Below are 51,573 nucleotides of genomic sequence, written 5' to 3' on the forward strand. Positions count from 1 at the left end.
CGTCAGGATCGCAAGGATCGCACCCAGCTGAATGAGAACCTCAAAAGTCTTACCCGTTGATTCAAAGCCCAGAAAATGACCGACCAGCAATAAATGGCCTGTGGAGGAAACGGGGATGAATTCCGTCAAGCCCTCGATGAGTCCAAGAAAAGCAGCTTCCAGAAGATTATAAATTTCCATGAAGTCAGTACCTTAGGGAGGTGAGCAGGATGAAAACGGCGTGTCTTGACGAGCTGTTAAGCATGAAAATGCAAGAATAGGCGCTTAAGCGATTGCTTGTCTCCCGCAGGCATAGCCCTTATAGACTAAACATTCCGTTGAGGTGGTTCGAATCGCCTGACTGCAGAAATAACCTGCTGTCAGCGCAAATGCCAGCCGCAGGGCCTCTACGGGTATCAATTAAAGCTTGTCAGTCGAGAGTACCGCGTCGATTATGCTTACGCTTTTTCATCATCCCATGTCTTCAGGCTCGCGCTATGTGCGGCTTATCCTCGGCGAATATGATGTCGAAGCCGCAATGATCGAAGAACGACCATGGTCGCGGCGTAAGGAATTTCTGGCGCTTAACCCGGCTGCAACATTGCCGGTTCTGCTGGCAGAACGGGATTTGCCCGTTGTCGGTGCGACAGTGATTGCCGAATATCTCGACGAGACGCGTGGTGCTTTGAAGCGCAGCCGCCGCCTGCTACCTGAAAGCCCGATGGAGCGCGCCGAAGTACGCCGTCTTGTCGATTGGTTCCTCCTGAAATTTGAAAACGAGGTCACGCGGCATATTGCACGCGAGCGCGTGTTCAAGCTTCAAATGGCCGACGAGATGGGGGGCAGTGCACCTGATTCAACAGCTATTCGCGCAGCCCGCACCAATATCCGCCAGCATATGAAATATATTGACTGGCTTGCCGCAACGCGGGACTGGCTTGCAGGCGGTCATCCGAGTTATGCTGATATGGCAGCAGCAGCATCAATCTCCGTGCTCGACTATCTCGGTGAAATCGAGTGGAGCGAAACCAAGGCCGCACGCGACTGGTATGCACGTATGAAATCGCGTCCAGCCTTCCGCCCCTTGCTCTCCGATCGTGTGCGCGGACTAGCACCAGTGGCCCATTATGGCGACCTCGACTTCTGAGACAAAACAGGTTTCTGGACCGGCTTCGGAAAAGGATCTCAAGCTCAAGCGCTTTCTGATTGAGGAAGCGAAAGCTGTGGGTTTCGACGCGGTCGCGTTCACGACGCCCGACACCATCCCACAAGCGCCGCAGCGGCTTCGGCAATATATTGCCGACGGCCATCACGCTGACATGCTCTGGATGGAGGAAACGGAAGACCGCCGTGCCAATCCAAGTGTGTTGTGGCCGGAAGTCCGCTCGATCATGATCCTTGCCATGAACTATGGCCCGGACAGCGATCCGCTCACCATCCTTGAACACAAGGACCGGGCGGCAATTTCTGTCTATGCGCAGAACCGCGATTACCACGACATCATCAAGGGTAAGCTCAAGCATGTGGCAAGCCGTTTTGCGGCTCGCGCTGGTCAGGACGTCAAAGTCTTCGTGGATACGGCGCCCGTTATGGAAAAGCCATTGGCGGAAGCGGCCGGCATTGGCTGGCAAGGCAAACACACCAATCTTGTCAGCCGCGAACATGGCTCTTGGCTATTTCTCGGCTCTATTTTTACGACCGCAGAAATTCCGCCCGATAAGCCTGAACGCGATCATTGCGGTTCCTGCCGTGCCTGTCTCGACGCTTGTCCGACGAACGCGTTTCCCTCACCCTATCGGATCGATGCGCGACGCTGCATTTCCTATCTCACGATTGAGAACAAGGGACCGATCCCGCACGAGTTTCGCAAATCGATGGGCAACCGCATCTATGGTTGTGACGACTGTCTGTCGGTCTGCCCCTGGAATAAATTCGCACAAGCGACCAGCGAGATGAAGCTGAAAGCGCGTGACGATCTCAAAGCTCCTCGGCTTGCTGACTTTCTCGTTCTTGACGATCCGGGTTTCCGAACTCTGTTTTCTGGCTCTCCGGTCAAACGGATCGGACGCGACCGCTTCATACGCAATGTGCTGATTGCAACGGGTAATTCGCAAGATCAGTCTTTGCTGACACAGGTCGAAAATCTGCTTGAAGATCCCGCCCCCGTTGTGCGTGGTGCAGCAGTCTGGGCATTCAAACAGCTCGCCCCCATGGAACGTTTCACAATTTTACAGAAACGTCTGGCCTCAGACGAAGAGGATGATACGGTGCGCGCAGAATGGATATTGGAGGACAGCTGACATGCGCATTTTTCTGTTTGGAGCCGGTTATTCTGCTCAGGCTTTTTCCCGCCTGATGACCGGAGAGGCAGAACGCATTGATGGCACCACCCGCAACGAGCAAAACTTCCCAGCACTGGAAAAAGCGGGCATCGCCCCAATTATTTTCGATGGTGAAGCCGCTTCACCAGAACTTATTGACCGGCTTGCGAAATCGACCCACGTTGTTGTCTCGATCTCACCACGCGAAAGTGGCGACCCTTCATTGGCAATCGTCGAGGAAGCACTTCGCCGTCCCGACAACACCGTTCGCTGGATTGGCTATCTTTCGACCGTCGGTGTTTATGGCAATCATGATGGCAACTGGATCGATGAAACTGCCCCACGCGAACCCACTTCGCGACGGTCGCTTGAGCGCGTTGAAGCGGAAAATGCATGGGATATTTTGAGCGAACGGCATGGTACACCGGTCGCACTTTTGCGTCTGTCCGGTATTTACGGCCCGGGACGCAATGCCTTCATCAATCTGGAGCGCGGCACGGCACGACGGATCATCAAGGAAGGTCAGGTCTTCAACCGCATCCATGTCGATGATATTGCCGGAACGCTACGTTTTCTGGCGGGTACCAATACGGGCGGCGCTTTCAACATCACCGATAATGAGCCTGCGCCACCACAGGATGTCGTGGGCTACGCAGCCGGATTGATGGACGTTGCGCCACCGCCAGAAATTCCGTTTGAAGAAGCAGACATGACGCCGATGGCGCGCTCTTTCTATAGTGAAAACAAGCGCGTCTCCAACCAGCGCATCAAAGATCTCGGCTATGATTTCATCCATCCCGATTATAAAGCCGCTTTCTCCGCCATGTGGCGAGACAAGAGCTGGCGATAAAATCGCTCTAAAGATGCCGCATTTTATCATGCCCATGCGACGCGCTTTAAGCCTTTGTTTTTACATATGTCTTTTCCCATAATCCGGGTCCACCTTTTTGGAGACAGGCTTTAATTGCCGTTTTAGCGAACGCGAAGCATAATCCGGCCTATCAGCTCGAATGATTCGAGCAAAAGTTTTTTGGGAAATTGCCCATGGCAAAGAGATCCAGCTCGAAATTCTGGCCGCGTCTTGTTCTTGCAACCTGCCTTGCGGCAATGATCGCTCCAGAGTTCGTCCCGCAGGCTTTCGCAGACGATCAGCCCGCCAAGCAGGCCTTCGGCAGCAAACAGCTTCCGGTTCTGGCGCAATCGCCACAATCTATCGGCTTTTATGCCAAGGGCTGTCTCGCGGGTGCTGTCGCCCTCCCTGTGGATGGTCCAAACTGGCAGGTTATGCGCCTGTCGCGAAACCGGCGCTGGGGGCATCCTCATACGATCGGCCTTCTGGAAAAGCTTTCGCGTGACGCGGCCAAGGATGGTTGGCCCGGCCTTCTGGTTGGTGACATTTCGCAGCCTCGCGGCGGCCCTATGCTCACGGGTCATGCTTCGCATCAGGTCGGATTAGATGCAGATATCTGGCTCACGCCGATGCCCAAGAAGCGTTTCACCGACGCGGAGCGTGAAAGCGTATCAGCGGTATCCATGCTGAAAAAAGATTCGCTATACGTCGATCAGCAAAAATGGACCCCTGCCCGCACTGCTCTTATCAAACACGCAGCCAGCTATCCGGAAGTCGAGCGCATTTTCGTTCACCCCGGCATCAAGAAACAGCTTTGCGACACAGTGACAGGCGACCGCAGCTGGCTTGGCAAAGTCCGCCCCTACTGGGGGCATTTTTATCATTTCCATGTGAGACTGCATTGTCAGCCCGGATCACCAGACTGCAAGCCGCAGCCAAAGGTGGCGGCAGGTGACGGTTGCGACAAGTCGCTGGCATGGTGGTTTACCGACGAGCCATGGAAACCTGCAAAGCCATCCAAAGAGCCCCCGAAGAAGCCAAAGCCGGTTATGGTTTCGGACTTGCCAAAAGCCTGTGCCGCAGTGCTGAATGGTCCGTCACCGGATTCGATTGCGGACGTGATTTATGGTGCGAATTAAAGCAGTTTCTCGAAAGATGGAAAACATGCTTTTCACTTAATCATGGCTTCGCTATAGGGTTTAAACGATTTAAAGTTCAAATGACAAGGTTATCAATCTCATGACAGAACGTCTGCGTATTGCTTTGATCGCTCATGACCTGAAGAAAGACGAGATGGTCGCCTTTGCGCGTACGCATGAGAAAGCCTTGTCACACTACGATATCGTTGCGACCGGAACGACAGGCGGCCTCATTCAGGAGGCCTGCCCTTCGCTCAATATCCATCGTGTCAAAAGCGGACCGCTGGGCGGTGATCAGCAGATCGGCGCAATGATTGCCGAAGGAACGGTGCAGGCATTGATCTTTTTCATCGATCCGCTATCGCCACTTCCACATGATGTCGACGTGAAAGCGCTGACACGCCTCGGCAGTGTTTATGACATCCCAATGGCGCTTAATCCCGCAACCGCTGAAAAGCTGGTAAGAGTGCTGGATTAACCAGCATATCCAGATAAGCCCGCAAACAATAAGAACAGACGAAGCAGCAAGGCAGACCATGATTGACGCTGACCAGAATTTCAAGTTTCCCGTCCTCGTCGGCGATATCGGTGGAACCAATGCGCGCTTTGCGCTCCTTGTTGATGCCCATGCGGAACCCAGGGAGTTCCCCGTGGTCCAGACGGCTGATTATGCAACGATTGACGATGCAATCGAACAAACGGTCCTCAATCACACCTCTTTACGGCCTCGCTCAACCATTCTGGCAGTTGCAGGCCCGGTTGATGGCGATGAAATTGATCTGACCAATTGTGACTGGGTGGTTCGCCCCAAACAACTGATCGCAAAGCTCGGCTTTGAAGACGTGACCGTCCTCAATGACTTTGAAGCTCAGGCGCTGGCTGTTGTTTCGATCGGCAAGGAATATCTGCACCAGATCGGTGGTCACGACGAAGAACTCGTCGCTACGCGCGTCGTTCTCGGCCCCGGAACAGGCCTTGGCGTTGCCGGCCTCGTACGCACCGGCAAGGCATGGGTTCCTGTTCCCGGCGAAGGTGGACATATAGACATTGGTCCACGTAGTGAGCGGGATTATCAGGTTTTCCCACATATCGAACCAATCGAAGGTCGCGTTGCAGCAGAGCAGATTCTTTGCGGACGCGGTCTGCGCAATCTCTATCTCGCAATCTGCGCCGCCGATAAGGTGACGCCCGTTCTCGACACGCCGCCGGATATCACAGCCGCCGGACTTGATGGCAGCAACGCTCAGGCTGTCGAAACACTTGATCTGTTCGTCACCTATCTCGGTAGATTAGCAGGCGACCTTGCGCTTATCTACAAAGCACATGGCGGTGTTTATCTCTCAGGTGGCATTCCGCAGCGCATTCTGCCTGCTTTGCAGGCAGGCTCCTTCAGAGCAGCCTTTGAAGACAAAGCCCCCCATACGCATTTTATGCGTGACATTCCTGTTCGGGTCGTTGTGCATCCGCTAGCAGCACTGAGCGGACTTTCTGCATTTGCCCGTACTCCATCGCGATTTGAAGTTTCCACCGATGGCCGCCGCTGGCGCGTTGGCTGATCAGGTTACTTTCTCAGGCATGGTCAAGCGGCAAAGATAACGCTATAGAAGCGCTGCAATGAAACAATTAAAGCATTTCCAGCAAAAGTGCGAAGCGGTTTTGCGTTGGATAATGCGCACAAACGAAGAATTAGAGCGGTGCTAACGATTTTTTCTTAACTGGCACCACTCTATCGCAGCCTTTTGTCGTTTCCAGTCCAGAGAGACACGCGAGAATGCAAGATCAACGACAGCCAACGGCTGCTAGATAAAAAGCACTTTGCCCGTGAGCCTATTCAAAAAGAAAAAGAAGAAGATCGATCCGAGCGAAGCTACGCGTGTCATTCGCCGCATGCTGTCGGAGAATGCGCATCAATATAAAGCAAGTTATGCCATAGCCATCGCTGCCTCTCTTATCGTCGGCGCGTCAAACGGTGGGCTTGCATATCTGATGAAGCCGATGATCGACAAGATTTTCTACGAACAGAAAATCGGACTGATCTGGGTAATTTGTGGCGCGATCCTCGGTATTTTCGTTCTGCGTGGTCTTTCCAGCTATATTCAGGCCGTAGAGCTTGCGAAGATCGGCAACAATCTCGTCGCACGCTATCAGAAGCGCATCTTTGATCACTTGCTCCTGCTTGGATTAGATTTTTACAACGATACGCGTTCGGGTCATCTGGCTGCCCAGATCAACCAGAACGTCAATGGTATTCGTGATCTTCTGAACATGACGATCACGTCGATTGCGCGGGATTTCGTGGCGCTGATCGGCCTGATCGGCATGATGTTCTATACCGATCCGTTCATGTCGACTGTAGTCTTTCTGGTTGGCCCGCCGCTCGTTCTCGCGGTTTCTTATATTTCCCGCCGCATCAGGTCTGTCACGCGCGACCTCGTCCACCTCAACTCCCATCTTCTGGGAGCTATGCAGGAAACCGTGCAGGGCATTTCCATCGTGAAAGCCTTCACCATGGAAGACCAGCTTCGCGGCAAGATCAGCACTCTGATCGATCAGGCGGAAAACAGAAGCAACAAGATCGCCCGCGTGTCTGAACGCACCACGCCCATTGCCGAAATTCTGGCTGGCTTCGCGATTGCAGGCGTTCTGGCCTATAGCGGTTATAATGCGATCCTCAATCAGCAGCCGCCCGGCGCAATGTTCGCCTTCATCACCGCTCTGCTGCTGGCCTATGACCCTGCGCGCCGTCTGGCACGTTTGCAGGTTGGACTTGAGCGTGCGCTTGTGAATGCGCGCATGATCTATGAAGTACTGGATATCGAACCCAATCAGGGCGATGCTCCCGATGCGGTGGCGCTCAAGGCTGGTCCGGGCGAAATCGATTTCCAGAATGTACACTTTGCCTATAGCGACATTGCACCTGTCTTGCATGGTGTAAACTTCATCGCCAAGGCGGGTGAAACCACCGCGATCGTTGGAGCGTCTGGCGCGGGCAAATCGACCCTCATCAGCCTTGTGCAACGCTTTTACGATGTTACCGACGGACAGATTCTGTTCGACGGGCAGGACATCTCAAAAGTCACGAAAGAGTCGCTTCGCCATTCCGTGGCCTATGTATCGCAGCAGCCTTATCTTTTTGAAGGCACGATTGCCGATAATATCCGCTACGGTCGCCCCAATGCGACACTGGATGAAATCATCGACGCGGCAAAGCTCGCCAATGCGCATGAGTTCATTCTTCAACAGCCGGAGGGTTATGATACGCCGGTTGGCGAAAATGGCGTAACGCTTTCCGGCGGCCAGCGTCAGCGTGTATCGATTGCACGCGCAATCGTGCGTAACGCGCCGGTTCTATTGCTTGATGAAGCGACCTCCGCGCTTGATAATGAGTCGGAGAAGCGTGTTCAACAGGCGCTTGATCACATCATGCAGGACCGCACGACCATCGTCATCGCTCATCGTCTTTCCACAGTCGTCAATGCCGACCGCATTGTCGTGATGGAAGCGGGATATGTGGTCGAGGAAGGCCGTCACAACGATCTGATCAAGATACCAAATGGCGTCTATGCCCGCTTCTATCAGCTTCAGAGCGGCAAGGATGACATGCTCATCGGAAAGACAGGCTCGGAGGAAACATCGAATGGCTGATAGTGCTGAAATGGGCCTGGTGGTCGTGGGTGCGAATGGTCGTATGGGACAAGCTCTCATCCGTGCCATCCATGCTATCGACGGGGCGCGGTTGTCCGGTGCCATAGCGCGTCCTGGTTCCCCATTTCTCGGAAAAGATGCCGGAGAAGTTGCAGGCGTTGGCAATCTTGGCGTTGCTATCACCGATGATCCGCTGCCGGTTTTCGCTAAAGCGCAGGGCGTGCTCGATTTCACTACACCTGTGACCACAGTAAATTATGCAGGGCTCGCAGCGCAGGCCCGCATCGTCCATATCATTGGCACCACCGGTGTTTCCACTGAAGACGAAGAAAAAATCCTCGCTGCCGCGCGCCATGCGACAATCGTCAAATCCGGCAATATGAGTCTTGGCGTCAATCTTCTGGCTGGCCTTATCAAGAAGGCAGCGCAAGCACTTGGCCCTGAAGATTTCGACATCGAAATCCTCGAAATGCATCACAAGCACAAGGTTGACGCGCCGTCAGGCACAGCCCTTCTGCTGGGTGAGGCAGCGGCTCAAGGACGAGCAATCAACCTTGCTGAAAAGAGCGTGCGTGTACGCGATGGCCATACGGGTCCACGCGAGGACGGCACGATTGGCTTTGCGACTTTACGCGGCGGCTCGGTTATCGGCGACCACGAAGTCATTCTGGCTGGCGAAGGAGAGCGCATCACCCTCTCCCACCATGCTCAGGATCGCACAATCTTTGCTCGGGGTGCTGTGAAAGCAGCACTTTGGGCACATGGTAAGAAACCCGGCCTTTATTCTATGCTCGATGTTCTCGGGTTTAACGACTAATCTTTTTCATCCCAACGGAGTGCTGCGATGTCTCGTACCCTCGTCCTGGTCCGCCACGGCCAAAGCGAATGGAACCTGAAGAACCTTTTTACCGGCTGGCGCGATCCAGGCTTGACCGAACAGGGCCATGCAGAAGCCAAGGCCGCAGGCCAGCGCCTGAAGGCCGCGGGCCTTAAGTTCGACCTTGCATACACCTCGGTCCTGTCGCGTGCGCAGGTTACTTGCCAGCACATTCTTGATGAGCTTGGCCAGTCGGAACTGGAAACAATCCGCGATCAGGCTCTCAATGAACGCGATTATGGCGATCTCTCGGGCCTCAACAAAGATGACGCACGGGCAAAATGGGGCGAAGAACAGGTCCATATCTGGCGGCGCTCCTATGATGTTCCTCCTCCGGGTGGCGAAAGCCTGAAGGATACCGGCGCGCGCGTGTGGCCTTATTATCTGCACACCATCCAGCCGCATGTTCTGCGCGGCGAGACCATTCTGGTTGCAGCCCACGGCAACTCGCTGCGTGCGCTCATCATGGCGCTCGATGGCCTGACACCGGAAGAGATTCTCAAGCAGGAACTCAACACTGGCGTTCCGATCATCTACAAGCTGAATGCCGATTCGACTGTCGCTTCCAAGGAAGTGCTTTCCGCATAATGATTCTTCGGGCGCAGACGCATTTATGCACTGCGCCCGAATTCCGTTTTTGGAGCGTCGACGCCTTTTCGGGCGCACCGCGGGCGCTCTAACTCATTGAATCTGCGCATCGGCCCTAAAACTGATTCCGGTTTTAGGGCCGATGCGCCAGTCTTTTTCAGTATTCAAAACAGCAATGTGAAAAAAAGCTGATTGAATATCGAAAACGCGATTGACAGAGAGAGGCCTACCCCTTAGATGGGTCCTCGTCGCCCAGATGGCGGAATTGGTAGACGCACCAGCTTCAGGTGCTGGCGCTCGCAAGGGCGTGGAGGTTCGAGTCCTCTTCTGGGCACCATTTCCAAGTCTTCAGACCACTACCAAGGTCCAGAAGCACCCCAAAAAGCCCGCGCAAGCGGGCTTTTTTGTTGCCTTTTATCCTTGTACGTCCATGAGCAGCCAGTGGCATCCAAACAATTTGATGGCATTATTGATGGCATTTTGCTGGAATGCCATCAAATGGATATCAGGATGCCAACATAATGCCTTTGAACGACACTCGCATAAGAGCCTTAAAGCCATCAGCTAAGCCCACAAAGCACGGCGACTCCGGCGGACTTTTACTTGTCGTAAATCCCACAGGAAGCAAGCTCTGGCGAATGGTCTATCGCTTTGAGGGAAAACAAAAGCAGCTTTCATTCGGAACATGGCCAGACGTGTCCCTTGCAGAAGCTCGCGCAGCCCGCGACGCAGCGCGTAAGACCCTCGCATCCGGAATAGACCCCTCTTCGAAAAAGAAAGAAGAGAAAGTCGCTCGTGAACGACTGGTAACAGATAGCTTCACAGCATTGGCCGATGAACTACTGGACAAAAATGCGCGCGAAGGCAAGTCCGCAGCAACACTTGGAAAAAAGCGCTGGCTAGTAAGCCTAGCGATAAACGACTTAGGAGACAGACAAATAACGGAAATATCTGCAACGGATATCCTCGTACCGTTGCGGCGAGTGGAAGCACAAGGCAATTATGAAACCGCCAGACGTCTGCGTGCTGTTATAAGTCAGGTCTTTCGTTATGCAATTGCCACGGCACGAGCCGAGAATGACCCGACCTTTGGTTTAAGGGGTGCCATTATTGCGCCTAAAGTCACCCATCAGGCTGCCGTCACAGACTGGACCGTCTTTGCCAAATTGTTAAAATCGATCTGGGCTTACTCGGGAACGTTAGAAACCTGCACGGCTCTGAAGTTAATGGCTCTACTTTATCCGCGCCCCGGCGAACTCCGCCAAGCGGAATGGAATGAATTCGACCTCGAAAATGCAGTTTGGATAATCCCAGCTGAACGCGCAAAAATGCGGCGCCCACACAAGAAGCCATTACCGCCGTTGGCCGTACAGATATTGCGGGAGCAACGCAATCGCACCGGCAATCTGCGCTTGGTATTTCCATCTAGTACATCAACTGAGCGACCGATTAGTGAGAACACAATGAACCAAGCGCTCAGGCGGATGGGTTTTAGCAAGGACGATGCCACCTCGCACGGATTTCGCGCCACCGCCTCAACACTATTAAACGAAAGCAGCACTTGGAGTGCTGACGCCATCGAAGCCGAATTGGCTCACATCGGTGGCAATGCAGTGCGCCGAGCCTACCACCGTGCTTCCTATTGGGATGAGCGCATCAAGATGTCGGTTTGGTGGTCAGAACGAATTGCAGAAATCTTAGGTGATTTGAACGATGTATATGAAGTTTAATGGGCGAACATCTTAAACCGTAACGCAAATTTTTAGCACATTGGTCTCCACCAAAACGGGTTCGATAAACTTCCAGCTTATCGACAACTCGACAGGCTTACATCGACTGCTTTGCACGCAAATGCTATTATTGCAATGACTTCGCGAAATTCGTTGTGCTGCCATTCGCCTTTTCAGATTCAATGTCTAACGTGGGGTAGGAACCGGACTAGCGGGCTTCGCCGCCGTGTTGGTTGTAGCAGACCCTCCGGCCCTATCGGTAGAACTCCACCCTCATTAGGTCGCCGCCTCGTACGAGGCACCACTGCTTGAAGAAGGGCAGAAGGGCGAGCTGAAGATCAAAGGGGGTTTCTGCGTATTCTGGACCGCATAAGTTAACTGGAGAGGCCGAAGGCCGTCGTTTCGAACATGCAATCGTAGCAGCCTTCAGGATGCTCAGGCTGGAAGCGCCTGCACCCGCAAGATCAACTTGGCCACAACTAATGGATCGGCGAGTACGCCGCGCAAGAAGCCCGCATCCCAGCAATTGACGCCATAGAAATCTATTGCGTCACGCAGTTGTATCTCAAGCTCGGCTCGCATTACGTCCACGGTTGGCGCTGCACCTACACGCCTATGTAATTTGGCGGGCAAAGGTCCCCAATGTCGCCGCACAGAGTCGCGCCATTCCTTTCCGAGCAACGTTTGCACATGGAAGTCCACGATAAGACGACGATTGCGGGAAAGCATCGGCAGCGCGACAGCTTTGAATTGCAATGCATCGAGATCGGGACCAAATTGAATACGCCAAAGAGCGTCCGATGCCCAACGATCATAATACGGATGGATGAATCGCTCTGGACGGCGAGTTCCGCGATAAGTTCCCCCCTTCTCGTCAGTATTGCACATCGTACAGGCCGGCACGAGATTCTCATGCAGAATCGAAAACTCAGGAAAGCGTCTGCGAGGCAATGCATGATCGAGCGAGCGTCCACCGAGCGAACCGCACATCGGACAGCTTTGAAACAGGGTCGCTGGCCGCCGTATCCGTGCAATCGGACCCGAACCTGCACGGCTATCATACAACACATAGAGAGCATCCGCGTCTGCACCGGTGAAACCTGCCGGTAGCATTCGCCACGGGTTACCGCGGCATCTTTGGTAATTCGCAGCGGCTGCGAGCCAGAGCGCCTGCCGACCCTGCCAGCCTGCCTTGAGGCACTGCCGCAGAATGACACCATTGCCCGCTCCCGGCGGCAGTGGAAGATACTTCATTGGTGCAGATTCCGCCGGGCGACAAGCTCGGCGATATAGGACAGTGTCTCTGGATTAAGATCGGCTTCAAACCTTCGGCGGATTTGGCCTAGAGTCGCTTCCGGATTCTCCTCGATATATTGCTCGATAACGTTTTGGAATCTGTGTTTGGGGCCAACGTCACCGAATACGAACTGTGAAATAGTATCGATGCTTGCGCCAAACGTTTGCATGGTGGGCGGATCGATCATGATTGTCTCATCGTCGGGATCGCGCGTGATTATCCGTACCCGTCGTCGCGGCACTTCGCGCACAACATATGCTGAATGGGTCGCGATCAGTGCTATCGATCCCGATTGTTCGAGTAAGCGGTCAAGCATCTCCATGAATTGAGAGATGTAGTTGGGATGGAGATGTGTCTCGGGCTCATCGAATAGAAAAATGGTCCCGCGACGCAACGAGGCAACTGCATAGGCTGCGAAGCGTAGCAGCGCGACTTCACCGCTACTCAAATTGCGCGGACGCAAGCGACCGGTCACGACGATCGGTGGGCGAGCGGTATTAATGCGGGCATAAAGCTGAAGATTACGCTGCTCGTTCATGCGACGGAACACCGGGAAGTAATCACGGCCTTCGATACGTGTCGGCGGTGGAAGGGTGTCGAGCTCGCCCGCTTCGTTTAACTCGACCAAGAGATTGTCGGAAATGCCAAGCGGCTCAAGCACGGAGTTCAACAGAGCCATGGCCCCCGTGCGTCCATAACCCTGCGTACCGCTGTCGGCGCGCAAACAATCGATCAGTGCCATCGTCAGACCGCCATCCTCACCGCCGAATGAGCCAATCATTCGGTGGTATCGGTAGTCGATTCCCTCCCACGGCGGTAACGACTGCGGATACGGGTCCGACGCCACCGACGAAAATACGATCAGTCGGGAAAAATGCGGCTGCGGCTCAAAGGTGGCGGCACGATCAACGTTGAATTCTTCGTCCCACGGAGGCGCTACCCGCAAACCGTCGATCATCGCCTTGAACAATCTAGTCTTGCCCGTTCCGTTTTGACCGACCAATACAAGCGCGCGGCGCGACAACGGAAATGCTTCGCCGAAATCAGCGTCGAGGACATGTATCCCGGTCATGCCGCGTAAATTGGCCTCAACCATAAACGAGTTTGCCGCCTCCTCGACATCCGGCTGACGGTTGGGCGTCAAAAAGCGATCGGCTTGGCGGAAGGCCACCCAGGTGGCTTCGTCGCGAAGTGCGCCCAGATGGAAGTCAACCGTGCCGGTGAGCGCAAGTGTTGGCTCGTCCTTCGCCTCGTCTTCCACCCTCGCGAGCACAGCGTCGTGCATGCGCCGAAGACAACCGATGCTGTTGTCAAAGCCGAGCACATCGATGAGCGTGCGATAGTCGTTTTCGCTCTCCAGTACTGAAACGAACGGCTCGTTGATCTGCCTGATATTACGTATCCTCGGTTGTTCGGCTTCATCTAGGTTGAGCTCATCGATGAAATAGCTCCGCGGCGCATTCCAACCCTGGATCAAAAGCCGCATACGAAGCGGACCTTCGGCGTCCTCAACCCCTATAAGGTGCAAGTCGGCTCGCAATCTGGACCCGAAATCGTTCCAGTCACCGGCATCGGGAACAATGACCAGCGCACGGCCATCAATGCGACGCTGGAGATCCGCGTCGAGCGACAATGCGAGATATACCGGAATATCAGAATTGACAGGAATACGCGGCATTTAGGCCCCTAAGCTTCCAAGAAGCTTCTAGACCGGAATATCTGCGCACATCTACCCACCTTTTCCAAAAATGCGTGCAGAAGGTCATCGTAATGAGCGCCTATAGCGTCGGCTGGCACCAGCTTGTCCGCAACATCCGCAACCAAACCCATACGCTCTTTCCAGATTCTGCTGTAAGATTTCAAAGTGGACGTGAGCTTATCGTATGCAAAGACATCGCGCTGCGCCGGATGACCCCACACCCCCTTCGATATAACTTCTGACAAGACAATAACTATGGTCCTTGCACTTGGGCTTTCGAGACTTAGTAGAATGCGATCGTCAAGATTTGCGTTGGTGTCGAGCCAATCGATAATATTCCTATCAAAGGTAAAACCTGCGCGCGCTCCGCAGGTATTCAATTCGCCGTTCTCGCCCACGTCATATGTTTGCATGTGTCGCTCCCTACTGAGATCAGGCCGTCGTCGCATCAGCTGGCGCCACTGTCTCGGTGGCGAGTTCGTCCTCGAACCTTATCCGCTGATGGGAGGTTTCTTGCGCCTCGACGAAGAAGCTGTTGCCCGAGATTCCCGCGCGATCGAAGAAGGCCTGATTCCGCTCTCTGGCATCACTGAGAAGGGTATCCCATGCGATGAGTTCGATCGAACCTTTGAAACCGGAGCGCGGCTGGTAGAAGCGCCCACGACCATCTGCCGTGCGGTCCCACGAATAAGTCCATTCGTCCATCTTGCCCACCACGTCGGCAATGATGAAGCAGTAGAAGACAGTGTCCTCTTTCAGCTTTATGGGGCGCCCCTTGACGTCCAGCTTTCCTCCTTCCAAGAGTCGCCGTACATAGCGCTCGACCTGATGCTGAGGGTTCTCGTCCGCAGCATAGCTGGTTCGCCCTGGGCGCTTAAACTCAACCAGAAGTACGCGCGAGGGATCGTCGGTCTGACGCAAGCCGTGTACGTGATCAAAAATCAGAACATCCGGCCGTTCGTCGCTGGCGACCGCATTAGAAAGATTATGGAACTCCTCATCCGAACTGAAATACTGAGCAAAGGTCAAACGCTCGTCAATTATCCAAAGGTCGTGCGACGCAGCTGACACAACCTTTTTAGTGCCATCCGATAACGTGTTGATCCGCAGGGGGCAGATAAATGAGTGTAAAATATCTTCGCGCTGATAGCTGCTATCACGCGCATCATCGCGGACTTTGTGCAGCAGTATTTCGATGAAATCGAGCACGACCTTTCGGCGAACGATGTACTCAGTGAGGCTTTTCTGTTCCGCCTCCTCGATTGCCTTGCCCGCGGCCTCGATCGCGCTCGCAAAGGAATTAACGTCTACAGATGGCTCCTTTAACCGCTCCAGAACTCCTCGGATTTTTTCTGCCTGCCGCTGGTCGCGGCGATAACGCTCACGCGATAGATGCCCAAAAATCGCATCATCGTTTAGCTCACCCGAAGGAAGCTTTTCTTGCAGTTCATCGACGTTGCCGAATGCGACAGAGGGATAGGATTCAGTGATTGCCTTGACCCTTGTTCGTTGATCCCGGCGCAGCGTTTGTAAAGGTTCGGCCAGAAATTTCTCGATATAAGGCGTACAAACGTCGTTCACAATACGCTCAAGAACCGCGTCCTCGAACTGGAACTTCGTCCGCTCTTGGTTGACGTTGTCGTCCAGGAATTTGCCGGTCAGAACAGCGTGGAAAACCCGATCCTCATTCACCCCAAAGTATTTCAAGCCGAGTTTGCCGTCGATTTTTTGAGAATGAACCGTTCGGTCATGGGCGATGAAATGAACGAAATGCGACCCCTGCAGATCTGCACTTGCCACTTTATCGCATTCCATCAAAGTGAAAGTGAGCAGCCCGTAATCCGCAGTCGAGATATTCTCGATCGTCTCCCGGCGATGTATAATCGAATTAATTTCATCGGGATAATGTCGGGTTTCGTCACCGCAGTGCACTGTGATGCGAGGCGACCTTGATCCGATGAAGGTTGGCAAGAAATGAGACGTAAAATGCTGGAAGACATATGCTGGGCGACCGGGGAATTTGGCCCGATAGCCATTGTCGCGGAGGCCATCGAACGTAACCAACAATCCCGGATTTAGAGCCTCATTATCGAGTTTGCTCTCAAAATAATCTTGTATCTGGTCGGATTGCGAGAGGACAAAACGAAACTTCCGGGTTTTCAGAACGCTTTTCTCGATCGAAGTGCTAAGTACGCTGATTGATTCAAAGCAATCCAACCACAACAGCCGTCCAACGCCCTTGCCTCCGCGAGCAATTTTATTGTCGGTATCGGTTGTGGTGAACGCCTCATAATTTTTGATATCGAGCCCCACGCCATTGTCTTCAACCAGTATTTTTGAGGGCGCTTGTCGGCGTGCCATGGTGAGGGTGACTATGATTTTCCCTTCGGTCGCGACGTTTTCCTTGAACCTATCCTGCGTGCTGTGGATCGAGTTACTGACCGCTTCAAAAAGTGGTTGCATAGCGTCAGCTGCGTTGGCCGGTTTAGGAAGCCGGTCGATTCTTTTAACTAGATTTGTCTTTAACGATGGCATCTATTTTCCCCCATTCAACTTACTTACATAACGAGTTTCCATTCGTCTATCGCAGAGGTGTTATTATGCCAACGTACAGCCCTCTCAAAAACATCTATCGCCCGGTCTATCCGATCGTTAGTCCTGGCAAACGATTACGGACAGAAAAACAATAGTGTTGCGACTTAGACCAGCCGACGCGAGTAGATTGACAGCTTTAAAGCAGGTTAGGTCGATCGATATCTTTTAATATCCCATATCTCTCATATCCTCATTAGCTAACGGTTCTGCCATTGCCCATTTGGTACTTCGGAGAAAAGGTCTCGGAGGTCCTTCATCAACCATTCCATAGCACCGGATACAATCGCGCTTTCATCGGGCAGCTTGCCGAATGCCGTGTCGTAACCCTTCAAGTCTGGTACACAATGTCCGCCCCATGAGATAACACGATCATCGAAGTGACGTTCGAACTGATGAAGAAGTTGGTCCGTCCGATCAACGTACCACTTAACCGCTTCTTGGCTGTAGTGGTCCGGGCGCTCGTCACTGAATGTGACGTCCGCTCCTGCCTCCTCAAAACTCCGCACAGGCCATTGCCGCCTGCTTAGTGAGATGCCCTCGCAGCCCTCTCGGTTCTGTCGTTCAGCAACGATCTCCATCCGCAGCGGCATCAACCGAAATGTGCGAAGATAGGGGCCTATATCTGGTAGCGAGTGTGTTACTACTTCATCGTAGGCGATCTCGCATCGACAGTAGTACGCATCGAGCGTTCGGCTAAAGCGTTGCTGATCGTTGACATCGCCGAGGTTTAGTTCGTCAAGTTCGTGCCACCAACGTTCGAGTCTGTTGACGCCCTGCTCGCAAAGCCCACGCAAATCGGCAATGAGTTCGTCGACGAGAAATGTTTGCCCCTTATTCGGGCCATTGCCGTCCACCAAACTGCCAGCGTGCGGCTGGAGAAACATAAGTGCCTTGTCGAATTGCGTAGGGTCGATGGGGGCTTCATATTGACGCGCGAGGTGTCGAAGGCGGCCAAATGTGCGTTCTTCCGTCCAAACACGACCACCGATCAGGTTTCTCTCCCTGATCAGTTCCTTAAGCGCCTCCTCCATTCGCTTAACAGCAAGAACTCGTCCAGCTCCTGGGCCTAAACCCATCTTACTTAGGGCATGACAATACATTCGCGGTGCACGTTGCAATTCTTGTATCCCGACGATTGATATCGGTTCCTCAACAGTATTAGCATCGAAAAACTGGTAGTGAATGAACGCTTCATCGACGCTTGTGATGACCCCCAACCGCTCCACCATCTGTCCTGCGAGCTCTGCTCTCAATGCTGGAGCCACGACTTTGAAATGAACGTTGATAAGGGTTTCCAATGTACTCTGAAGATCAGAAGCGAGGCGACGAGCGTCAGCCTCTGTGGCAACTGTAGAAAATACTTTGTCAAATCCGGTGAACCGTAAACTACGAATAGCTATTTGAATGTTCTGACGGGCTACCGCTTCCCAAGCTGCACCGCGTGTCTCCACGGTTGGTGCGTTCGAAACGATGAGTAATCCGAACAGGGATGACGGGTCAAACAACAGAGCATCCAGCTGAGCCGGATTGACAGACGGATTAATCCAGAATCGATTGGCACGCAGATGGTCCGCCAAGGCTTCGTGCTTGAGCTCAACAGTTGTACCCTGCAGACTAATCGCGTCCTGCTCGGCCAGCCTGCGCAGAGTCCCTTGTGGGTCTATGTGATTAGTTGCAAGTTCTCCAGCTTTTACCACATTTATAGGACCATTGACAGTTACCACGGCGATGTCCTCAAGCAACTGCCGGTCAAAGGAGCGATCAACGGGATCAGATGCTGCGAGAATCTGCTCCAGCCAACCCTCGAACAAGATGGAGAGGTCAGTTGGGTGAGAGCGAGCGGTCGAATAGTAATTCAGCATCAAATCGGCGATTAGTGGGATTTCACCAAGACGGTACACGTGATTAGGAGCACCCGCGAACATTTGGTTAACGCTATCCAACGTCTGCGAGCGGAGCGCCGCAAGATCGCTCAGTTCGCCGTGGCTGTAATGTTGCAATGCCAGTACAGGTAATTCCAACTGTCTAGGGGCGACTTGAGAGCGTGAAGTGACGTATACGAGTGCCTTGGGGTAATCAGCGAGGAAAGTACGCAATTGCGCTTCCAACCAGGACCGGCCTAACCGATCCACTCTTTCGAAGCTGTCCGCTATCACGATCAGCCCGTCACGGCGCGCAATGTCCTGTAGCGCTGCGTTGGAAAAGCCAGGTTTGTACGCCTGTATCCGATTTGTCAGAAAATCTTCGAGCGACTTCCCAGACTGCACTAGATCCGGGACAAACACATCAACCGGTAAAGCTTTCGTCGGGTCTGCCCACCGCTGCTCGATCGCCTCGTAAAGAAGTTTGCGAGCCAGTACCGTCTTGCCGTAACCGGAGGCGGCCGTCACAATAGCTCCCTTTCCAACAAGCCCCAGAAGCTCGCGGCTACTAAGTCTTTGTTTAGTAACGTGATCCAGGAGTTGCCGCTCAATCGACTGCTGGGCGCCATGTTCAACACGTTGATGCGCAGCGCGTTCATAATCACCTAGATCACTTGAGAGCACATCGAACCGTTTGTGTGCGAGAAGTGAGCAGCTGCTGCGCAACGCCCTAAGTGAAAGAATGTTCTCAAGTATGGCCCTATGCTGCCTAAGCTCAGCGACGTCGCACGAAAAAACGCATTCGCTCTCTATTGCCTGCTGGAGCTGCCATACCTCTAGTTGCTTACCGTTAGTCAACATTAGGACAGGTGCACGTAATGCGTTCGCATAGGACTCCCCTTGGTCTTTACCACCATCAAGCGGCTCGTTTGGGTGTTTAGTTTCCACAACGATTAGGGAAGTTTCTCTACAAAACGGCTTCTCCGCGTACACCACAAAGTCAGCTTCAGGTTTCCGACCCGGGCGTTGTTTACGACCTTCTTGGAACTGAACCGGAACTTTGGAGGCAACGTGGAGTGGGTTGTGCCCAAGAGCTTCTAATAAGGGCAGCACAAACCATGTTTCAACCATCGCCTCATTCGGGGCTCCATGGTCGGCAAGATTAGACCAAAGATCGTCGGCGTGACGTAGCAAAGGAACCTCCACGCTGCTTGATGCCCGATAACTAATTAGCTGCAATGGGTGCGGATGAATATGACTTTCGACATAAGATCTTGAATTCGCACCTAAGGCAACCCTCTCAAAATCGGCCGGATAGCTTAAACCAATACAGCCAAAGAAGCGCACGAAAGCCTCCAGTCCGCTTTAAACTGTTAGATGCGCGCATTACGGTGGAAAATCTCCTTGGCTCTTCGAAAATCCTGATCTGATTCCACGATTTCCTTCCGTTCGAAGGCAAGATAGAGGTCAAGTTCCGAACGACTTGTCAGAGCTCGGCGACAAAGATCATCAAGAACTTCTTCCCGTTCACTGTCCTGCATTGACGAATAGTGTTTCCGTATAATTTCCTGCGGCGTATGGCCAAGGTTGAGTTGCAGTGCGACCTCATCTTCGATCGTCATATTGCCGCGCTTGGTTAAAAATGGGTGGAGTACCTTTCGAAAATCATGTGAGGAGATATTACCGCTCAAGACTTCGGCTGCCTGAGCTGCCTCTTTAATAATCCGCTGAACAGAATCTTCCGATTTCCAGCACTGCGCCGGTTCGGTTTGATTGCCTCTATAGCCGAAGCCAAGGGCGTTCGCTTGAATATAGCGGTCCGGAAGAAAGAAAGGGGCGTCATGATCGAAGCCATTCGCTCCACGCCAATCTGCCCATGCGTCTAGAGCTTCAAGAAGTCCTGAGCCAAGATCGAGGCAATAGGTTCTTATGTACTTTCCGAGCTTCGTGTCCACCTCTCGTGGATCCTGATTGATCCACCGAGTACGAATGTTTACGTGTTTACCACGCAGCGTGACCAACGCCGCAATACGTATTCCCGTTACGATAAACATCGCCACAATTGCACGATTACGCAGCTCGACCGGATTTGCGCGGGTCATGGCTGTAAAAATGCAAAGAGCTTGGTCGAAGGTTAGACTGGTCCCCTTTACGGTGCTTGCTTCGACGGCGCGCTCTCTCCGGGAAAGACTGAAATAGCCAGCGAGATCTGGATGGATGTCGACATCAAGTTGCCGTTGCAGCCAATCGAAGAATGCACGGCACCGGTCCAGTGTGTGCGAAACGGTTGAGCTGCTTAGCGCGCCTCGCCCCATAAGAAGACGACGACCGCGTAGCTCTTCCTTGAACTTGCGACAATCGTCAATTGCTATCTTGCCGAAAGGCTTGTGATTGAGAAATGCGCTCAATCTGGCGAGAGAACGAAGATGTTCATCTACCGTTCGCACATCCAAATTCTGGTGGTTCTCGAGGTAGACCGTATAGAGGTAAAGCCAGCGTATATTGAAACTGTTAGTTTCCGGGGGGACTGGCGAGCCGCTTCTCCCAATATTTCCGGGAACCCCATCATACAATACGTCGGACGAGTCCTTAGGGGTATTGGTAGATGCCGCATAAATCTCAGGCAGACCGCTGGATCGGATGCTGGCTTGTAGCATGTTGTGGCAATCCAAGCAGTTTCCTGTTACCTCGTAGCATGTTATTCCCTTCGGAAGAGCATTTATTGATCCGTGCACTAGCGCCATAAATTTGTTGCAGAATGAGCAGAATATCCGACCATTTTCGGGCGAGCGTCCAAATGGCCAGCGCGTAATGGTAACAAAGCGACGAAGTTCATATCCAGCGAAAAGCTGGGGGCGTTTTTCGTCAACTGGCTTCAATCCACGCTTGATCCAATTCGTGATCGTGCTTTCACCAATATCGAAACTCTGGCAAACTTGCTCACGGGTGTATACCCAATGACGACGAGCTTTGGTGGGATCGTGGCGCCGCGACATGCTTATTTGCCTGAATGCGCAACAGTCTGGAGACGATCCAGGTAGCTATCAATTGAGTGTCGGTCCCACCGTGTTGATCCGGAGATGTGAACAGGCTTCGGAAAATCGATATCATATTTACCTAAGCGCCAGACTTTAGAAATACTGACGCTCAGATAGGTTGCCACCTCTTTGACGGTCATAAGACGTGCGCATTCGCCGTTGACCTGGCGTTCAAACGGATTCTTATCACTGTATGATTTTTGTTTACGCTGTTTGACCGCTGAAATGGTCGATAAATCGTGCTCAACTGCTAAAGATATTTCTTGTTTAGTATCTGTATCGGAAGCGCCAATTGCTGCAATCTCGGCGGCTGTAACGAAGCTAGTCGCATCAGCTGGTTTCGGAGTTTTGCATGGTACTCGCGCTTGGCTTGCTTCAGCATAAGCATTGTGAAACTTTTCAATATTGTTGCCGTCAGTCTTACCGAACATACGCTCGGCAATCACTTCTGGACTGACAGCATCGTTACCTTGATTGATTTTCCGCATGCAGGTTTCCGCTAAACAGTTGAAGCCCTAGTTTGCTGGGCTTCATTATTCGCTACCACGGGCGATAAGTGCCGCCCCTGAACAGGCGACCTAATCGCGCGGGCCCTTGACCGGCAGCGATGCAACAAACTGGTCGAGGTCGTCACGGAGAATAAGGGTACGCTTACCAAGTTTGCGGACTGGAAGACGGCCATCCTTGATCAGATTGTAGAGCGTGGAGCGGCCAATCCCAAGAAAGCGAGCGGTCTGAGCGATAGAAAGCGTTGAAAAGTCCTGCATTACATTAGCTCCATTTAATCCCAGATAATTCCGGGGGGATGCGTGGAGCCTGCCGTAGACTTGGTTGGAATCCTAATTGTGCAATTGCGCGGCGACTAATTCTTCGCGCAATTCATTGATCTTAGTTTGTCGATCTGGGTTGCGCGGACCGCGGGGACCTGGCTTTTGATTAGGCACAAGTTCTTTATAAATTTGGCGAATATTGTCCCGCGGGGCGCCCGGAATACAGCGGTTAACAAGCTCGATTATCTCCCTCTGTGTGAGCGGCGCCAATTCACTTGGGGTTTCGTTCAAAATCTTCTCGATAAGGCGTCGGAGTTGCGCCTGTGATACAACGCGCCCAGCCGACGGGGCGGTCGTTTTTTCCACGTCTTCCGGCCAGTTATCCTTTATGAAGTCAGATCTAACTTGAATCTTGCGGTAGCCACTTAGCTGAGCGCTCAGAATGGCGCCATCCCATTCGTCGTGATCGTCGGTCCCGATCAAACGGTACAGCTGTCCACTGTCATTCGAATCTGAAGTTGCCGTTTGCGGCCAGATCCCGCTAGGTATGGGGATCAATGGTCCTGGCTTGCTTTCATCCGCGCCCCTGACATACGCTTCTGCTTGTTCTGCGGGCATATCCGCCAAAATTGTTACAAGCGCCAGTGCTGCTTCATCTTCCCGTTTGTAATATTGATCCAACGTCATAGGCTTGCCGCGCATGGCGATCCATTCAATTGCAACACCAACGCCAATCCAAAATTTATTCAGATCCACCAGCGTGATTAAAGGCTGCACAATGTCACGGTCAGGTGTGTACTGTTCTTTATGATCTCGATCCATTAGAATCGTCCTTTCCATGGTGCCATAGAAATCAGATCATTCTGGACTACAGGGGAAAGTCTTGATCACGGAGAGACAGTTGAGACTTGTCTTTTCCACAGTTAAAACTCAGTGTGGCGTGCCCGCATTATTCCATCTGCTCAATTTGATGGCATTATTGATGGCATCAACGAAATTAAGATTTATTTTATTATTAAATTACAAATACTTAACATCACTATTCAGGTCCTCTTCTGGCACCATTTCTAAGTCTTCAGACCACTACCAAGGTCCAGAAGCACCCCAAAAAGCCCGCGCAAGCGGGCTTTTTTGTTGCCCCAATTTCCGCAGGCAGTTTCCTTTCACTACAGGCGCAGCGACTTTCTCAACCGGCACAAAACACCCTGAGAACACCGTTTTTTTGAATATGAATGAAACCGAAAATCAACGGTTTCAAACTAGACCCACCGCGGGTGGATTTAGGTTAAATCATTGCCATATCTGGCACATGAAAGACGGACCTGTGCTTCGATTGGAAAACATAAGCCGTCTCTATCTTTTTCACTCACATCGCAAGCTTTCCGACTTCCCGCTCAACGAGCAGGTTTCCCGAACGCTTGAGTTCGAAATCCAAAGGAAATGAATAACATGAAGAAGCAGGTATTCTCGCTCATCGCTGTAATGACAATTGCTTTGGCGGCATCGGGATGTCAGTCGACAGACCGTAAGGATCGCGATTGGGGCAATAACAAATCGGACGCACCAAGCCGCTCGGCCCCTTCGCATTCTGCGTAATAGCCTCGTCCTGCCGTACTATTGAACGCTGAAAATGAAAAAGGCCGGCTAATTGCCCGGCCTTTTTGCGCTATTGTCAGTGCTGGTACATCCGCAGTCACGACAACAACTATGGCTCTATAGTGAGCAGGATTGGTTAATAAATAGTTAACCGACTATCGCTTCTTTGCCCCACAATGCTTTGGGCCTTGCCACTTGCGAGAACTCCGCGCATCCTTCTTCTGCGCAATGCGATTTGAAGGGCAAATCAGATGGATCAACCTGCCTATGATGTTGAGTTTGGGGAGATCATCCGCTGGCTTAGGCAACACGGTCTCATTCTGCAGTCAGACCTCGAAGGTAATACTGAACTTTCAACGCGTGCGGAACGGACCGGTCGTAAACGTCGTCGTGAGGCTGAACAGACAAACGAGTAGTGAAACGCGGTTCCAACGTTTTAATCTTAACTGGAGCCGCTCTAAAGGGATTAAAAAGGCTCAATAACCATAACAATATCGGCCTGAGATAATGCAAGAGGGGGAGAAAAATGCGTCGCAAAGGCTTACTCGATTTCGGAAGAAATGGCCTGTTTTACCGGCTGTTTCTGGTAAGCGCGATTTGTGCCGTGTTAAGCAGCGTGTTGAGCCAGAATGGAGAAATACCCTTCTGGCGCTGGCTACACTATCTGACCAAGCCCACGGCAACATTACTCCTGCTTTGCGCGATCCTGTGCGCCCCACGCCTCATCTCAAAAAGCTATGGATTTGCAATTGCTCTGGGGTTGGCCTTCGCAGCAGCTGGTGATTTTTTCCTGATGCTGCCGGGCGATTATTTTCTGGTTGGGCTGATCTGTTTCCTCATAACCCACTGCATTTACATTTACGCATTGTGTCGCAAGACACGCTTTGCGGAGAACAAGCTCGTTTTCCTGATCTTCGCATTCCTTGCAATCGCGATCATCGCGGGCCTGTGGAGTTCGGTTCCATCAGCCATGAAAATTCCGGTTGTCATTTATGCGACTGCAATTGGCGTCATGGCTGCACAGGCCGTTAGCCGCGCGCTTTCAGACAAACTTGAACCCATTGCGCGCTATAGTGCGACGCTCGCAGCTGCCGGTGGTCTCTTCTTCATGGTAAGCGACACACTTCTCGCCTTTAACCGCTTCCACACGCCAATTCCCCTTGCTGGTCTTTGGGTCCTCAGCACCTATTATGTAGCGCAATTCCTCTTCGCGCGTTCAACGGAGAACTTTGCCTATGAGCGCTGACCAGTCCACGTCGCCACAGCAAACTTTGCTGACGACATTCCAGCACCTGCGACAAAACTGGATCGACCACCGTCCACCTTATGAACAGCGTGTCGATGACCTGCGCCGCCTCCGTAAACTGCTTCATGAGCGCCTTGATGACATGGCGAAGGCCATCAATGCGGATTTCGGAAACCGTTCGGTGCATGAAACGCTGTTGGGTGAAGCAAGCGTCGTGTTCGCCGAAATCGACCACACGCTGCATCACCTCAAGCGATGGATGAAGCCACAGCGTCGCAAGGCAGGCTGGAAGCTCTGGCCAGCAAAAGCAGAACTGCGCTTTGTGCCTCTGGGTGTGGTCGGCATCATTTCGCCGTGGAATTATCCGGTCAATCTTGCGCTTGCGCCACTTGTGGCGGCAATCGCTGCAGGCAATCACGTGTTCCTGAAACCCTCAGAACACACGCCAAATACGTCTGAATTCTTGCGGAAACTGATTGCCGATGTTTTTCCGGATGACCGGGCAACCGTCATTCTTGGTGATGCCAGTCTTTCAGCAGAGTTTTCCACCCTGCCCTTCGATCATCTGTTCTTCACAGGGTCAACGGCGGTGGGTCGAAAGATCATGAAAGCGGCTGCAGAAACCCTCACACCCGTAACCTTGGAGCTGGGCGGCAAATCACCGGCGATCATCAGCGATCACAGCAACCTTAAACGTGCGGCCAGCTCTATCGCTACGGGCAAATATTTTAACGCGGGCCAAACCTGCATTGCGCCCGATTATGTGCTGATACATCAAAGCAAACGCGATGCATTCGTCGCCTTGCTGCGCGAGGAAACGCAAAGGCGTTATAGTGCCGGCACAGCGGAAAACGACCGCACGACAATCATCAACGATATGCAGTATGCGCGTCTTTCCAATCTGTTGCACGATGCGGAAGACAAAAGCGAAGCCATCATTCCGCTTCTGGAGAGCTCTGCCACAGCAAGCCATCCGCGATTGATGACACCAACCGCTATTCTTGAGCCAGCGCCGACCAGCGCAATCATGAATGAAGAGATTTTCGGCCCCTTGTTGCCGATTATCAGCTATCGATCAATTGATGAGGCGATCGCCTATGTTTTGGGACACGAGCGACCGCTGGCGCTTTATTGCTTCAGCGATAACACGGCTGAAATCGACACTGTGCTTTCTCATATCGTTGCAGGCGGCGTCTGTATCAATGACACGCTCTACCATTTCGCCTGTGGGGATCTGCCTTTTGGCGGCGTGGGTCATAGCGGTATGGGACACTACCACGGCAAAGAAGGCTTCCTCACCTTCTCCAAGGCCATGCCGGTTCTGACCAAATATACGCCTGCATCAACGGATATGATCAAACCGCCTTATACCGGGCTTGTCGACCGGATTGTCCGCTTTATCACGCGATAGACGATGTTGAAAAACAAGTTTCTCAGCAATCTGTGATCCACACAGACTGTTCAAACTGCAGAATGCCCTATTTATATGGATATCTAGCGATTTCCAGCTAACGACACGAGGCAGCAAACGGGTGCAGAAGAAAAAAGACCCAGGTCGAATTTCCAAGAAGATTCTGACGGCTATCCGTAACCGACCGGGGTTCAGGCCGCTTCACACCAATGTCACTGAGGGCGATATCGTTATTGCGTCCTATAATGTGCACAAGTGCATTGGTGTCGATAAGATGTTCGACCCTCAGCGCACCGCAGATGTCATCAGTGAGATCGACGCCGATGTGATTGCCTTGCAAGAGGCAGACAAACGGTTTGGCGAGCGCTCTGGGCTGCTTGATCTTGGCCTGCTCGAAAAGCGCCACGGCCTCGTTCCCGTGCCTATTACCTCGACCATGCCAAAAGGCCATGGCTGGCATGGCAATGTGCTGCTGTTTCGCGAAGGCGTGGTGCGCAATGTCCGCCAATTGTCGCTTCCGGGTGTAGAACCACGTGGCGCACTCGTCGCTGATCTGCAATTTGCATCGGGCCCATTGCGGGTCATTGCTGCCCATCTGGGACTGTTGAAACGCTCTCGTGAACAACAGGCTGAAAGCATTCTTTCTGCTTTGCAGGAAGCCGATACCTTGCCGACGCTCCTGATTGGCGATCTGAATGAATGGCGCGTGGGCAAGCGTTCGTCGCTGGCATCGCTCATGCCGATGTTCAACCATGTGGCAACCGCGGTCCCAAGTTTCCCTTCGCGCTTTCCGGTATTTGCGCTGGATCGGGTACTGGGTACGCCGCATAATCTGGTGACGGCCGTTGAAGTGCACAACACGCCTCTGGCCCGCATGGCCTCTGATCATCTTCCGATCAAGGCCCATCTCGACCTCAAGACGGCCGCTCAGCTTCTGGAAGAGTTTAACCCGTCTCTCCTGACCAGCAATTCGAGCTCAGGCAGCTAAAAGCATTCTCCCAAAATAAGCACCAGCTTTCGGAAAATGCTTCAAAATGGACCGTCAGAGATAAGGCGACCCGAGCCAGATGATGCGGTCGATCAGGCGCTCATAGAAGGGGCGATTCTTGAGACGCGTCAGGTTCACTTCACGGCTCATGTCGATCACCTTGCCGATCCGCTCTTCCACCCGAAGCGCTACGTCGCGATCAAGGATTTCCATATCGACTTCAAAGTTCAGTCTCAAGGAACGCGCGTCAAGATTGGACGATCCGACATAGGACCATGCACCATCAATCGTCATCAGTTTGGAGTGATTGAACGCCCCGCCTGCGCGCCATATACGGCAGCCACCTTGCAGCAGCTGATCGAACTGCGCTCTCATGGCACGATCTACAAGTTTCAGATTATTGACGCCGGGAACCACCACATCCACGGATACACCGCGGCGTGCTGCAGTGACCAGCGCACTGATGAGTTCGCGGTCTGGCAGAAGATAGGGCGACATGATCAGGATATGTTCCTGAGCGATCGAAAACGCGCCCATCATCATGCGGTGATTGGTTTCGATATTCTTGTCCGGCCCTGAACCAACCACGCGGATCAATTTACCTGTACCGGGTGGGTCTTTTGGTGCGGCAATACTCCAGGCGTCGCCTGTCAGCAATTCACCCGTTGCAAAGCGCCAGTCCTCGGACGCGACATGAAAAAGATCTGCAATTGCCGGACCTTCCAGTCGAAAATGCGTGTCAAACGCGACCGCATCGCCAGCTATGGCTTTCACGAAAGCGGCACGGATATTCATGCCGCCGGTGAATGCCAGCTTGCCATCGACAATAAGAATTTTACGGTGAGTGCGCAAATTGGCATAAGGCAGACGTAGCCCCATGATGATGTTGCCATTGAACACATCGACAGAAATGCCTTTTTCCTTCAGCAGATTGACAATGCTTGGAATGGAATAGCGCGCACCAACTGCATCCACCAATACGCGCACTTCAACACCGCGCTTGACCGCGTCGCCCAAGGCATCAGCAAACTGCTCACCAATCGCGTCGCGGTCAAAAATATAGGTTTCAAGCATGATGCTGCGCTCGGCCTTGCCGATAGCGTCCAGCATTTCAGCATAGGCTTCGTCACCAGTCTCCAGCATCTTGATGCTGTTGCCACTCGTGAAATCATAAAGACTGACGGTATCGCCGAGGATTTTCATCGCGCCGAACTGACGGCCAAAGGCAGCGCGCACCAGATCATTCGTCGTGTCGAAATGCGAGAGGTGGTAAAGCGCAATATTCCCCATATTGTCACGCTGATGGCCAAGCGTGCTACGTCGGATGCGATTGACGCCCGCCAACGCATAAACCACTGCCCCCACGATAGGGGAAAGCACAATAACGCCGACCCAACCGAGCGCTGTGCGCACCTCATCTTTGGTCATCGTGGCGTGAATAGCTGCAATCGCTCCAAGAACGATCGATAGGACCGCCAGAATATGCGGCCAGTAGTGTGAAACCAGATCAAACATCGGACCGACTTTAGAGCATTTCCAGCAAAAGTGCGAAGTGGTTTTGCGTGTGATAATGCGCAAGAGAAAACAATTAGAGCAGTTCCAGCGATTCACTCATAACTGGAGCCGCTCTGGGCCAAAAAGAGTTATTACTGCAAAGACATACCGTGTTCCGGCCTTTACTCCAACAGGAGATTTTCATCCCCTTTTTACGGGAATTCACATCTCTGGCTAAATCTTTCGTTTGCCTTATATTGGTGTTCAGGAATGAACATTGAGGGACATCTTATGGCAACAGCACAGAATGACTTTAATCGGCCTACCCTTCCCGCCGAACTCTCCAGCAAATGGGGGTGGTTCGTCGCACTTGGCGTCGCACTTCTGATCCTGGGTGCCATCGCTTTCGGCAATCTGGTGTTGGCAACTGTCGTTTCGGTCTACTATGTCGGCATCATGATGCTCGTTGCAGGGATCATCGAAATCATTCACGCCTTCGGAGTGAAGACATGGGGTGGCTTCTTTTTCTGGCTCCTGAGTGGCCTGCTTTACGCAGCCGCAGGTATCGTGGCTTTCGTCAATCCGATTCTGGCGGCAGGTGTGCTGACCTTCCTTCTGGCGGCAGCACTTTTGGGCGCAGGCGCATTCCGCATCTGGCTAGGCTTTAAGTCTAAACCCGCAGCCGGTTGGGGCTGGATTGTAGCAGCAGGCGTCATCACGGTTTTGGCCGGTCTCGTCATTGCACTGCAATGGCCCGTCAATAGCCTGTTTATCCTTGGCCTGTTTCTGGCTATCGATCTTATTTTCCAGGGTTGGTCGTTCATCGCTTTCGGCCTTGGCATCAAGAGCCGATAAAGGACCTTAAAAGCGGCGTGCTACACGCCGCTTTTTCATTTCAACTCGACCTTTTGACTAATGACTGCTAGATGCTGCGCAACATCTTCGCGGCGCGTGTTTTTGCGCAGCCCATCACTTCGCAATTACGAGTTTCTTTATATGCCCGCTCAAGACCATCCTGTTTCCAAGCGCCGCACATTCGCGATCATCGCGCACCCGGACGCCGGTAAGACCACGCTCACCGAAAAATTGCTGCTGTTTGGTGGCGCTATTCAGCTTGCCGGTGAAGTGAAGGCCAAGAAAGACCGTATCCAGACCCGTTCGGACTGGATGAACATTGAACGCGATCGCGGCATCTCCGTCGTCACTTCTGTGATGACGTTCGAGTACAAGGATTGCATCTTCAACCTGCTCGACACGCCCGGCCACGAAGACTTTGCCGACGACACCTATCGCACGCTGACTGCCGTCGATAGCGCGGTCATGGTGATTGATGCCGCCAAGGGTATCGAGCCACGGACGCTGAAGCTTTTTGAAGTTTGCCGTATGCGCGATATTCCTATCGTGACCTTCATCAACAAGATGGACCGCGAAGCGCGTGACCCGCTCGAGATCCTCGACGAGATCGAAGAAAAGCTTGCACTCGATACGGCCCCGATCACATGGCCAATTGGTTCAGGCAAGAGTTTCGCAGGCACCTATGATCTGCACAACAACACTGTGCGTCAGAAGGATGCCGAAGAGCAGCCAACCAAGGTTAGTGGACCAGAAGAAGCAGCACGGCTTCTGCCGGAAAATGAACGTCAGGCGTGGATCGACAGCCTTGAACTGGCGCAGGGGGTTTGTCGCCCGTTCGATCTCGAATCTTTCCGCGAAGGCCATATGACGCCGGTTTATTTCGGCTCGGCACTCAAAAATTACGGCGTGCGCGATCTCATCGAAGCTTTCTGTGATTTTGGCCCTTCCCCCCGTGACCAGCAGGCAGATAGCCGCATGGTCGGCGCGACCGAAGACAAAATGACCGGCTTCGTATTCAAGATTCAGGCCAATATGGACCCGAACCATCGCGACCGTATTGCGTTCTTGCGCGTTTGCTCGGGTAAGCTGTCGCGCGGCATGAAGGCCAAGCTGGTGCGGACTGGCAAGCCAATGAGCTTATCGGCTCCACAATTCTTCTTTGCACGTTCGCGCCAGATTGCAGATGAAGCTTTCGCAGGCGACGTCGTCGGCATTCCCAACCACGGCACTTTGCGCATTGGCGATACGCTGACCGAGGGCGAAGATATTCTGTTCCGTGGCGTACCAAACTTTGCGCCGGAAATCCTGCGTCGCGTGCGCCTCGATGATGCCATGAAGGCCAAGAAGCTGCGTGAAGCGCTTCAGCAGATGGCCGAAGAAGGCGTCGTCCAGCTTTTCGTACCAGACGATGGTTCTCCGGCGATTGTCGGCGTTGTCGGCGCGCTTCAGATCGACGTTCTGACCGAACGCCTCAAAATCGAGTATTCGTTGCCGGTCGGCTTTGAAATGTCACGCTTCTCTATTTGTCGATGGATTACGGCTGACGATCCGGCGGAACTGGATCGATTCATTGCTTCCCATCGCGCAGATATTGCACATGATCTTGATAATGATCCGGTATTCCTCGCCCAGAATGGCTTCTCGCTCAATTATGAAGCAGAGCGTTGGAAAGCTATCCGCTTTGCCGAGATCAAGGATTATCAGGTACGCGATAACACTTAGAGCGCAGACCTGATTCAATCGGCTGAGCGCTCTAACGAGAAAATCTATCCCATCCGCAGATGCGTGAGCTTCTGCGGATTGCGGATCAAATAAATCCCCCGGATCAGACCGTCCTCAATTTCCAAGGCCGCCACTTGCGGGAGCCCGTCCGCTTCAAGGCTCATATGTCCCGGCAGCCCGTCAAACAGCGCAAAATGGCGGATGGCTGGAACCAAGCCGTCAGTCTTGCGCGCGATACCATCGTAAAAGCGCATGATCTTCTGGCGACCGAAGATCGGATTAAGCGCTGCATTTCGAATGCCACCACCATCGGAATACATAACCACATCTTCAGCCAGAAGGCTTTGCAGCGCCGTCATGTCGCCACTGCGGGACGCCTGAAAGAAAGCCTCCGCAATTGTGCGCCCACGATCTTCAGCCACAGCATAACGCGGACGACCGCTGCGCACATGATCGCGCGCACGGCTTGCGAGCTGACGGCACGCGGCCGGGTCGCGATCAAGCACCCGGCTCACTTCATCAAACCCGACATCGAAAACATCATGTAAGAGAAACGCTGCACGCTCCAGCGGCGAAAGCCGGTCGAGCGCCAGCATCAGCGTCAATGTAATATCGTCGCTGCGATCTTCCTCTTCCTCGACAAGCGGCTCCGGTAACCAGGTACCGGGGTAAGTTTCGCGACGCACAAGAGCCGATTTGAGATGATCCAGCGCAAGACGGCTCGTTACCTGTACCAGCCAGCCTTCCGGCTCACGGATTGCGTCCCGATCCGCTGTACTCCAACGCAACCAGGCGTCCTGCACAATGTCTTCGGCTTCGGCATGTGTGCCGACCATACGATAGGCAATGCGAATGAGCCGAGGCCGCAAGGCCTCGAACACAGTCGCAGCTTTCGTTTGTGGTTCAAGCGGCTGCTGCATTGGATTTGACCGGGTGCACAAGACGAAGACCAACCGCAATGCGGTTCCAGGCGTTGATGGTGGTAATCAGCATAGTAAGGTTCACAATCTCTTCGTCAGTGAAGTGTGCTTTCAATGCGTCGAAGTCCTTGTCAGGCGCACCTGTCTGGGCGAGCAGCGTCAACGCTTCTGTCCATGCAAGGGCGGCCCGTTCACGCGCACTATAAAGCGGTGACTCGCGCCACGCAGCAACCAGATAAAGACGTTCTTCAGTTTCACCAGCCTTACGGGCATCGCTCGTATGCATATAGATGCAATAAGCACAGCCATTGATCTGTGAAGCACGAATTTTCACCAGCTCATAAAGGCTATAATCAAGCCCGCTGGCTGCAACCCGATTTTCGAGCTCCACCATTGCCTGCATGATTTGCGGGGCGAATGCATAAGGGGCAAGTCTCTGTTCCATGGTATCTTCTCCTCAAAATTGACGACTGCTTTGGCCGTTCATTATCAAGACGAGATAGCATCATGCGATTGTGACATGCCGCTTAAAAAAGTTCAGCTTTTTGTATCAAGAAGTGCGGCAGCAATCTTTTCTGCTAGTTTTTCAGCCACTTGCTCCTTGCTCATTTCTGGCCATTCTTCGATGCCGGAGCGGCTCAGAATGCGCACACGATTGCGATCCCCACCCATGACATCGCCAGAAACATCATTGGCCACGATCCAGTCGGCACCCTTTTTTTCCAGCTTCCGCCCGGCATTGGCGAGCACATCCTGCGTTTCGGCTGCGAAGCCAACCACAAGGCCGGGGCGTTTTGCACTATGACCAACACCCGCCAGAATATCCGGGTTCTCCACCATACTAAGCGTCGGTGCGCTTTCGCCGGGCTGCTTCTTGATCTTCTGGTCTGCTGCATTGGCGGTGCGCCAATCGGCAACCGCTGCAACCATGACTGCCGCATCAGCAGGTAGATGATCCTCTACCGCGGCCTGCATCTCACGCGCTGTCTCAACATGAATAACATTGACGCCTTGCGGATCGGGGATTGTAACGGGCCCTGAAATCAAATGCACCGTTGCTCCCAATTTCGCGAGCGCGGCGGCAATGGCATTCCCTTGCTTGCCTGACGAACGATTGGCAATGTAACGAACAGGATCAATCGGCTCATGCGTCGGCCCCGAGGTCATGACGATTGTCTTGCCTGAAAGCGGCTTTGCCTTCGGCGCGAGCATAGCTTCTACCGTTGCAACAATCGCCAGCGGCTCACTCATACGACCAGTACCAGCCTCGCCGCTTTCTGCCATTTCTCCCTTTTCGGGACCAATGAACTGCACGCCATCCTGTTCCAAGGTCAGACGATTGCGCTTGGTTGCCGGATTTTCCCACATGGCTGGATTCATGGCTGGCGCGATCAGCACCGGAATTTTCCGCGCCAGCAACACCGCACTCGCGAGATCATCCGCCAGACCATGCGCCATCTTGGCCATCAGATCAGCTGTCACAGGAGCAACGACAATCAGATCGGCATCCCGCGCGAGACGGATATGACCCACGTCCTGTTCGTCCTCGCGTGAAAACAGATCGGTAAAAACGTGATCGGCCGAAACCGCACCAACGGTTAGCGGCGTGACAAATTGTTGTGCGGCCACTGTCATCAAAGGGCGCACATGCGCACCACGTTCGCGCAAACGGCGAATAAGATCAGGCGTCTTATAAGCGGCAATCCCGCCACCGATAATGAGAAGAATACGCTTGCCCTGCAACGTGCCTGTGGCAGATCCAGAAGCTGACGCTGCAGCCGTTACCTCATTCAGTCCGCCAAGCAGAAGCCTGGCTTCCTCTTCCATGGAACGCCCATTCTGAGCGGCCCTGACGCGAAGCCTTTCCTTAGCGGAATCATCAAGATTGCGGATGGTAATACTGGCCATTTGATTGCACCGGCTTATTGCTGATGCAATCAATGAAATCATCAATTGGCTGATTAATCAACCAATTGATATTCTAAAGCTCAATATAGAACTTGATTGCAATCGCTGCGAGGGAAATTGCAATCACAATCTGTGCGATCCGGCCCCAGCGTGAATGCCGCGCTTCTGCGCGCCCGATTGCTTCTGCTGTCGCCTCATCAAAGCGCAGACCATTGACCGCCATCTCATCAAGCGCCACCGATGCCCGCTCCACACGCGCCACCAGCTCAGGCGTTTTGCGGGTGAGATGAAGCAGGGCATAAGCACTGTCTTTTGCATCCAGCAACATGCCTTGCGGTCCGAGATTTTTGCGAATCCAGTCACCAACAACCGGCTCAGCAGCCTTCCACATATTGAAATGCGGATCGAGCGTGCGCGAAACGCCTTCCACGACAACCATCGTCTTCTGAAGCATCAGAAGTTCCGGCCGTGTTTCCATGTCGAAAAGCTCAGTCACTTCAAACAGCAGCGTGAGCAGCTTGGCCATCGAAATGGTTTCAGCCGGCTGTCCATGGATCGGCTCACCAATGGCGCGGATTGCCTGTGCAAAGCTCGCCACATCATGCGTGTGCGGCACGTAGCCTGCTTCAAAATGCACTTCGGCCACTCGCCTATAATCGCGCGTGATGAAGCCATAAAGAATTTCGGCAAGGAACCGGCGCTGCTGCTTGTTGAGCCGCCCGGTAATGCCGAAATCCACCGCAACAATCATGCCTTGCGGATCAACAAATAAATTGCCCGGATGCATGTCGGCATGGAAAAAACCATCGCGCAATGTATGACGCAGGAATGACTGGATCAGCGTTTCGGCAATCTTCTTGAGATCGAAGCCCGAGGCACTGAGTGCCTCCACGTCCGACATCTTGATACCGTCAATCCATTCAAGCGTCAGGACATCGCGGCCCGTGCGTTCCCAATCGACATTGGGAACACGGAAGCCCGCGTCATCCTTGATATTCTCGGCAATTTCGGAAAGCGCTGCCGCTTCAAGACGCAAATCCATCTCGATACGCGTGGTCTGATGCAGCGTTTTCACCATCTCGACGGGACGCAGACGGCGCGTGAACGGCACATGGCGCTCCTGCATGCGGGCGACCATGAAGAAGCTCTCCAGATCACGCGCAAAGCGCTGGCGCACGCCGGGGCGAATAACCTTGACCGCAACCTTGTGCGGGGCGCCATCCTTCATCACATAAGCCGGATGCACCTGCGCCATTGATGCCGCAGCAATCGGCGGATCAAAGTTTACAAAGAGATCACTGATCTTGCGACCGAGAGAACCTTCAACTGCCGCAACCGCTTCTGTCTGCGGGAAAAAATCAAGGCGATCCTGCAAAAGTTCCAGATCGGCAGCCACATCCTTGCCAACAATATCGGGACGGGTCGCCAGAAACTGACCGAGCTTCACATAAGACGGGCCAAGCTTGTTCATCGCGCGCGAAATACGTTCGGAACGAGCGGTGTTTTTCGCACGCTTGCGCGCAAGCAGTTTGGCAACCTTGTGCCCCAGTGCAGGCAATCCAGCCGCATCATCGACAGGCAATGAACTCAACACGCCTTCGCGCGCCATAATCCAGCCAGCGCGCATCAACCGTAGGGCCGCAGAAATATTACTCATATCGGACTCAGAGCTTCCAACCGGAATGAAGTGCTGCGACACCGCCTGTGAAATTGCGATAGCTTACGCGCTCGAAACCAGCCTCGCCGATCATTCTCGCGAAATCATCCTGCTTGGGGAATTTGCGGATCGATTCCACCAGATAGCTATAGGAATCAGCATCGCCCGTAATCATCTTGCCGATGCGCGGAATGGCCTGAAACGACCACTGGTCATAAATCTTGTCGAGCAAAGGCAACTCAACTTCAGAAAACTCAAGACACATGAAGCGACCGCCCGGCTTCAGCACGCGATAGGCTTCAGAGAGCGCCTTGTCGATATGCGGCACGTTACGGATACCAAAAGCAATCGTATAGGCATCGAAGCTGGCATCCGCAAACGGCAGCTCTTCGGCATTGGCTTCGACAAATTCGAGGTTTTCAGCCAGGCCTTTTTTGATGGCACGTTCGCGGCCGACACCAAGCATGGAGCCATTGATATCGAGGATGGTTACATGCGCCTGACGTCCGGAAGCTTCGACAATACGGAATGCGACATCGCCGGTTCCACCTGCAACATCAAGCGAAGTCCAGCCCGGGCGCCTGGAAGGTGCCAGCCAGCCAATCATCGCATCTTTCCAGACGCGATGCAGCCCGCCCGACATGAGATCGTTCATCACATCATAACGCTTGGCAACCTTATGGAAAACGTCGTTGACCAGCCCCTGCTTGATATCTTCATCGACCGCTTTGAACCCGAAGGAATGTTCCATGCCACCTTGCGCGCCCACGCGGTCCGCATTGCCGTTCTGCTGGCTCATAACTCATCCTGCCGGTTCATGTGCGAAACGAAGACGATCTCCGTTTTCCGTTTGCTTGATGCATATAAAGCTTGTACCGGACGATACAAGCACAGACCGCCAGCCGATACCCCTTTTGTGATCTGCTGGTCAGATTCAATCAGATAGAGACGCGCTCCAGACTTGCGGAACTGTGTAAAATGGTCGAAGACAGAGAAAACTGTGCGTGTGCGCCTGCCACGCGTTTTCTCCGGCATCATTCGCCGCTAAAGCATTTCCAGTAAAAGTGCGAAGCGGTTTTGCGTTGGATAATGCATAAAAATAAATAGAGCGGTTTCAACGATTCAGTCCTAACTGGAACCGCTCTGAAGTCAAAAAAGATAACAAGAAAAGTGGAAAGAACATGGGCGTTATTGTCGTCAGCCACCCGCTTGTCCAGCACAAGCTCACCATTATGCGCAAGCGCGAAACTTCGACCGCAAGCTTCCGGCGTTTGCTGAAAGAAATATCGCTGCTGCTATGTTATGAAGTGACGCGCGATCTTGAACTGACCACCATGCATATCGATACACCGATGATGCCGATGGAAGCACCGATCCTCGAAGGCAAGAAGCTGGTTTTCGCTTCCATCCTGCGTGCAGGCAATGGTCTGCTCGAAGGCATGCTGGATCTGGTACCTGCTGCACGCGTGGCCCATATTGGCCTCTATCGCGACCACGACACATTGCAGCCGATCGAATACTACTTCAAGGCGCCGGAAGATATCGTCAATCGCCTCATTATCGTGGTCGATCCGATGCTTGCCACCGGTCATTCCGCAATTGCGGCCATCGACAAGCTGAAAGAGCGCGGCGCAACAAATATCCGCTTCCTGTGCCTGTTGGCAGCGCCTGAGGGCATCGAACGCTTTACTGCAGCGCATCCGGACGTGGAAGTGTTCACCGCTTCGATTGATGATCGCCTTGATGAAAAGGGCTATATCGTTCCTGGTCTTGGTGATGCTGGCGACCGTATGTACGGCACGAAATAAAGTCGATTTATCCGCTCGGTTTCAAACCGCCAGATAACGACATACTAATCCGCGTTCTGGCCACTCGATAATTGGTATTGAGTGGTCGACGCGGATTTTTTATCTTCTCAGGAACAGAAAAGATGGAAGTTTGATCATGTCTACTGAAACGCGCCTGATGGAACTGGAAATAAGGGTAGCCGAACAGGAAAAGACCGTTGAAGAGCTTTCATCTGTGCTCGCCGAGCAGTGGAAGACGATTGATCAACTGAACAAAAAGCTGTCGGCGCTAACGGATCGCTTTCTGACGCTGGAGGGACAAACAGCTCCTGAAATCCCTGTCACCAAGCCCCCACACTGGTAAGATCATGATTGAAATTATAACGCTTGCTGATCGTGCCGACCTTGCTGCAACCTGCGCCAAATGGAACCACAAACAGTGGGGATACTTGTCGGGCGCAACCGAAGAAGACATCGTTTCCGGGCTGCAGGAAATTATCCACTCCACCGACGGGCAGGCAATCCGTGCGGCACTATGGAATGGAGAACTCGCCGGATTCGTCCTTCTGATCCACAATGATCTGGACAGTCACCCTCACCTCAAGCCGTGGGTTGCGAGCTTGCTCGTTGCACTGGAATACCGTGGGAGAGGAGTTGCGAAGGCTCTTATGGCCGCAATTGAAAGTGTTGCCCAAAAGCTAGGCTACAGCGAAGCCTATCTTTATACCGACAAGCCCGATCTTTACCGCAAAATTGCCTGGAATGACTTCGAAGACCTTAAGGGTGATGACGAAGGCATGTTGATTATGCATAAGGAAATCGCGCGGGTATGACCGCGCGATCTTTCCACTCTTTATGACGCTGCCGGTATCGGGCAGCTCACACCGGTTCCGCGCAGGCCGCAATAACCGTTCGGGTTCTTGGCCAGATATTGCTGATGATAATCTTCCGCATAATAGAATGTCGGAGCATCTGCAATTTCTGTTGTGACGGGTCCAAGACCGCGAGCAGCGAGCGCGGCCTGATATGTATCTCTGCTCTTTTCCACGGCCTCACGATCCGCCCCGTCAAAGGTATAGATCACAGAGCGATATGTGGTGCCGATATCGTTGCCCTGTCGCATTCCTTGCGTCGGATCATGCTCTTCCCAGAACAGTGTGAGTAACTCTGCGAGGCTTACAACCTTCGGGTCATAAACCACCAGAACCACCTCGGCGTGCCCGGTCAGGCCGGTGCAGGTTTCTTCATAAGTGGGGTTCGGCGTCGTTCCGCCAGCATAGCCCACGGCAGTCACATAGACGCCCGGAACCTGCCAGAACAGACGCTCGGCTCCCCAGAAACAGCCCATACCCAACATGATCTGTTTCAGCCCCTCCGGCCATGGGCCTTTAAGCGGTAAACCAGACACGAAATGCTTCGAAGCCGTAGGAACAGCGTCTTTACGCCCCGGCAATGCATCATCCTGTGAAGGCATTTCAATCTTTTTGCGATAGCTGTCTAGGAAACCCATTCAACACCTCCTGAGGCGCACAGGACATGTGCGCAATCCTCTTGGATAAAGCCACGGCCAGTCATCGTGATCCGCCAACTGGCTTTAAGTGCGCGTTCAACGGCGAGACTATCGTGCACTGAAAATGCCCAGTGGCTTCTCACGGCGATGACCAGCTATGTAAAACAGAAGAGCAAGCACACCGAAAACCAGCCAGCCGGGCTGTTCAAGCACGGGAAGCACCAGCCTGTCCCACGCTGCAGACCCTATATAGTGCGTCACAAGCGCTTCTGCATCCCCCAGGATCTCTGGCGCGCCAAGCGCCCAAATATCAAGAAGCGGCTTGGTAACCAATTCCGAGGCACCGACAGAACGCGCACCATCAAGAATGGCGAAGATGACACCTATCGCCAGAAACAAAACCGCGAAACTACGCAAAACAAAACGGAACACGATTCTCTGCCTTTGAATTTATCCGTGAGCATCATGCAAAAATGCACATCATTTGCTATTCAATCTATGCGTTACCAGATGCTAAATTATAGCATAAGCCATCTATCGCACCCAAGACGCATAAAAATCCAAAACGGAAGCCGAATTATATTCAATAAAAACAATGAATTACGAATAATCTGACAAGCACCACACTGTCCAAAATAAATTAAACCGAAAACTGGCAAATAGCAGTTGAACATATGTGTATTCTGGCTATATTGCGCGCCGCAGGGGCTTTTTTTGGTAGGCAACCAATACCTGATTTGAAAGCCCTTCTTGCTTGCGTTGGTTCTGATCATAAGACGATATCACAATAGCAATAGACGGAGAGGTGGCCGAGTGGTTGAAGGCGCACGCCTGGAAAGTGTGTATACGGGGAACCGTATCGCGGGTTCGAATCCCGCTCTCTCCGCCATAAACCGCTCTTAAGCGCTTGTTTTCCTTGAAATCAGTAAGTTAGCATGTACTTTTGGTACACAAGTCGGTACGCATGTGCTTATGAAAAAAGCTGCCATTCCCGGATTTGAAGCTCAGTACCTGTTTTTAAGAGGTGATGGTAATTACCTCTATAGAAGACGAGTCCCTGCTCAATATCGAGTGCTGGCTGAAGGGAAGCTTGAATTTAAGGCTTCTTTGAAGTGTAAGAACCACCATCAGGTCATAGAAAAATATGGCCAGCTTCATGCTTATTATGAAGGCCTGATGGACCGGCTTAAGGCAGGCAAGAGCATAAACAGCATTGAAATCGAGCCTCTGAGCACCCTCAAAGCAAAAGCTGCTCAAGTTGGCATTCAATATAAGCCGATGGATGAGCTGATTAAAGCAAATGATCCATCCTTACTGTTTAGCAGAATAAATTTGGGAGAAGGTTTGATTAATGATGAGGCTGCCCTGCAATCTTTGTTTGGCATGGCACCTGAGCTACCGACCCTGAATGATGTACTGGCTTTTTATGAAGAGAACACCAGAGAGATTTCAAAGAAGAAGGCTCCTGTCCAACTGGCTGTCAAAAGAGCCAATGATTTCTTTGGGGAAGACAAACCCCTTTCCCAGATTACCAAACAGCTTGCCCTTAGCTACAGATCACACATGGTTGACCTGGTTCAAACTGAGGAATTGAAAGCAGGCACTGCCAACAAGCAGATTATGCATCTGAGGAAAATCATCCGGTTCTATCTGGAACAGAACGACCTCAAGCAGGACAACCCTTTCAACAAAATTAGCCTGCAAGAAGAAAAGGCGGCCCGCCCAGCCTATTCAATTCCATTCCTGAAAGAAAAATGGCTCAGAGGCACCCCTTTTTCATCCCTCAATGATGAATCCTTGCATATCCTTTATGCCATCATGGACACAGGAACCGGACCAAAGGAAATATGTGGGCTGGAACCTCAGGACATTCATCTGGATCATGAAGTTCCTCACATTGTAATCAAACCAAACAAAATCAGGAAGCTCAAAACTGGCCACAGAGGGAGACAAATCCCTTTGATTGGCCAAAGCCTGATTGCCTTCAAGAAATATCCACACGGCTTCCCTTCTCATACCGGCCCGACAGGACCAGACAATTTCTCAGCCAATGTGAACAAATATCTGAAAGCGCATGGGCTCTGTGAAACTGATGAGCATGGCATCTACAGTCTTAGGCACACCTTCAAGGATAGAATGAGAAAACATAAGCTCCCACCCGAGCTGCAAAACTATCTGATGGGGCATAAAGACGGGTCAATCGGGGCGCATTATGGCAGCGGATACCCATTAAATGACATTCTGGACTACATGAAGCTTTTAGAAGCCGATTGGAAAAACTAAAGCTTTACAATAGCTTAAGGCAAAATGAGCCTATCAAATGCATCCGGTCAATAGCCAAAATGCATTTGATAGGCTTTTTCATGCAAATGATAGTATATTCGGCAAAATAAATAATGTAGGAGTTCAGCAACTGCCCAACCTGAAGGAACCTTTGGCAAGTTCAATGTAATTAATGAACTATACTGATGCTGAACTAATTTATTATTCTGAAAAACTGAAAAAAATGGGTGACATTTTAGTAAAAAAAGGCTATAATAATGTTATTCCGCTTTTCAATCACTATCACAATCTCATCAAAACTTTAAAAAATCGGTCGACCCCTCAATGGGGTTGATCCGGACTATTTTTCTGTAAGCAAATTTATATAATTTATTTTGTTGATCGCGGCTGCCGGCGGCCGCGACCTAAATGATGTTTGGGTGAATTCGCCTGAGGTTATGAATATAAAATAAAAGCCGATCGGGCCTGCAACTCTGGGTAGCCATTCCCAGGGTAATTGTAAAACTTAACTAAATATATGAAAGTACTATTAATATGAACATACAGAATCCATCCATTTATGGATATCTGCCGACAGGCAGATCACTAATTAACTCTAGTCATGACCAATGGCTCTATGATCTCTTCATGGAAAAATGCAGATATGATTTTAGTGATCCAAATCTTAAATACAAACAGACCCATTTTGAGAAAAATCTGTATTTCATAACAATGCAGTTCAGAACCGGATTATTTGCAGCTAAAGATGCAAAGTCGCTTTATAATTCCAGACCCATGTTTGAATCCTTTAAGCTCTGGTATCTGAATGCTGTTAAGACGGTTATGGGTCCGAAATCCAATAAAAATATCAAATATCAGCCCTTTGCTGTGGCCTGTCTCGATGTTGAAGGCACGGCTCAAGGTGTAGCAGCCTCAGTTTTTCAGACACCACATATTCATGCCTGTCTTCTGGTCCATCCAAACAATCAGGATGAATTTGAAAATCATCTTCTGTCTCTGAAAGCCAAACAATTCAGAGACCAGATCATATCCAAGATCGACATTAAGCAGTTTAAGGATGATACCAGAGGGATTGAACCGATCCTGACCTACACATCCAAATATGCCAGAGAACAGCAATCGAGCCCAAGGCATACGGTTCTGTTGGAAGCCTATCCCGATGTCGATGCTAAAAATTATCCGTTTTATTCGGGCTGATAACTAAAGTTTTGGGCTTGGATGGGAAAGCATCAAAAACTTAAAGGCTCGTTCGTTAGCCATCATTCAATTGTTACCGATACCGCCACAGGACCTTTCCGGTTAAATCGGACTTGAAAGCGAACGTTAGTGCCGATCACAATGTCATCAAAATCACCTTGCGCTATCGAAGATTTATGTGAAAAAATTTCCTTTGGGTATAAGCCCGCGCGAATAAAGAACATGTGCCCAGAGATTGATTGGACGTATCCGTTCTGTTCCATAATACGCCTAGTAAAATGATTTTCGCGATTGGCAACTGGGCGAAATGTAGGCGGAGCCTTAGCATCTATTTCTTCAAAAAGATCAGCAGCTTTCGCCGCTTCACCTCGAACGAATAAAAACTGCGCAAGGTCAAAGCGAGCTTCATAATTAGCATCGCCGGTCGAATAAGCACGCCGCAAATGGCCCTCAATGAGATCATCATCTACGGTACACGCCGTTAGATAATGACGAGCTATCTCGGAATGAAGCGCTTTATCGTCTTGGCTGTTAACCAGCGCTTCATTCAGTACCGTGAGGGAGTCGTCAGCACGATCACGCGACCGATAAATACGCGCCACTCGTATAGCAGCACCCGAACCTTTTGGATTAAGGCGAAGCGCCTTCTCCAACGCACGCAATGCACGATCTTCTTGATCAATTGCCTCACGAAACCGTGCCTCGATCTGAACTATATCTGGATCGTCAGGAAATTGCTGTAGAGCCAACCTGATGCGTTCTTCAGTATCGCGAGTTTTCTCAGCGAAGAATATGGCCTGATGCTCTGGCGAGTCGTCTCTCAATTCGCGGCCCAACTCGACAATCTCATCAACCAGCATTTTACAACGGCTCGAAACTGCAAACCGATTAGTATTTGGCAATGAACTGAGCCGTTCACGGGCTCTACGGCGCAACTGATCTTTGAGCAAGGACGACTCGACCTTGGTGGCTCGTATACGATCAATTTCAGCTTGTGTATGGATGACGGCGGTGCTTTTCTTATCGATATCATGCGCATCATTGGCGCGACGCTCCGCCTCATCTAAACAGCCGCGGGAATGATGCAGCTCAAACAATGCCCACTGTTGATAAAGAAACGCCTGATTTGGAGCGACTGCTATTGCGGCTTCATAAATACGCCGACCAGATGATGGCTCCGCAAAAGTGTCGGCAAGCACTCGGCCCTTCGTCATCTGCTCTAGGGCCCTCGAATCTGACGAGTATCCAAAATCAAGACCAGAAATCAAGCGAGTGAACTGATCGACTTTATCGTCATCATTGGGACAAGCTTGCCTGAATACAAGTTGCGCCACTCGTGCGTGGCGTGTGCGATAACTATAGTCACGAGAATATTTGTCCACCTCAGCACGGACGACATTTTGTAGGGGCGCAAAGAACTTTTCTTGGTAGTCAGAAAACGTAATGCCGGAGATGCGTGAGATGGTTCCTGCACGGGCACTTACCGAATATTGATGCATTGTAGCGATATCGAGATAAAGCTGCCTTGCTTGTTCTGGGCTAATACGCTGATGCTCAAGTCGAAGGACGTCTTCGAAAGGCCGTCCTTGCGTCAGCTGATGTAACGCAACAAGCAATTGTCGCTCTGCAACACTCTCAAACTGGCGAATTTGCTCGTCCCTAGTTTCACTTACAAGCAAACCTAGACATTTATGCCGATTGAGAAGATCAAGAAGCCCCGCAATCTCTCTTCGAGAGAGATAACGGACATTGAGTTCTGGACCTGGAAACTCAGACTCGAGCTGACCGCAATACGTGTTCCAGTCTGAGTCTCTCTCAGCCCCGACAACCACCAACGGTAGTTTTGTAGCGCGAGCGTGTCGAAGCAGCGAGAGCAACCCTTCAATATAAAGTCCAACATCGTCGACGAACAGATAGATTGTTTTCCCTGTCAACTCATACAATTCTGTGAAAACGTCGGGTCGGAGGACCCCGTTAGGATTGTACCAAATCACTAGCGCATTTGATGCAGTAGCTGCTTCCCAAGCTGAGCGTTTCAAGGCAACTGTTTTACCAGCACCACCAGGTCCCTTCACCATAATCAAGACTGGACCTGCAGGCGTCTCGTTTTCTAGGACCGCCTTGAAAAGAATATCATCCTCGACCTGCCTGCGCACGTCTAGACGGTTCACTATGGCACCCCAACCAGTGTCATAACCCGAATAAAACTGCTCCGCAGTTTGCTCATCGAAAGACATCTCAGCATGAATAAATGTCAAATCATCGCGGAGTGATTTATTTGTGCTATCGGATTCAAGATTATGTGTTTTGAAAAATCGGCGGATCGGAAAATCGGCAACATCGGCCGATTGCGATATCGACCGGAAAAGAGGAGGAATGGCTTCATCTAGTGCTGACATAAATTCGCCGAAGTAAGCTTTGATTATTTCAACATTTTTTGTTGCCCAAAATGAGATGTCTTCGGATTCTGCATTTGGCGTAACCATATACCAGCGTGGGCGTCGACCTATTCCAAGGTTATAGATCAAATCCCGAATATGAGAATCATCTAAACGATAACCGACGAAAATGATTGTGTGCTCAAACGCCATGTCCTGCAGTCGCAGAAACAGCCGTGAGCGATTTTTGGAGTATGTAGAATAAACTTCTCGTGAGAGGACAGGTGGAATATCTGCATCATGTATATGGTTTAAGCAGCCATGCAATTTGAGATATGGGACCGGATTTGAGAATTCCCGCAACCTTTCATCAATAGGTTCATCATCTTTGACAAGCGGCACTATCTGCTGAACCTTTGTCGTGACGTCCTTATAAGCATCTTCAACAATGGTGTCGTAATTCGTTGTCGCGATAGCCTTCCAACTGAAGCTAGGAATGAGCCGGTGTGTCGTTTGCGGGGCGAAACCAGTAAAAGCCTTCCGCACTTCTTCATATACCTGGGGCGCTGATCCACTATTGGTAATAGCCATCTCGGCTACGGCCATTACATCTCGATTAAGCATAGCTTTTCTAAAAAAGCGATCTGCAAGGATATCGCGAAGTTGGTTAGCGTCTGGAGGGGTATCGCCCTTTTCATTACGAGCTTCCTTTGAAGCTCCCGCCCCCAAAAAAAGCACGCAACGCTGTGCTTTCACCGCCTCAATCAATGAGGTAGGCAATGTTATTTTTGCTACCTTAGCCGCCACTAATCCCCCTATCGCCAGCCAACATGCGACTAGCATTTTTATACACAGCCCTCGACGTGCAAATCAGCTTATACGAAGTTGCAAGTCTCACTCAACTCCAGACTAAATTTTTGAAATTTTGAACTATCCCTAGCAAATTTAAGGATGCCAATTAAAAGCTACTAAAAATATCGATTAAATCAAACGAACTGTTGGAAATACCTAACTTTTTTCCATGATTAGGATGAAACAGAATATACAATTCTGTTTCGTTTTTTCGCTTGTATCATATCTTTTTGGGCTCGCAACCCCCGATTTTTCAAGGTTTTTGAAACACTTCCTAGAAGAATTGTTTCAACCAAAAGCGTACGATTTCTTTTTCATTTTTCTTTGAATGCTCAATCCCAGGCTTAAGCCCGAGACCGAATTGTATATTCGGTTTCAGGGGGCCTGAATGGAACGAACAGCATATCCCTTTATAACTGCGTGTCGGCTACTGCCGCCCTGTGAAAGCCTGCTTTTTCATGCGGCTTCAAAACTGCTGTTTTCATCTCATTCTTTCCAGCCGCAGTCATATCTACCGCGTACGCACTCATCACCACTCGATAAAGTGTTTCAAAACCAAGTGGAGACGCTTTGCCATGATCAATGACCCAAACGGAAAGAGACTTTATCTCACTGCCTCCGAACGTCAGGCTTTCCTAAAATCAGCAGCCAAGACACCCGGCGCAATCCGCTCCTTCTGTGAAACTCTGCATTACACTGGATGCAGAATTTCAGAAGCCCTCAATCTGACGGTTGACCGGGTCGATCTCGAAAATGAGACGGTCGTATTCGAGACGCTTAAAAAGAGACGATCGGGCGTTTATCGCTCCGTGCCGGTTCCAGCCCAACTCATCAATACCCTTGAGCTCGTTCATCATATCCGTAGACCGGGAAAGCTGGATCGCAAGCTCTGGCCTTGGTCGCGTGCAACCGGCTGGCGTTACATAAAATCCGTCATGCAGGATGCCGGAATTTCGGAAGGCCCACACACCTCCCCCAAGGGCTTGAGGCATGGATATGGAGTCAATGCCATCTCATCCGGCGTTCCTCTCAACCTTCTTTCAAGATGGATGGGGCATTCGGCAATTGAAATCACATCCATTTACGCCAACGCCATCGGAAACGAGCAGAAAATGATCTCGGCTCGCATGTGGGAGGACCTGAATTGAACATACATCGCAATCGTAAGCTGGGTTTCGCAGTCGCACTTGTCCTTTCCAGCACGGTTTTTGCTCAAGGAGTGATTTCTCCAGCAGCAGCCAATGACAGTCGGGGCGATTATAAGGATTTCATCGTCACCACATACGAGACAGCTATGCTGCTTCGGTCGATGAAAAATCCAAACGGCAATCCAGACTATGATCGGCTTATTTCTGAATGCAGGTATAACCTCTACCATTCCATGAAATCTGCAGCTGCATCGGGAAACTGGTTAGAAGCCAAAGACGTTATTCCAGTCGCAGAAACCTGCTCATTCACTGGCAAAGTCCTGCCCGCAACGACACAGGAATATCGCGATCATTGGCTTCAGGCTGAGCGAACAGCATTGAATTCCAGTGCAAAATCCGAAGCTGTCGAAATTCCTGTTCCGAAAAAAGATCAAACTGCGCAAAAACAGCAAGCCAAAACTGACAGCAAACCCAATGTCGGCTTCGTATGCCGTTCATTCCCCTGCCATATCCCTCAGTGGTATGTAAAACAGCTCAGAGAACGCCATCAGGATGGTGTCCAAAACGGCCAGAGCAGCCCACAGGCGGCCGAGACACCACCTGCCGCCACCAATCCACCCGAAAGCGAATTTAATTCGAGTTTTAAAGAGCTGACACATAAGCTGTCCGAGATGGAAAGCCGCTCCCCCTTCATCAAGAAACCTTATGAGATGTGTGAGCAGACAATGATCTTCCTTAATCAGGAAGACCTGCGGGTTCGCAAAGTCGATCTATCCAGGAAGGAAACGCATGTTCTGAATGACAAGTTTCGGCATCACGCGCGCGACACCTGTGTTTGCGCCATCTCCCAACTTGAAAACTCTATCAATAATGAAGAAGCGGAAAAGTATTTCGCATTCACCTTTGAAAATATTCTTGAGCCCGATCCCAAAAACCAAGCCAAAGCGATAGCCAACGGCCTTGATTATCAGAAGTTCAAGACCACGGAGCAAACCGTTGCTCAGGCCGTAAGGCTATGTAGCTAACCAGCCCAAAATCCACATCAGTCAAATCATCAGATTAGCTTGAGAAAGCTGACACGGAAGAAGTGCGACTTACAGCTCCACCTTGAGTTGCAACCAAAAGAAAATCAACAACCCAACCAACACCAATCAGGAAAGCAGACATGAGCGACTTTTCAGTATCAGGCAAAATCCAGACAGATCAGATCGATACAGCAGCAGAATTTGAAAAAGTGTTTGTCAATGAGCTATCCAGCACATTCAACAAGATCAAAGCGAAACCAAGCCCAACAGGATTGCTCATCTCAGGCCGGGTCAAAACATCAGTGTTCAATCCAATCGCGTCCTTCAAAGGCAAGCTTGATGTCAGCATCAAAGGTGATCAGGTCAGATACATCTATGATGGGAAGATCGGAACCAACTTTCTATTCTGGGTGACCTTGCTGATTTTTGCTCTGTTGTTTCTGCCTCTCGTTCTTGTGGTAGCCATTATGTACAGCAAACAGAAAAAGCAGGTAGTTGAGGAAATGAAAAGGCTCGATCAGAGACTACTTTTTGCAATAGATAAGCTCTAAAACACAGGGATTTATAGTTGGCTAGGAACCGAGGGGTGCCACGCCCATCCCTTGGTTGGTACACAAATTGGCACGCGCAAGACGCGATGATATCTCTTTTTATCCTTTATTATCAATGCGATGAAGAAGACATATCTATAGGCGGGAGCTCGCTCTCTCCGCCAGATAATCTTTCTAAGTATTTAAATTTGAATATTATTAGAGGTCGTAAATAATCCCCCAATCCGTTTTGGCTACCTTCAAACACCTGCGATTGCACCGGGGCAAAGTCATCCTCTCCCATTTGATAAATTCTGCAACTACGCATTAAGCCAGCCCTCAAAAGCATCAACACTCCTGTCATGTGGCGATTGCTAGAAATAGACAATCAATAAACCGCAGTATTTGAACGGGCGTGCACGGGAACAAGACGAAAGGGTGCCTCCACAACTGGATTGCCCCCCGCCTGCTTTCTCTCGAGAGACGATGGCGGATTAATCGGGTGCCGCTCGCGTATTAGTCTCAAAACTTGAATCGCATCTGGCCCGTGCCAATCCGCACAGCCAGCTGATTTCCGAGGGTCGCGAGACGGTCGTGATCTTCAACGGACCGCACGGTTACATTTCGTCGTCGTGGTACCCGGAACAACCGGTACGTGACAGCGCGCCTACCTGGAACTTCGCAGTCGTTCATTGCCATGGTCGCCCAGTCCAGATCGATGAACATGCGACCGCGCGCCATCTGCTGGAACTGGTCGATGTTCTCGAAGGCGGACGTGAAGATCGATGGCATATGCGCGAACTTGGCCCCGGCGGCATGCAAAGACGGATACCCAACATCATCGGTTTCGAGCTGGCGGCCAATAATCTTGAGGCAAAGTTCAAGATGGGGCAGGATGAACGGCTCTATGATACGCGGAGCGCGATCGACGCCTTACGTGTAACAGAGCCCGCTCTTGCAGAAACTATGGTCCGGCATAATGCCGGTCGTAGCGGCGAATAGCGCTCCAGGCCAGCCATACTAAGAGCGCTTCTTTCCATTGGCCTGAACACGCCTTCGACCTCGTTGAGTTATGTTGACGGGGTTTTTTTGGGGGATGTTTCAGGTCTTTTTGTTGGTGGGTGTGAGTTGGCCATGTTCCTGGTCTGGTGTTCACCGGGGATCTTCCTGGTCTTTCCTTCATGGTGCATGCGCTGCATTGGTGGGCGGCTTACCTTGAAGGGGCCTTGCCTCCACTCTCCCCACGCTTGCCAGACAGCCAAAACGCGTTGGTTGCGGGCTACCTCGGCTGTTCTTCAGACGTTGGGTTATTTTCGTCTCTGGCGCTGCAAAGATTGCACCTATGCTGATGGTCGCATGCGGAGCATGGGATCTTCATCTTCTTTGCGCTGTCCATCTTTTTCTTGATCGGCAAGCTGTGCTGGCGCGGTGGCACGTTTATTGCGCCTTGTTTTGCGGGCTGTTTGCTGCCGGTTTTGGGCGCACGTTGGTTTTGGGAGCGCATTGAGCTTGGATGCGTTTTGCTTGGTAGGCGCTTTGGTTTATTTCTGATTTTTGATTTTTGATAAAAAAAAGGCCCGCTTGAAGCGGGCATTATTTTGGTTGCGGGGGCAGGATTTGAACCTGCGGCCTTCAGGTTATGAGCCTGACGAGCTACCGGGCTGCTCCACCCCGCGTCAAGGTGATATAATTTTATCCGGTAAGGGTTATTTTCGCGCTTAGCGCCGATATGAACTGTTTTGCATGGAATTGAGAAGATGTTGATTATTTGTGTGCTTAGCAGACCTGGCAGCGACCTACTCTCCCGTGTCTTAAGACAAAGTACCATTGGCGCTGGAGCGTTTCACGGCCGAGTTCGGAATGGGATCGGGTGCAGCCGCTCCGCCATAACCACCAGGTCGGCGAAGAACACAAATATGAGAAGCTGGTTGTCTTTCGTGCAGATATTTCAGGATTTAACGCTGATAAACAATAAGCACACGACTGTGTGCCGGCCGGAGGCCGCGCCCGCGCAGCCGTCTGGCGAAGCCAGACTGGCGTGAGCGCTATTTCATCATCGAACTTTGTTCGATGGATATTGTAAATGAGAGTGATCAAGTCGATCGAGCTATTAGTACCGGTAAGCTGCATGCGTTGCCGCACTTCCACACCCGGCCTATCAACGTGGTAGTCTTCCACGGCTCTGATAGGGAATACTCGTTTTTAGGTGGGTTTCCCGCTTAGATGCCTTCAGCGGTTATCCCGTCCGTATATAGCTACCCTGCTATGCCGTTGGCACGACAACAGGTCCACCAGAGATACGTCCATCCCGGTCCTCTCGTACTAGGGACAGATCCTATCAATATTCCTACACCCACGGCAGATAGGGACCGAACTGTCTCACGACGTTCTGAACCCAACTCACGTACCGCTTTAAATGGCGAACAGCCATACCCTTGGGACCTGCTCCAGCCCCAGGATGCGATGAGTCGACATCGAGGTGCCAAACAACCCCGTCGATATGGACTCTTGGGGGTCATCAGCCTGTTATCCCCGGCGTACCTTTTATCCGTTGAGCGATGGCCCTTCCACGCGGGACCACCGGATCACTATGACCGACTTTCGTCTCTGCTCGACTTGTCAGTCTTGCAGTCAGGCAGGCTTATGCCATTGCACTCGACGAACGATTTCCGACCG

45 protein-coding genes, 3 tRNA genes, 2 rRNA genes and 1 pseudogene (2 of these 51 only partly in view) are annotated in these 51,573 nt (G+C 51.7%); 29 read left to right on the forward strand and 22 right to left on the reverse strand.

Going from position 1 to position 51,573, the window contains the following annotated elements; genetic code table 11:
* On the reverse strand, nt 1–180 hold the start of the coding sequence (locus CEV32_RS15350) for an undecaprenyl-diphosphate phosphatase (protein WP_094578004.1). 627 nt of this gene lie to the left of the window's left edge; 180 of the gene's 807 nt are visible here — the first part of the coding sequence; its start codon is at nt 178–180; its stop codon lies off the left edge, out of view.
* Between the two features lie 253 nt (nt 181–433).
* Here CEV32_RS15350 and CEV32_RS15355 point away from each other — a divergent pair, with 253 nt between their 5' ends.
* From CEV32_RS15355 to CEV32_RS15405, 11 genes are all read left to right on the forward strand, one after another.
* Nucleotides 434–1,126, forward strand: coding sequence for a glutathione S-transferase family protein (locus tag CEV32_RS15355; RefSeq protein ID WP_094578005.1), 693 nt, complete (start codon nt 434–436; stop codon nt 1,124–1,126).
* Nucleotides 1,107–2,279 carry a tRNA epoxyqueuosine(34) reductase QueG gene (gene queG / locus CEV32_RS15360; protein ID WP_094578006.1) on the forward strand — a complete coding sequence of 391 codons (1,173 nt, stop codon included), beginning with the start codon at nt 1,107–1,109 and terminating at the stop codon, nt 2,277–2,279. The genes CEV32_RS15355 and queG overlap by 20 nt, the downstream gene beginning before the upstream one ends.
* Nucleotide 2,280: 1 nt before the next feature.
* Nucleotides 2,281–3,150 carry an SDR family oxidoreductase gene (locus CEV32_RS15365; RefSeq protein WP_094578007.1) on the forward strand — a complete coding sequence of 290 codons (870 nt, stop codon included), beginning with the start codon at nt 2,281–2,283 and terminating at the stop codon, nt 3,148–3,150.
* A gap of 194 nt (nt 3,151–3,344) precedes the next feature.
* Nucleotides 3,345–4,289, forward strand: a complete 945-nt coding sequence (gene mepA, locus CEV32_RS15370; protein WP_094578008.1) for a penicillin-insensitive murein endopeptidase — start codon at nt 3,345–3,347, stop codon at nt 4,287–4,289.
* A 100-nt stretch (nt 4,290–4,389) separates the two neighbouring features.
* Nucleotides 4,390–4,767, forward strand: coding sequence for a methylglyoxal synthase (locus CEV32_RS15375; RefSeq protein ID WP_064320996.1), 378 nt, complete (start codon nt 4,390–4,392; stop codon nt 4,765–4,767).
* 58 nt (nt 4,768–4,825) lie between these two features.
* A complete protein-coding gene (locus CEV32_RS15380) occupies nt 4,826–5,845 on the forward strand; it encodes a glucokinase (protein ID WP_094578009.1) in 1,020 nt (339 codons plus the stop codon).
* 265 nt (nt 5,846–6,110) lie between these two features.
* Nucleotides 6,111–7,934: an ABC transporter ATP-binding protein gene (locus CEV32_RS15385; protein ID WP_094578049.1), complete on the forward strand. Its 1,824-nt coding sequence runs from the start codon at nt 6,111–6,113 to the stop codon at nt 7,932–7,934.
* A complete protein-coding gene (gene dapB, locus CEV32_RS15390) occupies nt 7,927–8,751 on the forward strand; it encodes a 4-hydroxy-tetrahydrodipicolinate reductase (RefSeq protein WP_094578010.1) in 825 nt (274 codons plus the stop codon). Before CEV32_RS15385 ends, dapB begins: the two co-directional genes overlap by 8 nt.
* 27 nt (nt 8,752–8,778) lie before the next feature.
* Nucleotides 8,779–9,399 (forward strand): 2,3-bisphosphoglycerate-dependent phosphoglycerate mutase, encoded by a 621-nt coding sequence (locus CEV32_RS15395; protein ID WP_094578011.1) that lies wholly within the window; start codon nt 8,779–8,781, stop codon nt 9,397–9,399.
* Between the two features lie 250 nt (nt 9,400–9,649).
* Nucleotides 9,650–9,736 (forward strand) — tRNA-Leu (locus CEV32_RS15400).
* A gap of 184 nt (nt 9,737–9,920) precedes the next feature.
* Complete coding sequence (locus tag CEV32_RS15405) at nt 9,921–11,129, forward strand: tyrosine-type recombinase/integrase (protein WP_094578012.1); 1,209 nt, start codon at nt 9,921–9,923, stop codon at nt 11,127–11,129.
* Nucleotides 11,130–11,564: 435 nt separating this feature from the next.
* On the opposite strand, the gene CEV32_RS15410 is transcribed toward CEV32_RS15405, so the two are convergent.
* From CEV32_RS15410 to CEV32_RS15450, 9 genes are all read right to left on the reverse strand, one after another.
* The gene (locus CEV32_RS15410) at nt 11,565–12,383 is read right to left on the reverse strand and encodes an HNH endonuclease (RefSeq protein WP_094578013.1); all 819 of its coding nucleotides are present in this window, start codon (nt 12,381–12,383) and stop codon (nt 11,565–11,567) included.
* A complete protein-coding gene (locus CEV32_RS15415; protein ID WP_094578014.1) occupies nt 12,380–14,104 on the reverse strand; it encodes an AAA family ATPase in 1,725 nt (574 codons plus the stop codon). The genes CEV32_RS15410 and CEV32_RS15415 overlap by 4 nt, the downstream gene beginning before the upstream one ends.
* 8 nt (nt 14,105–14,112) lie before the next feature.
* Entirely contained in the window at nt 14,113–14,538 is a 426-nt protein-coding gene (locus CEV32_RS15420) for a hypothetical protein (RefSeq protein WP_094578015.1), read from the reverse strand.
* A 19-nt stretch (nt 14,539–14,557) separates the two neighbouring features.
* Nucleotides 14,558–16,660 (reverse strand): ATP-binding protein, encoded by a 2,103-nt coding sequence (locus CEV32_RS15425; RefSeq protein ID WP_094578016.1) that lies wholly within the window; start codon nt 16,658–16,660, stop codon nt 14,558–14,560.
* 257 nt (nt 16,661–16,917) lie between these two features.
* Nucleotides 16,918–19,929, reverse strand: coding sequence for a type I restriction enzyme HsdR N-terminal domain-containing protein (locus CEV32_RS15430; protein WP_143128838.1), 3,012 nt, complete (start codon nt 19,927–19,929; stop codon nt 16,918–16,920).
* 26 nt (nt 19,930–19,955) lie between these two features.
* Complete coding sequence (locus tag CEV32_RS15435; protein ID WP_094578018.1) at nt 19,956–21,578, reverse strand: tyrosine-type recombinase/integrase; 1,623 nt, start codon at nt 21,576–21,578, stop codon at nt 19,956–19,958.
* Between the two features lie 2 nt (nt 21,579–21,580).
* Nucleotides 21,581–22,108: a helix-turn-helix transcriptional regulator gene (locus CEV32_RS15440; RefSeq protein ID WP_094578019.1), complete on the reverse strand. Its 528-nt coding sequence runs from the start codon at nt 22,106–22,108 to the stop codon at nt 21,581–21,583.
* A 90-nt stretch (nt 22,109–22,198) separates the two neighbouring features.
* Nucleotides 22,199–22,387: a helix-turn-helix domain-containing protein gene (locus CEV32_RS15445; protein ID WP_094578020.1), complete on the reverse strand. Its 189-nt coding sequence runs from the start codon at nt 22,385–22,387 to the stop codon at nt 22,199–22,201.
* 72 nt (nt 22,388–22,459) lie between these two features.
* Complete coding sequence (locus CEV32_RS15450; RefSeq protein WP_094578021.1) at nt 22,460–23,212, reverse strand: hypothetical protein; 753 nt, start codon at nt 23,210–23,212, stop codon at nt 22,460–22,462.
* Nucleotides 23,213–23,291: 79 nt separating this feature from the next.
* Between CEV32_RS15450 and CEV32_RS23480 the strand changes: the two genes are divergently transcribed.
* From CEV32_RS23480 to CEV32_RS15465, 6 genes are all read left to right on the forward strand, one after another.
* Complete coding sequence (locus tag CEV32_RS23480) at nt 23,292–23,834, forward strand: hypothetical protein (RefSeq protein ID WP_143128839.1); 543 nt, start codon at nt 23,292–23,294, stop codon at nt 23,832–23,834.
* Between the two features lie 5 nt (nt 23,835–23,839).
* Nucleotides 23,840–23,986 carry a transposase family protein gene (locus CEV32_RS23485; protein WP_143128840.1) on the forward strand — a complete coding sequence of 49 codons (147 nt, stop codon included), beginning with the start codon at nt 23,840–23,842 and terminating at the stop codon, nt 23,984–23,986.
* Between the two features lie 251 nt (nt 23,987–24,237).
* Complete coding sequence (locus tag CEV32_RS23720) at nt 24,238–24,402, forward strand: hypothetical protein (protein WP_167382810.1); 165 nt, start codon at nt 24,238–24,240, stop codon at nt 24,400–24,402.
* A 110-nt stretch (nt 24,403–24,512) separates the two neighbouring features.
* Nucleotides 24,513–25,232, forward strand: a complete 720-nt coding sequence (locus tag CEV32_RS15455) for a lysoplasmalogenase (RefSeq protein WP_094578022.1) — start codon at nt 24,513–24,515, stop codon at nt 25,230–25,232.
* Nucleotides 25,222–26,643 (forward strand): coniferyl aldehyde dehydrogenase, encoded by a 1,422-nt coding sequence (locus tag CEV32_RS15460; protein ID WP_094578023.1) that lies wholly within the window; start codon nt 25,222–25,224, stop codon nt 26,641–26,643. The genes CEV32_RS15455 and CEV32_RS15460 overlap by 11 nt, the downstream gene beginning before the upstream one ends.
* 121 nt (nt 26,644–26,764) lie before the next feature.
* Entirely contained in the window at nt 26,765–27,631 is an 867-nt protein-coding gene (locus CEV32_RS15465) for an endonuclease/exonuclease/phosphatase family protein (RefSeq protein WP_094578024.1), read from the forward strand.
* 54 nt (nt 27,632–27,685) lie between these two features.
* Here CEV32_RS15465 and cls read toward each other — a convergent pair whose 3' ends face one another.
* Complete coding sequence (gene cls, locus CEV32_RS15470; protein WP_094578025.1) at nt 27,686–29,146, reverse strand: cardiolipin synthase; 1,461 nt, start codon at nt 29,144–29,146, stop codon at nt 27,686–27,688.
* Between the two features lie 270 nt (nt 29,147–29,416).
* Here cls and CEV32_RS15475 point away from each other — a divergent pair, with 270 nt between their 5' ends.
* Complete coding sequence (locus CEV32_RS15475) at nt 29,417–29,980, forward strand: HdeD family acid-resistance protein (RefSeq protein ID WP_094578026.1); 564 nt, start codon at nt 29,417–29,419, stop codon at nt 29,978–29,980.
* A 141-nt stretch (nt 29,981–30,121) separates the two neighbouring features.
* A complete protein-coding gene (locus tag CEV32_RS15480; RefSeq protein WP_094578050.1) occupies nt 30,122–31,702 on the forward strand; it encodes a peptide chain release factor 3 in 1,581 nt (526 codons plus the stop codon).
* A gap of 44 nt (nt 31,703–31,746) precedes the next feature.
* Here CEV32_RS15480 and CEV32_RS15485 read toward each other — a convergent pair whose 3' ends face one another.
* From CEV32_RS15485 to ubiE, 5 genes are all read right to left on the reverse strand, one after another.
* On the reverse strand, nt 31,747–32,622 hold the full coding sequence (locus CEV32_RS15485) for a sigma-70 family RNA polymerase sigma factor (protein WP_094578027.1): 876 nt from the start codon (nt 32,620–32,622) through the stop codon (nt 31,747–31,749).
* Nucleotides 32,606–33,067 carry a carboxymuconolactone decarboxylase family protein gene (locus tag CEV32_RS15490; RefSeq protein ID WP_094578028.1) on the reverse strand — a complete coding sequence of 154 codons (462 nt, stop codon included), beginning with the start codon at nt 33,065–33,067 and terminating at the stop codon, nt 32,606–32,608. Before CEV32_RS15490 ends, CEV32_RS15485 begins: the two co-directional genes overlap by 17 nt.
* Nucleotides 33,068–33,159: 92 nt before the next feature.
* Nucleotides 33,160–34,530, reverse strand: coding sequence for a bifunctional phosphopantothenoylcysteine decarboxylase/phosphopantothenate--cysteine ligase CoaBC (gene coaBC / locus CEV32_RS15495; RefSeq protein WP_094578029.1), 1,371 nt, complete (start codon nt 34,528–34,530; stop codon nt 33,160–33,162).
* A 73-nt stretch (nt 34,531–34,603) separates the two neighbouring features.
* On the reverse strand, nt 34,604–36,187 hold the full coding sequence (ubiB, locus tag CEV32_RS15500) for a 2-polyprenylphenol 6-hydroxylase (RefSeq protein WP_094578030.1): 1,584 nt from the start codon (nt 36,185–36,187) through the stop codon (nt 34,604–34,606).
* Nucleotides 36,188–36,194: 7 nt separating this feature from the next.
* Complete coding sequence (gene ubiE, locus CEV32_RS15505; protein ID WP_094578031.1) at nt 36,195–36,986, reverse strand: bifunctional demethylmenaquinone methyltransferase/2-methoxy-6-polyprenyl-1,4-benzoquinol methylase UbiE; 792 nt, start codon at nt 36,984–36,986, stop codon at nt 36,195–36,197.
* 382 nt (nt 36,987–37,368) lie between these two features.
* Between ubiE and upp the strand changes: the two genes are divergently transcribed.
* The 3 genes from upp to CEV32_RS15525 all read left to right on the forward strand — a co-directional run bounded on the left by upp (nt 37,369) and on the right by CEV32_RS15525 (nt 38,807).
* Nucleotides 37,369–37,995, forward strand: coding sequence for a uracil phosphoribosyltransferase (upp, locus tag CEV32_RS15515; protein ID WP_094578033.1), 627 nt, complete (start codon nt 37,369–37,371; stop codon nt 37,993–37,995).
* 136 nt (nt 37,996–38,131) lie between these two features.
* Nucleotides 38,132–38,338 (forward strand): SlyX family protein, encoded by a 207-nt coding sequence (locus tag CEV32_RS15520; protein WP_094578034.1) that lies wholly within the window; start codon nt 38,132–38,134, stop codon nt 38,336–38,338.
* A gap of 4 nt (nt 38,339–38,342) precedes the next feature.
* Entirely contained in the window at nt 38,343–38,807 is a 465-nt protein-coding gene (locus CEV32_RS15525) for a GNAT family N-acetyltransferase (RefSeq protein ID WP_094578035.1), read from the forward strand.
* A 20-nt stretch (nt 38,808–38,827) separates the two neighbouring features.
* Here CEV32_RS15525 and msrA read toward each other — a convergent pair whose 3' ends face one another.
* Together msrA and CEV32_RS15535 are read right to left on the reverse strand one after the other, a co-directional pair.
* The gene (gene msrA, locus CEV32_RS15530) at nt 38,828–39,484 is read right to left on the reverse strand and encodes a peptide-methionine (S)-S-oxide reductase MsrA (protein ID WP_094578036.1); all 657 of its coding nucleotides are present in this window, start codon (nt 39,482–39,484) and stop codon (nt 38,828–38,830) included.
* A gap of 108 nt (nt 39,485–39,592) precedes the next feature.
* Nucleotides 39,593–39,916, reverse strand: a complete 324-nt coding sequence (locus CEV32_RS15535) for a hypothetical protein (protein WP_094578037.1) — start codon at nt 39,914–39,916, stop codon at nt 39,593–39,595.
* A 367-nt stretch (nt 39,917–40,283) separates the two neighbouring features.
* Between CEV32_RS15535 and CEV32_RS15540 the strand changes: the two genes are divergently transcribed.
* The 3 genes from CEV32_RS15540 (at nt 40,284) to CEV32_RS15550 (ending at nt 42,964) form a co-directional block, all read left to right on the forward strand.
* Nucleotides 40,284–40,373 (forward strand) — tRNA-Ser (locus CEV32_RS15540).
* Between the two features lie 83 nt (nt 40,374–40,456).
* Nucleotides 40,457–41,767 (forward strand): tyrosine-type recombinase/integrase, encoded by a 1,311-nt coding sequence (locus tag CEV32_RS15545; RefSeq protein ID WP_094578038.1) that lies wholly within the window; start codon nt 40,457–40,459, stop codon nt 41,765–41,767.
* A 534-nt stretch (nt 41,768–42,301) separates the two neighbouring features.
* A complete protein-coding gene (locus CEV32_RS15550; RefSeq protein WP_143128841.1) occupies nt 42,302–42,964 on the forward strand; it encodes a hypothetical protein in 663 nt (220 codons plus the stop codon).
* A gap of 62 nt (nt 42,965–43,026) precedes the next feature.
* Here the strand turns inward: CEV32_RS15550 and CEV32_RS15555 are convergent, their stop codons facing one another.
* Nucleotides 43,027–46,149, reverse strand: coding sequence for an SIR2 family NAD-dependent protein deacylase (locus CEV32_RS15555; protein ID WP_167382811.1), 3,123 nt, complete (start codon nt 46,147–46,149; stop codon nt 43,027–43,029).
* A gap of 620 nt (nt 46,150–46,769) precedes the next feature.
* Here CEV32_RS15555 and CEV32_RS15560 point away from each other — a divergent pair.
* From CEV32_RS15560 to CEV32_RS15575, 4 genes and pseudogenes are all read left to right on the forward strand, one after another.
* Nucleotides 46,770–47,342, forward strand: coding sequence for a tyrosine-type recombinase/integrase (locus CEV32_RS15560; RefSeq protein ID WP_094578041.1), 573 nt, complete (start codon nt 46,770–46,772; stop codon nt 47,340–47,342).
* A 161-nt stretch (nt 47,343–47,503) separates the two neighbouring features.
* Complete coding sequence (locus CEV32_RS23490; protein WP_167382812.1) at nt 47,504–48,367, forward strand: hypothetical protein; 864 nt, start codon at nt 47,504–47,506, stop codon at nt 48,365–48,367.
* Nucleotides 48,368–48,507: 140 nt separating this feature from the next.
* Entirely contained in the window at nt 48,508–48,918 is a 411-nt protein-coding gene (locus tag CEV32_RS15570; RefSeq protein ID WP_094578043.1) for a hypothetical protein, read from the forward strand.
* 516 nt (nt 48,919–49,434) lie between these two features.
* A pseudogene (locus CEV32_RS15575) lies at nt 49,435–49,899 on the forward strand (FMN-binding negative transcriptional regulator); the annotation flags it as partial.
* 597 nt (nt 49,900–50,496) lie between these two features.
* On the opposite strand, the gene CEV32_RS15580 reads toward CEV32_RS15575, so the two are convergent.
* The 3 genes from CEV32_RS15580 to CEV32_RS15590 all read right to left on the reverse strand — a co-directional run.
* A tRNA-Met gene (locus CEV32_RS15580) sits at nt 50,497–50,573 on the reverse strand.
* 107 nt (nt 50,574–50,680) lie between these two features.
* A 5S ribosomal RNA gene (rrf, locus tag CEV32_RS15585) occupies nt 50,681–50,795 on the reverse strand.
* A 191-nt stretch (nt 50,796–50,986) separates the two neighbouring features.
* Nucleotides 50,987–51,573: ribosomal RNA gene (locus tag CEV32_RS15590) — 23S ribosomal RNA — on the reverse strand; it runs 2,225 nt beyond the window's last position.

Origin of the sequence: Brucella rhizosphaerae (assembly GCF_002252475.1) — a bacterium.
Lineage (GTDB): Bacteria > Pseudomonadota > Alphaproteobacteria > Rhizobiales > Rhizobiaceae > Brucella > Brucella rhizosphaerae.

Bases quoted from the DNA above. Each gene is read 5' to 3' on its own strand.
- upp (WP_094578033.1), top strand. From the start codon at position 37,369: ATGGGCGTTATTGTCGTCAGCCACCCGCTTGTCCAGCACAAGCTCACC.
- coaBC (WP_094578029.1), bottom strand. From the start codon at position 34,530: ATGGCCAGTATTACCATCCGCAATCTTGATGATTCCGCTAAGGAAAGG.
- CEV32_RS15395 (WP_094578011.1), top strand. From the start codon at position 8,779: ATGTCTCGTACCCTCGTCCTGGTCCGCCACGGCCAAAGCGAATGGAAC.
- CEV32_RS15560 (WP_094578041.1), top strand. From the start codon at position 46,770: ATGATCAATGACCCAAACGGAAAGAGACTTTATCTCACTGCCTCCGAA.
- CEV32_RS15445 (WP_094578020.1), bottom strand. From the start codon at position 22,387: ATGCAGGACTTTTCAACGCTTTCTATCGCTCAGACCGCTCGCTTTCTT.
- CEV32_RS15415 (WP_094578014.1), bottom strand. From the start codon at position 14,104: ATGCCGCGTATTCCTGTCAATTCTGATATTCCGGTATATCTCGCATTG.
- CEV32_RS15410 (WP_094578013.1), bottom strand. From the start codon at position 12,383: ATGAAGTATCTTCCACTGCCGCCGGGAGCGGGCAATGGTGTCATTCTG.
- cls (WP_094578025.1), bottom strand. From the start codon at position 29,146: ATGTTTGATCTGGTTTCACACTACTGGCCGCATATTCTGGCGGTCCTA.
- queG (WP_094578006.1), top strand. From the start codon at position 1,107: ATGGCGACCTCGACTTCTGAGACAAAACAGGTTTCTGGACCGGCTTCG.
- CEV32_RS15485 (WP_094578027.1), bottom strand. From the start codon at position 32,622: ATGCAGCAGCCGCTTGAACCACAAACGAAAGCTGCGACTGTGTTCGAG.
- CEV32_RS15365 (WP_094578007.1), top strand. From the start codon at position 2,281: ATGCGCATTTTTCTGTTTGGAGCCGGTTATTCTGCTCAGGCTTTTTCC.
- CEV32_RS15570 (WP_094578043.1), top strand. From the start codon at position 48,508: ATGAGCGACTTTTCAGTATCAGGCAAAATCCAGACAGATCAGATCGAT.
- mepA (WP_094578008.1), top strand. From the start codon at position 3,345: ATGGCAAAGAGATCCAGCTCGAAATTCTGGCCGCGTCTTGTTCTTGCA.
- ubiB (WP_094578030.1), bottom strand. From the start codon at position 36,187: ATGAGTAATATTTCTGCGGCCCTACGGTTGATGCGCGCTGGCTGGATT.
- CEV32_RS15475 (WP_094578026.1), top strand. From the start codon at position 29,417: ATGGCAACAGCACAGAATGACTTTAATCGGCCTACCCTTCCCGCCGAA.
- CEV32_RS15435 (WP_094578018.1), bottom strand. From the start codon at position 21,578: ATGTCGCGGCGCCACGATCCCACCAAAGCTCGTCGTCATTGGGTATAC.
- CEV32_RS15455 (WP_094578022.1), top strand. From the start codon at position 24,513: ATGCGTCGCAAAGGCTTACTCGATTTCGGAAGAAATGGCCTGTTTTAC.
- CEV32_RS15405 (WP_094578012.1), top strand. From the start codon at position 9,921: ATGCCTTTGAACGACACTCGCATAAGAGCCTTAAAGCCATCAGCTAAG.
- CEV32_RS15425 (WP_094578016.1), bottom strand. From the start codon at position 16,660: ATGCCATCGTTAAAGACAAATCTAGTTAAAAGAATCGACCGGCTTCCT.
- CEV32_RS15525 (WP_094578035.1), top strand. From the start codon at position 38,343: ATGATTGAAATTATAACGCTTGCTGATCGTGCCGACCTTGCTGCAACC.
- dapB (WP_094578010.1), top strand. From the start codon at position 7,927: ATGGCTGATAGTGCTGAAATGGGCCTGGTGGTCGTGGGTGCGAATGGT.
- CEV32_RS15440 (WP_094578019.1), bottom strand. From the start codon at position 22,108: ATGCGGAAAATCAATCAAGGTAACGATGCTGTCAGTCCAGAAGTGATT.
- CEV32_RS23490 (WP_167382812.1), top strand. From the start codon at position 47,504: ATGAAAAATCCAAACGGCAATCCAGACTATGATCGGCTTATTTCTGAA.
- CEV32_RS15355 (WP_094578005.1), top strand. From the start codon at position 434: ATGCTTACGCTTTTTCATCATCCCATGTCTTCAGGCTCGCGCTATGTG.
- CEV32_RS15450 (WP_094578021.1), bottom strand. From the start codon at position 23,212: ATGGATCGAGATCATAAAGAACAGTACACACCTGACCGTGACATTGTG.
- CEV32_RS15480 (WP_094578050.1), top strand. From the start codon at position 30,122: ATGCCCGCTCAAGACCATCCTGTTTCCAAGCGCCGCACATTCGCGATC.
- CEV32_RS23720 (WP_167382810.1), top strand. From the start codon at position 24,238: ATGGATCAACCTGCCTATGATGTTGAGTTTGGGGAGATCATCCGCTGG.
- CEV32_RS15520 (WP_094578034.1), top strand. From the start codon at position 38,132: ATGTCTACTGAAACGCGCCTGATGGAACTGGAAATAAGGGTAGCCGAA.
- CEV32_RS15550 (WP_143128841.1), top strand. From the start codon at position 42,302: ATGAACATACAGAATCCATCCATTTATGGATATCTGCCGACAGGCAGA.
- ubiE (WP_094578031.1), bottom strand. From the start codon at position 36,986: ATGAGCCAGCAGAACGGCAATGCGGACCGCGTGGGCGCGCAAGGTGGC.
- CEV32_RS15545 (WP_094578038.1), top strand. From the start codon at position 40,457: ATGAAAAAAGCTGCCATTCCCGGATTTGAAGCTCAGTACCTGTTTTTA.
- CEV32_RS15375 (WP_064320996.1), top strand. From the start codon at position 4,390: ATGACAGAACGTCTGCGTATTGCTTTGATCGCTCATGACCTGAAGAAA.
- CEV32_RS15490 (WP_094578028.1), bottom strand. From the start codon at position 33,067: ATGGAACAGAGACTTGCCCCTTATGCATTCGCCCCGCAAATCATGCAG.
- CEV32_RS15380 (WP_094578009.1), top strand. From the start codon at position 4,826: ATGATTGACGCTGACCAGAATTTCAAGTTTCCCGTCCTCGTCGGCGAT.
- msrA (WP_094578036.1), bottom strand. From the start codon at position 39,484: ATGGGTTTCCTAGACAGCTATCGCAAAAAGATTGAAATGCCTTCACAG.
- CEV32_RS23485 (WP_143128840.1), top strand. From the start codon at position 23,840: ATGAAGAAGCAGGTATTCTCGCTCATCGCTGTAATGACAATTGCTTTG.
- CEV32_RS15460 (WP_094578023.1), top strand. From the start codon at position 25,222: ATGAGCGCTGACCAGTCCACGTCGCCACAGCAAACTTTGCTGACGACA.
- CEV32_RS15420 (WP_094578015.1), bottom strand. From the start codon at position 14,538: ATGCAAACATATGACGTGGGCGAGAACGGCGAATTGAATACCTGCGGA.